Below are 57414 nucleotides of genomic sequence, written 5' to 3'. Positions count from 1 at the left end.
CCGACAGGTCGAAGTCGGCGTAGCGGCCCTTGAGTTGCGCGCGCAGCGCGCCGGCGTCGAAGATCGGCAGGTGGATCGCCGGGCCGAACTGCGCCTGGCGGCTCGCGAAGTTCAGGAATTTGCCCCAGCCGAACGCATCGAAGCCGAAACCGGCCGCGAGGTTCACGTCGGGGTAGAACTCGGCCTTCGCTTCCTTCACGTCGTGCATCGCGGCTTCGACCTGCCAGCGCGCGGCGACGATGTCGGGGCGGCGCGAGACGAGATCGGCCGGCAGGTTGCCGGGCAGCGTGACGTTGCCGCCGGGGTTCATCACGGGCGCCGCGATCTGCAGCCCGCGATCCGGACCCTTGCCGAGCAGCGCGGCGAGCTGGTAGCGCACCGTCGTGATCTGGCCGTCGAGGTCCGACAGCGAAGCCTGCGTCGTCGCGATGTTGCCGCGGGCCGTCTGGCGTTCGACGTTGGTGTCGAGGCCGGCCGATACGCGACCGTCGGTGATCTTGCCGACCGTCTCGCGGTTGGCGATCTCGCGTTGCGCGATGTCGCGCAGCGCATAGAGCTGCGCGAGCGAGTTGTAGGTGCGCGCGACCGACGACGCGAGCGTGATGCGGGCCTGTTGCATGTCGGCTTCGGCGGCTTTTTCCTGCGATACGGCCGTATGCAGGCGTTCGCGGTTCTTGCCCCACAGGTCGAGTTCCCACGACGCGCTCGCGAGCGCGTTGTTCTCGCTGTACCACTGGCCGCCGTACGGGGGCGGGAACAGCCCGTTCGCCGAATACAGTTCGCGCGTCCACGAATAGCTGGCTTCGGCCTTCGGCATCAGGTTCGAGCGCGACGATTCGATGTACGACGAGGCCTTCGCGATACGCGCCTGCGCCTGCGCGATCGACGGGTTGCCTTGCAGCGCTTCGTCGATCAGTTTCGGCAGTTGCGGATCGCCGAACTGGCTCGCCCAGTCGAGTGCCGGCCACTGGCCGCCCTGGGCCGGCAGGCTCTGGGCGGATTCGAACTGCGACGCGGGGGCGATCTGCTTGTCGCTCTTGATGCCGATGTAATTCGCGCAGCCCGCCAGCGCCAGGGCGGCGACCGCGGCGGCGACGGCGGCGCGGCACGACCCGGCGCGCACGGACAACGGGGACGATTTCATCGTGCTAACCCCTGACTCGGAATGAATGATGGACACTGCAAGGATTTCCTTACATTAATCTGTCAAAAGTAATTGTTATGGCAACTATTGCGTGATGCTACCGCCGGCCGTCTCGCAATAGTTGCTGAGAATGCGGCGCAACATGCTCTTCAGGAACCCGACTTCTTCCGGCGTAAACCCGTCCAGCACCTGGTCGAGCACGCTGCGGAAAATGGGCGGCAGCCGTTCGGCCAGCGCACGGCCTTCGTCGGTGAGCTCGAGCCGCACGACGCGCCGATCCTCGACGCTGCGCACGCGCGACAGCAGGCCGCGTTTCTCGACCCGGTCGAGCAGGCGCGTGACCGCGCTTGCGTCGATTCCGTATTCGCGCGCGAGCTCGGCCGCCGTCGAGCATCTGCCGACCGCGATCATGAACAGCATGCTCGCCTGCGTGCCCGTGATGCCGAGCTCTTCCTGCGTGCGTTGCGTGACGAGGTTGGTCATCACCGACTTCACGCGTGACATCAAATAACCGACGCTGTCGTTCATCTGATACGAAGACAGCGGCGACACGGACGGTGGGGTAGGAGAATCCGACATAAAACCCTGAAGCTGCAATAGTTGACTAGGCAGCAGTATAGGGACAATTGCTTGCCGCGGCAAATGTTAATCGAACGGCAAAGCGCGCGCTGTGTCCGGCGAGAATCCCTTATCTCGATAAGGTTTTTCGCGCCGCCGACGGTGGTCGGCAAGCGCGTCGTTTGTTCGGGAAAGGAGGGCGGTGCAGGTCGTTTTGCTGCGTCGCACCGTCCGGGTCGGCTCTCGACACTCGCACGTGCTATAATTTGAGGCTTTCCAAGCTGCAACGCGCGCGCCCGTGCAAAACGAGCGCGCGCGTTTGCGCGTTCAAACGATTTCCAGGTTTCTATGACCCGCGCCCTTCGCAATATCGCCATCATCGCCCACGTCGACCACGGCAAGACCACGCTCGTCGACCAACTGCTCCGCCAGTCCGGCACCTTCCGCGAGAACCAGCAGATTGCGGAGCGGGTGATGGATTCGAACGACATCGAAAAAGAGCGCGGGATCACGATTCTCGCGAAGAACTGCGCGGTCGAATACGAAGGCACGCACATCAACATCGTCGACACGCCGGGGCACGCGGACTTCGGCGGCGAAGTCGAGCGCGTGCTGTCGATGGTCGACTCGGTGCTGCTGCTCGTCGACGCCGTCGAGGGCCCGATGCCGCAAACGCGCTTCGTCACGAAGAAGGCGCTCGCGCTCGGCCTGAAGCCGATCGTCGTCGTCAACAAGATCGACCGTCCGGGCGCGCGGATCGACTGGGTCATCAACCAGACCTTCGACCTGTTCGACAAGCTCGGCGCGACCGAAGAGCAGCTCGACTTCCCGATCGTCTATGCATCGGGCCTGAACGGCTACGCGTCGCTCGATCCGGCGGCCCGCGAAGGCGACATGCGTCCGCTGTTCGAGGCGATCCTCGCGCACGTGCCGGTTCGCCCGGCCGACCCGGAAGCGCCGCTGCAGCTGCAGATCACGTCGCTCGACTATTCGACGTACGTCGGCCGGATCGGCGTCGGCCGCATCACGCGCGGCCGCATCAAGCCGGGCCAGCCGGTCGTGATGCGCTTCGGTCCGGAAGGCGAGGTGCTGAACCGCAAGATCAACCAGGTGCTGTCGTTCAAGGGCCTCGAGCGCGTGCAGGTCGAATCGGCCGAAGCGGGCGACATCGTGCTGATCAACGGCATTGAAGACGTCGGCATCGGCGCGACGATCTGTGCGGTCGACACGCCGGAAGCGTTGCCGATGATCACCGTCGACGAGCCGACGCTGACGATGAACTTCCTCGTCAACTCGTCGCCGCTCGCCGGCCGCGAAGGCAAGTTCGTGACGAGCCGCCAGATCCGCGACCGCCTGATGAAGGAACTGAACCACAACGTCGCGCTGCGCGTGAAGGATACCGGCGACGAAACGGTGTTCGAAGTGTCGGGCCGCGGCGAGCTGCACCTGACGATTCTCGTCGAGAACATGCGCCGCGAAGGCTACGAACTCGCGGTTTCGCGTCCGCGCGTGGTGATGCAGGAAATCGACGGCGTGAAGCACGAGCCGTACGAGCTGCTGACGGTCGACGTCGAGGACGAGCACCAGGGCGGCGTGATGGAAGAGTTGGGCCGCCGCAAGGGCGAAATGCTCGACATGGCGTCGGACGGCCGCGGCCGCACGCGCCTGGAATACCGGATCTCGGCGCGCGGCCTGATCGGTTTCCAGAGCGAATTCCTGACGCTCACGCGCGGCACGGGCCTGATGAGCCACATCTTCGACTCGTACGCGCCGGTCAAGGACGGTTCGGTGTTCGAGCGCCGCAACGGCGTGCTGATCTCGCAGGACGACGGCGCGGCGGTCGCCTACGCACTGTGGAAGCTGCAGGATCGCGGCCGCATGTTCGTGAAGCCGGGCGACGCGCTGTATGAGGGCATGATCATCGGCATCCACAGCCGTGACAACGACCTCGTCGTGAACCCGATCAAGGGCAAGCAGCTGACGAACGTGCGCGCGTCGGGTACCGACGAAGCCGTGCGTCTCGTGCCGCCGGTCCAGATGTCGCTGGAATACGCGGTCGAATTCATCGACGACGACGAGCTCGTCGAAGTGACGCCGCAGTCGATCCGCCTGCGCAAGCGCTTCCTGAAGGAGCACGAGCGTCGCCGCGCGAGCCGCGAAGGCGCGGTCGACTGAGCATCGACCGTTCCCGAGCACGACGAAAAAGGGCTGCCTCCGGGCAGCCTTTTTTGCATCCGCGCACCGTGCAACCGGATTGCCTGCAAAACACTGTTCCCGCGCGCCGGCGCAATCCGGCAAAACCCCGCCGCACGGTGCTTTCACGCACATTCCGCCGTGAACTCCGGTATCGGTTCTGTGATATGCTGCGCGCACGCAAGTTTTAGGTCCTTCCAAGCAAGACTTGATTCGCAATCCGCTAAACGGTCAGGCCGTGTCGCGGAAGGTTGAGTAACCCGCTATTTCTCGAGAAGCTCGAAGAAAGGTGAGCGTAAAATGTCAGATGTAATGAAGCAGTTTCAGCTGAACTCCTATCTGTTCGGCGGCAATGCTTCGTACGTTGAAGAACTGTACGATGCATACCTCAACAATCCGGCGTCGGTGCCGGAGAACTGGCGAGAGTATTTCGACGCGCTGCAGAACGTCCCTGCAACCGACGGCTCGAACGCCAATGACGTTGCTCACTTCCCGATCGTCGAATCGTTCGCCGAGCGTGCGAAGGCCAATGCCTTCATCCCGCGTGAAAGCACCAGCAACCTCGCGACCGCACGCAAGCAGGTGCACGTCCAGTCGCTCATCAGCGCCTACCGCTTCCTCGGCTCGCAATGGGCCAACCTCGATCCGCTGAAGCGTCGCGAACGTCCCGCCATTCCCGAACTCGAACCTGCTTTCTACGACTTCTCCGAAGGCGACCTCGACCAGACATACAGCGCAAGCAACCTGTACTTCGGTTTCGACCAGGCTTCGCTGCGCGACATCGTCAAGGGTCTGCGCGACACGTACTGCGGCACGATCGGCGCCGAATACATGTACATCAGCGATCCGGAACAGAAGCGCTGGTGGCAGGAGCGCCTGGAATCGATCCGCGCGACGCCGTCGTTCTCGATCGACAAGAAGAAGCACATCCTGAATCGCCTGACGGCCGCCGAAGGCCTCGAGCGCTACCTGCACACCAAGTACGTCGGCCAGAAGCGCTTCTCGCTCGAAGGCGGCGAAAGCTTCATCGCGGCGATGGACGAAGTCGTCCAGCACGCGGGCAAGCGCGGCGTGCAGGAAATCATCATCGGCATGGCTCACCGCGGCCGCCTGAACGTGCTGGTCAACACGCTGGGCAAGATGCCGGCCGACCTGTTCGCCGAATTCGAAGGCAAGCACGTCGACGACCTGCCGGCCGGCGACGTGAAGTACCACAAGGGCTTCTCGTCGGACGTGTCGACGGAAGGCGGCCCGGTCCACCTGTCGCTCGCGTTCAACCCGTCGCACCTCGAAATCGTGAACCCGGTGGTCGAAGGTTCCGCGAAGGCGCGGATGGACCGTCGCGGCGACGAAGACGGCCTGCAAGTGCTGCCGGTGCAGATCCACGGTGACGCGGCCTTCGCGGGCCAGGGCGTCGTGATGGAAACGCTGAACCTCGCGCAGACGCGCGGTTACGGCACGCACGGCACGCTGCACATCGTCATCAACAACCAGATCGGCTTCACGACGTCCGACCCGCGCGACGCGCGCTCGACGCTGTACTGTACCGACGTCGTCAAGATGATCGAGGCGCCGGTGCTGCACGTGAACGGCGACGATCCGGAAGCCGTCGTGCTCGCGACCCAGATCGCGATCGACTACCGGATGCAGTTCCACAAGGATGTCGTGATCGACATCGTCTGCTTCCGCAAGCTGGGCCACAACGAGCAGGACACGCCGGCGGTCACGCAGCCGCTGATGTACAAGAAGATCGCGCAGCACCCGGGCACCCGTGCGCTGTACGCCGAGAAGCTCGTGCAGCAGGGCGTGATCACCGCCGAGGACGCTGACAACTACGTGAAGGCGTACCGCAAGGCGATGGACGACGGCCACCACACCGTCGATCCGGTCCTGTCGAACTACAAGAGCAAGTACGCGGTCGACTGGGTTCCGTTCCTGAACCGCAAGTGGACGGACGCAGCCGACACGGCCGTGCCGCTCGCCGAGCTGAAGCGCCTGGGTGAACGCATCACGACGGTCCCGGAAAACTTCAAGGTTCACCCGCTCGTCGAGCGCGTGATCAACGACCGCCGCAACATGGCGCGCGGCGAGCAGCCGCTCGACTGGGGCATGGGCGAACACCTCGCATTCGCGTCGCTCGTCGCATCGGGCTACTCGGTGCGCCTGACGGGCCAGGACTCGGGCCGCGGCACGTTCACGCACCGTCACGCGGTGCTGCACGACCAGAACCGCGAGCGCTGGAACGACGGCACGTACGTGCCGCTGCAGAACATCGCCGAAGGCCAGGCGAAGTTCACGGTGATCGACTCGGTGCTGTCGGAAGAAGCGGTGCTGGGCTTCGAATACGGTTACTCGACCGCCGAGCCGAACACGCTCGTGCTGTGGGAAGCGCAGTTCGGCGACTTCGTGAACGGCGCGCAGGTCGTGATCGACCAGTTCATCTCGTCGGGCGAAGTGAAGTGGGGCCGCGTGTCGGGTCTCACGATGCTGCTGCCGCACGGCTACGAAGGCCAGGGTCCGGAGCACTCGTCGACGCGTATCGAGCGTTTCCTGCAACTGTGCGCTGACCACAACATGCAGGTCGTCCAGCCGACGACGCCGGCGCAGATCTTCCACCTGCTGCGTCGCCAGATGATCCGCCTGTTCCGCAAGCCGCTGATCGTCGCCACGCCGAAGTCGCTGCTGCGTCACAAGGAAGCGGTGTCGGACCTGTCGGAACTGGCGAAGGGCTCGTTCCAGCCGGTGCTGGGCGAAACCGACGGCGGCATCGACGCGAAGAAGGTCAAGCGCGTGCTGGTGTGCTCGGGCCGCGTGTACTACGACCTCGTCGCGCACCGCCGCGAAGCGAAGGCGAACGACGTCGCGATCATCCGTATCGAGCAGCTGTATCCGTTCGCGCACAAGCAGTTCGAAGCGGAAATGAAGAAGTACGAGAACGCGACTGAAGTGGTCTGGGTGCAGGACGAGCCGCAGAACCAGGGCCCCTGGTTCTACGTCGAGCACCACCTGAAGGAAGGCATGAAGGAAGGGCAGAAGCTGGCATACAGCGGCCGTCCGGCTTCGGCCTCGCCGGCGGTTGGCTACTACGCGAAGCACTACGAGCAGCAGAAGGCCCTGATCGAAGGGGCATTCGGCCGCCTGAAGAGCGCATCGATCGCGAAATAACCGACGTCAAGCGAAACGGGAAGGCGCGAGCGCTTTCCCGTTCTTTCGGCCTGCCGGGCGCGTCGCGCGCCGCACCGGCCGAAGGAATCGCACGAACCTCGTCATACCCCAGATTAAGCATCCAGGAAAATCACATGGCTATCGTAGAAGTCAAAGTCCCCCAGCTGTCGGAGTCGGTGTCGGAAGCCACCATGCTGCAGTGGAAGAAGAAGCCGGGCGAAGCAGTCGCGCAGGACGAAATCCTGATCGAGCTCGAGACCGACAAGGTCGTCCTCGAAGTGCCGGCGCCGGCAGCCGGCGTGCTCGCGCAAGTGCTGCAGAACGACGGTGACACGGTGGTCGCCGATCAGGTGATCGCGACGATCGACACCGAAGCGAAGGCAGGTGCCGCCGAAGCAGCGGCGGGCGCCGCCGAAGTCAAGCCGGCGGCAGCGCCTGCTGCAGCCGCACCGGCCGCACAGCCGGTTGCCGCAACCGCATCGAGCTCGGCCGCCGCATCGCCGGCCGCAGCGAAGCTGCTGGCCGAGAAGGGCCTGTCGACGGGCGACGTCGCAGGTTCGGGCCGCGACGGCCGCGTCACGAAGGGCGACGCGCTGGCAGCAGGCAGCGCGCCGAAGGCTGCGCCGGCCGCCGCACCGGCGAAGACCGCCGCCGCGAAGCCGTCGCTGCCGGAAGTGAAGGTGCCGGCGTCGGCAGCGACCTGGCTGAACGACCGTCCGGAACAGCGCGTGCCGATGTCGCGCTTGCGTGCGCGTATCGCCGAGCGTCTGCTCGAATCGCAGCAGACCAACGCGATCCTGACGACGTTCAACGAAGTGAACATGGCGCCGGTCATGGAGCTGCGCAACAAGTACAAGGACAAGTTCGAGAAGGAACACGGCGTGAAGCTCGGCTTCATGTCGTTCTTCGTGAAGGCGGCTGTCCATGCGCTGAAGAAGTTCCCGCTCGTGAACGCGTCGATCGACGGTAACGACATCGTCTACCACGGCTACTTCGACATCGGTATCGCGGTCGGTTCGCCGCGCGGCCTGGTCGTGCCGATCCTGCGCAACGCGGATCAGCTGAGCCTCGCCGAGATCGAGAAGAAGATCGCCGAATTCGGCCAGAAGGCGAAGGACGGCAAGCTGTCGATCGAGGAAATGACGGGCGGTACGTTCTCGATCTCGAACGGCGGCGTGTTCGGCTCGATGCTGTCGACGCCGATCATCAACCCGCCGCAGTCGGCCATCCTCGGCGTGCACGCGACGAAGGAGCGCCCGGTCGTCGAGAACGGCCAGATCGTGATCCGCCCGATCAACTACCTCGCGCTGTCGTACGACCACCGTATCATCGACGGCCGCGAAGCCGTGCTGTCGCTCGTCGCGATGAAGGATGCGCTGGAAGATCCGGCACGCCTGCTGCTCGACCTGTAAGCCGAGTCTCACTGCATCGACCCGTTCCGCAGGTTCGCCCCCACGCGCGAACCTGCGGGCGTACAAGTAGAAAGGATTGTCATGTCCAAGGAATTTGACGTCGTCGTGATCGGCGCCGGCCCCGGCGGCTACATCGCCGCGATTCGCGCAGCGCAGCTCGGCAAGACCGTTGCCTGTATCGAGAAGTGGAAGAACCCGGCCGGCGCGCTGAAGCTCGGCGGCACCTGCCTGAACGTCGGCTGCATCCCGTCGAAGGCGCTGCTTGCGTCGTCCGAAGAGTTCGAGAACGCGTCGCATCACCTGGCCGACCACGGCATCACGGTCGACGGCGTGAAGATCGACGTCGCGAAGATGCTCGGCCGCAAGGATGCGATCGTCGAGAAGATGACGAGCGGGATCGAGTTCCTGTTCAAGAAGAACAAGATCACCTGGCTGAAGGGCCATGGCAAGTTCACCGGCAAGACCGACGCCGGCGTGCAGATCGAAGTGAGTGGCGAGGGTGAAACCGAAGTCGTCACCGCGAAGAACGTGATCATCGCGACGGGCTCGAAGGCGCGTCACCTGCCGGGCATTCCGGTCGACAACAAGATCGTGTCGGACAACGAAGGCGCGCTCACGTTCGACTCGGTGCCGAAGAAGCTCGCCGTGATCGGCGCGGGCGTGATCGGCCTCGAGCTCGGCTCGGTGTGGCGTCGCCTGGGTGCCGACGTGACGGTGCTCGAAGCGCTGCCGGCGTTCCTCGGCGCAGCCGACGAAGCGCTCGCGAAGGAAGCGGCCAAGCTGTTCAAGAAGCAGGGCCTCGACATCCATCTCGGCGTGAAGATCGGCGAAGTGAAGACGACCGCGAACGGCGTGTCGATCGCCTACACGGACAAGGACGGCAACGCGCAGACGCTCGACGCCGATCGCCTGATCGTGTCGGTCGGCCGCGTGCCGAACACCGACAACCTCGGCCTCGAGGCCATCGGCCTGAAGGCGAACGAGCGCGGCTTCATCGACGTGGACGACCACTGCCGTACGGCGGTGCCGAACGTGTACGCGATCGGCGACGTGGTGCGCGGCCCGATGCTCGCGCACAAGGCGGAAGACGAAGGCGTGCTGGTCGCGGAAGTGATCGACGGCCAGAAGCCGCACATCGACTACAACTGCATTCCGTGGGTGATCTACACGTACCCGGAAATCGCATGGGTCGGCAAGACGGAGCAGCAGCTGAAGGCGGAAGGCCGCGAGATCAAGACGGGCAAGTTCCCGTTCTCGATCAACGGCCGCGCGCTCGGCATGAACGCGCCGGACGGTTTCGTGAAGATGATCGCGGATGCGAAGACCGACGAACTGCTCGGCGTGCACGTGATCGCCGCGAACGCGTCGGACCTGATCGCGGAAGCCGTGGTGGCGATGGAGTTCAAGGCGGCGTCGGAAGACATCGCCCGAATCTGCCATCCGCACCCGTCGATGTCGGAAGTGATGCGCGAAGCGGCGCTCGCCGTCGACAAGCGCTCGCTGAACAGCTGAGCACGGTGTAGCGCCTGCCGGCCGCCGGCCGGCACAGCCGTCTCATGACGAAGGCGGGCGGGGTTTCCCGCCCGCCTTCGTTCTTTCCGGTTTGCCCGATGAACGTCACCGAATACTACACGCGCGAACTGACCACGCGCGGCTATCAGTCCGATCCCGCTCAGCGCGCGGCCGTCGATCGCCTGCAGCGCTGTTTCGACGAATGGGTCGACTACAAGGCGCGTCGCTCGAACGCGTTCAAGAAGCTCATCAATCACCCGGATCTCCCGCGCGGCGTCTACATGTGGGGCGGTGTCGGCCGCGGCAAGAGCTTCCTGATGGACAGCTTCTACGCAGTCGTACCCGTGCAGCGCAAGACGCGCCTGCATTTCCACGAATTCATGCGCGAAGTGCACCGCGAGCTCGAAGAGCTGAAAGGGCAGGCCGATCCGCTCGACGAACTCGCGCGACGCATCGCGAAGCGTTACCGGCTGATCTGCTTCGACGAATTCCATGTGTCGGACATCGCCGACGCGATGATCCTGTACCGCCTGCTCGATCGCCTGTTCAACAACGGCGTGCAGTTCGTGATGACGTCCAATTACGATCCCGACGATCTGTATCCGGATGGCCTGCATCGCGACCGCATGCTGCCGGCGATCGCGCTGATCAAGGAAAAGCTCGACGTGCTCAACGTCGATGCGGGGGTCGATTATCGCCAGCGCACGCTCGCGCAGGTGAAGATGTATCACACGCCGCTCGGCGCGGATGCCGATCGCGAGCTGCGCCATGCATTCGCGAAGCTTGCCGCGGTGCCGGACGAAAGCCCGATCCTGCATATCGAGAAGCGCGAACTGAAGGCGCTGCGCAAGGCGGACGGCGTCGTATGGTTCGATTTCGCGACACTGTGCGGCGGCCCGCGTTCGCAGAACGACTACCTCGAACTGGCGAGCCGCTTCCATGCGATCGTGCTGTCCGAGGTGCCGCAGATGTCGCCGCGGATGGCGTCCGAAGCGCGCCGCTTCACGTGGCTCATCGACGTGCTGTACGACCACAAGGTCAAGCTGCTGATGTCCGCGGCGGTGCCGGCCGAGGCGTTGTACGTCGAAGGCCCGATGGCCAACGAATTCGCGCGGACGGTCTCGCGCATCGTCGAGATGCAGTCGAAGGAGTATCTCGAAACGCCGCGCCGCATCGTCGATACATCGTTGACCTGAACTGATCGAGGGCTTCGGTAATTGGCGGGGTTTAAACGTCAATTTCGGTTAGATTCTGCCGATCTGCGGGTATTTTCGGATTTGTCTTATATTCATCGCTGAGGTGAGCCGATATCGTGGTGTCATGGTTATTAGCTGGAGATGCCCATGACACCGTATCGCGATTTGACCGACCACGAATGGCGCTGCGTCGCGCCGCTTCTGCCCGAAATGCAGCCGCGTACCGAGTTGCGCGGCCGGCCGCTAGCCAATACGCGCGCCGTGCTGAACGGGGTGCTCTGGGTGATCTACAGCGGTGCAACGTGGTCGGCCATGCCGCGCCGTTACCCGTCGTATCAAACATGCCATCGCCGCTTCAAGGTGTGGCACGAAACGGGCACGCTGATGAATGTCATGCGTGAGCTTTATGGCGACGCCGGCATGAATCTGTGCAATGAACTATCCGCGCGGATGCGCAAGCATACGCAATCGAAGGCGGCGCTGGCGCGTAGCAACGCCGCACCCGCGTATCGCGCACCGGGTACCTATGCAGCGGACGCGATGAAGCACGCGGCGTGATGTCCATCCGCTTTCCGTTGTGTGCGCACCAAAATAAATCGGCCTGGCGACATCGTCGCAGGCCGATTTTTCATTGAGCCGCGCGTTTGGCGCGTATGGCGTTATTGCTGGCGAATCCAGGTTTGCGAGCGACCGAGCAGCGACACGCCGATGTAGCCGCGCACCACGAGCTTCTGGCCGCCGTCTTCAAGCGTCATCTTGCACTTGTAGACCTTGCCGTTCTCCGGGTCGAGAATGTTGCCGCCGTCCCAGTGGTCGCCTTCCTTCTTCATCGCCTTGATGATCGTCATGCCCTTGATGAGCTGGTCCTTGCGTTCGTCCGTGCATGCGGTGCAGCGACGATCGGGCGTATCGTTCGCGCCCAGGCCCTTGACGACCTTGCCCGTCAGCGAGCCGTCGCCGTCCTCGGCGATCTGCACGAGTGCCTTCGGTTGATGGGTGTTGTCGTCGATCGTCTGCCACATGCCGACGGGGCTGTCGGCTTGCGCGAACGTGGGCGCAGCGCACGTGAGCAGGGCGCCGGCAATGGCGATTGCGCGCAACGGGCGGGTCAGTTGAATCATTGTCATCCTCCTTGTTTTGCATGTCTGTTCGATTCGCCCGCACGACCGTCTGCATAGGGCGGGCATGTTGCGAGCTTCGCCAGAATACGTGAAACCGCGCGCCACGTTTGATAGAGGGGACTCTAATCGAAACAGCCCGCGTGACGCGGGCTGTTCGTGGCTTTGGTGACCGATCAGTTGAGCTGATACGAGAACGCGGCGTTGATGCGTGGGCTGCGTGACGCGCTTTCGACCGGCGCATCGCCCACCGGTTTGGCGACGTTCAGGTCGAGGCTGTAGTAGCGGCTGTCCGTAAGCCGCACGCCGAGGCCGACCGACGACATGCGGCTCGGTGACGGCGTTCCCGCGTGCAGATACACGCGCGCCATGTCGTACGCGATGTACGGCGTGATCGTTTTCAGATACGTCCAGCCCGGCGTGAAGCCGCGGTTGACCTCCAGCGACATCCCCCAGCCCGAGTCGCCTGACGCTTCGCCAGGTTGATAGCCGAGCGCATAGCGCGTCGAGCCGAACGAGATCTGCTCGGACGTCGGCAGCGAGTCGGGGCTGTATTGGCCGGTCAGCGAAACCGACGTGCCGATCCGGAACGGCCATTCGTTCGTCTGCGTGAAGGTCGCGCCGGTGCGGACGAAGGTCAGCGACGTCGGGTCCGGATAAACCGTCGTGGTGCCGCCGTTCACGCCGATTTGCGATTTCGATGCGCCGAGGATGTCGAACGCCTTGGCGACGTTGATGCTCAGTTTGCGTACCTGTTTCGGCTGAACACTCGTGTAGTCGAGCTGCATTTGCAGCACGCGAACCTGCGATCGGTTGTCGAGACTCGCGCCGTTGATCTTGTTCTGGTAGCGGTCCTCGTTGTGCGACGCATAACCCGACACCGTGCCGAGCAGGCTGCGCTGGTTGTTCAGCAAGATCGGATAGGAGGCCGAAAGACCAAGTTTCTCGTTCTTTACGGTGCGCTCGATGGTCGACGGCAACCCCGGGTTGTCGGTCGGCTTGCCGCGATACGTGCTGGCATCGAGGCGCGTGATCAGGCCGCTGCTGCCGACGGGCAGGGCGCCGCTGAACGCGAAGTAGGTTTGCTTGTCGCGTCCCGGCGGCGCGAGCGCCGAGATGCTCAGTTGCTCGCCGAACCGCGTGAGGCCGTTCTCGGTCGCGGTGATGAGGCCCTGGACGCCCGGATGGTTGAAGTCGATACCCGTGCTGACGTTGAACGGCTTGCGATCCACCGCGAGCTCGAGCGTCGTCGCGCCGTCGGTGGTTTGCGGGGGCGGGACATTCGCCTTCACCGTGAGGCCGGGCAGCAGGCCGAACGTGTTCACGTAGCGCTCGAACGTCGCGCGGCGCAGCGGTCGGTCGGCCGTGATATGCGCGGCAATCGCGCGGATCTTCGGTTCCATCGCGCCGGGTTTGCCGGTGACCTTGACGTCCGCCACGTAGCCTTCGACCACCGTGATGCGCACGACGCCGTCCTCGAACGTCTGCGCGGGAACGAACGCGAACGACAGCGCGTAGCCGCGTTCCTGGTACAGCGTCGTCACGCCGTTGGCGGTTTCGATCAGCTCGCCGATCGTGATGTCCTTGCCGACGAGCGGCGTGAAGCGGCGCGTGATTTCCTCGAACGGTATCGACTTCACACCTTCGACCTGGAACGTCTTCGGCGTCAGGTGTCGCGACAACAGCTCCTGCAATTGCGGCGCCTGCGGCGCCACCTGAACGGTGACGTTCGGCCCTGTCTTCGGCGCGTTGATCTGGGGAAGGGAGTCGAGCGGGTTACCGCCGACGCGCGTTTGTGCCTGTGCCGTACCTGCCGCCGCGATAGCGAGCAGCATCATCCATCTGTCGAGTCTGGATTTCATTGTTCTTCCTCGTAGGCCTTGCTTTTCGTCTTCTTGGTAATGCCGGCGCGCAACACCAGGGTGTCGCGCGCCGCGTGCCGCAATGCCGGTTGTGTTTGTACGGCCGCGCCATTCGCTCCGGCTGCGATGATGCGACCGCCGTCCTTACTTGCCAACGCTGCCCAGCGTACCCAGCAACCCCGTGACCGGTGCCAGCAGGCCCGTCGAGCTGCTGCCCGACGATGCCGTACCCGACACGCTGCCGACCAGCGACGTGACCGGCGCGAGCGGGCTCGAGCCCCCGGACCCTGCTGCACCGCCAACTGCTCCGGTGACAGTATTCAGCAAACCGGTGACGGGCGCGAGAGGGTTTGCACCGCCCGCGCCACCCGTTGCGCCGCCGAGCGTGCCGGTGACCGTCGACACGAGATTCGTGACGGGCGCGAGCGGGCCGCTGCCGCCGCCTGCTGCGCCACCCAGTGCGCCGGTCACCGTGGAGACGAGGCCGGTCACCGGTGCGAGCGGGCCGCTGCCCGAGCCGCCCGTTGCGCCGCCGAGCGTGCCCGTGAGCGAGCCGAGCGGCGTCGAGCCGAGACCCGACAACAAGCCGCCGAGCGGGTTCGTCGAACCGGAACCCGACGACGAGCCGTTCTGGACGGTTGCCGTCGAGCCGCCGACGAGGCTCGTGATCAGGCCGGGGATCGGTGCTGCGCCATTCGGGCCGTTCGGGTTGACGAGGCCGCCTGCGTTGGTCACGGTGTTGCCCACCGCGGTCACGAGCTGGCCGACGTCGCCGACGAGCGGCTGGCTCGACGTGCCGCCGACCTGCTTGCCGGCCGAGCTGATTGCACCGCCGATCTGGCCGAGCAGGCCCGAGACGGGTTGGCCGAGGCCGGTCGTCGTGCCGACCTGCTGCGTGACCTGGCCGGCGGTGATCACGAGCGGCGTGATCGCCGAGCTGATCGGTTGCGTGACCTGCTGCACGGCGCCCGACGACAGCGTCGAGCCGATCGTCGTGCCGGCGGCCGTCAGGCCGTTGGCCACCGTGTCGAGCACGGTGCCGACCGGCGTCGTGACCGGCGCGAGCGGCGCCAGCGGGCCCGTGCCCAGCGCCTTGACCGTCGAGCTCAGGCCGGACACCGTGTTGCTGGTCGCACCGACGACGTTGCCGAGACCGGCCACCGTGGTGCCGACCGGGTCCTTCGTCGAGCCGATCTGTCCCAGCCCGTTGCTCACCGCATCGGCTGCCGCGCCGACGATCGTGCCGGTGCTGGACAGCGTGCTGCCGACACCCTTCGTCACGCCGTCGCCGAGGCCCGGCAGGCTGATGTTGCCGACCGTGCTGCCGAGGTCGGTGGCCGTCTGGCCGACCGTGCTGATGACCCCCTTGGTGCCGGTCGACGAGCCGCTGGTGCCGCTCGTCCCGGACGTGCCGCTCGTGCTCGGATTGTTGTTGTCGTTGCTGCTGGAGGGCGGCGAGCTGACACCGCCACCGCCGCAGGCGGCCAGCAGGCACGCCGCGGCGAAGGCGGTGAGGGGCGCGCGCCACTGGCGCAGCGCGGCCGTCGTGATGGAACGTTGCTGGGACATGGTGGACTCCTCGCTGTCTTGTCGATGAATGGATGTCGGATTACTTGCCGTGCGTGCCGCCGAGCAGGCCGCCGATCAGCGACGTGACGGGCGCAAGCGGATTCGACGACGCGCCCGAGCTCGTGACGGCACCCGTGCCGCCGCTCAGTGCCGGTACGCCGACCGTGCTCGTCACCGTGGAGACGGCGTTCGTCACCGGGGCGAGCGGGCTGCTGCCGCCTGCGCCACCCGTTACGCCGCCGAGCGCGCCCGTGACCGCGCCGAGGAGACCCGTGACCGGCGCGAGCGGGCCACCGCTGGTGCCGCCCGCGGCGCCGCCGAGTGCGCCGGTGACCGTCGAGACGAGACCCGTGACCGGAGCGAGCGGACCGCCGCTGCCGCCTGCCGCGCCGCCGAGTGCGCCGGTGACCGTGGAGACGAGGCCCGTGACCGGAGCGAGCGGACCGCCGCTGCCGCCTGCCGCGCCGCCGAGCGCACCGGTGACCGTGGAGACGAGGCCCGTGACCGGAGCAAGCGGGCCGCCGCTGCCGCCTGCCGCGCCGCCGAGCGCACCGGTGACCGTCGAGACGAGGCCGGTAACCGGCGCGAGCGGGCCGCTGCCGCCACCCGTTGCGCCGCCGAGTGCGCCGGTGACCGTCGACACGAGGCCCGTGAGCGGGGCGAGCGGGTTGGTCACGCCGCCGGTGCCGCCCGTGAGCAGGCCGCCGACGGCCTTCACGGTGTTGCCCGTCGACGAGACGGTGTTGCCGAGGCCCGTGGTGACCGGGTTGCCGCCCGTCGATGCGAGCAGGGCGCCGGCCTGGTTCAGCCCGTTGCCGACCGTGCCGAGCAGCGTGTTGACCGGCGCACCGAGGCCGGTTGCCGTGCCGATCGTCTGGGTCGTCTGGCCGACCATCGTCGTGATCGGCGTGATGGCCGAGCTGACCGTTTGCGTGACTTGCTGGATCGGGCCGGTCGACAGCACGTTGGTGAGCGTGGTGCCGCCGTTCGACACGGCGCCGCCGACCGTCGTGACGAGGCCGCCGACGGCGCCCGTGACCGGCGCGAGCGGCGACAGCGGGCCGCTGCCGAGGCTCGTGACCAGATTGCCCGTTTGCGTGACTGCGCCGCCGAGCTGATTGATCACGCCGCCGGTGCTGGCGACCGTGGTGCCGACCGGATCCTTCGTCGCGCCGAGCTGGCCGAGGCCGCTGCCGAGGCCGTTGCCCAGGGCAGTGACCGCGCCGCCGACGCTTTGCACGATGCCGCCAGCGGCTTGCGTGGTGGCCGGATTGACGCCCGGCAGCGTCTGGCTGCCGATGACGGAGCCGAGACCGGAGACGGTGCTGCCGGCATTCGTGATGATGTTGCTGCTGCTTGCGAGGACAGTTCCCACTGCGTTCGACGACACACCCGAGGTACCGCTGGTGCCGGAGGTGCCGCTCGTACCGGAGGTACCACTGGTGCCGGACGTGCCGCTCGTGCCCGAGGTGCCGCTGGTGCCGGACGTGCCGCTCGTACCCGAGGTGCCGCTGGTGCCCGACGTACCGCTCGTACCCGAGGTGCCGCTCGAGCCGTTGCCGCCGGACGTGGAGATCGTATCGCCGCCGCCGGAGCTCGAGCCGCCGCCGAGACCCTGGCTGATGGAGCCGGAGCCGCCGCACGCGGAGAGGGAGAGCATGGCTGCAACGGTGGCCGCGATCAGAGTCGTCCGGAACACGCCATGAGGGATAACCTTGATGTCCATTTCGTCCTCGCATTAAAAATGTGTTGTGAACTGCGTTGTGTTGAGTGGTGCGAGGACTACTCTGCAACTGTCGTGCCATTTCGGCGTCCGCCGGCTCGGCGGCGGGTTTTAAACGAGGCAATTCCTTGTCGGAAAAGGAATTTACGGGAACTGAAAGATTGTTGAATCTGTTTAAGTGCGGATGAATGAGAACGGTTTCGGCCGTTTCGTAACGTAACGTCACAACATTGGCGTTACGCGTGCGGCGTAACGTGGGGCCCACGCAGGCTTGGTGGACGGGTCAATTGTTTTACTGGTGGATTAGGTGTGTACATCTAACCTATCGTAAATCCTATGTGTAAGTCGTACCGAAAGGCCGTACAAATGCGTTGTGCTCCTGGTGACTTTTTTCCGTTAGAGTGGTTGAAAGAGGTTGGAATTTAAATAGGATCGGATATAGAATCGGGAGCAGATGTAAGGAAATGTACGGTTCGGTACACTACGTTCGAGGAGGAGCGCTATCGCGAATGTTAACTTGCATCAAATCGTGAGCAATGCCCTTCGGGGCGACCTATAAAGAAAGCGCACCCGGTTGTCGCTACAGCGGATGTGGCGAACGGTCCGGGGCAAAACGGCCAGATATGCGGGGACGTATACGTATAAAAGGCCAGAAAACGTAAATACAGGCACGAGGAATAAAATGAAAGCAATCATCAAGCGTTTCCTTAAGGAAGAAGACGGGGTTACCGCGATCGAGTACGGGCTGATTGCGGGTCTTATCGCTGTTGCGATCCTGGCGGGTGCTTCGTCGATCGGCACGAGTCTCGGTAACATGTTCTCGAATCTCGGGTCATGTATCAGCGCTCCGTCGACGGCCACGAACTGCACGGCGGCCACCATCTTTAAGTAACCCACCTGACGTTAATTAGTACGACCTCGGAGCATCGAGTCGTCTTGGTGTTGCGGAGGGAGGATTGCCCTAGGCGGTCCTCCCCTCCGCCACATTTATCGCAGGTTGCGGTGCGATGGCACATTTCATTTTCAGCGGGGTGTTCCTGGTCTGGGCTGCGCTTGTCGCAACCAGTGACATCCGTTTTCGGCGCGTTCCGAATTCGCTTGTCTTGGCGGGGTTGCTTTGTGGCCTGGGCAGCGCCTATCTGAACGCCAGTCCGTTCGGCATTTTCCCGAAGCAGGCCGTGATCGGCTTGCTGGTCGGGTTGGCCGCGTTTTTCCCGCTTTTTTTGCTGCGCGTCATGGGCGCGGCGGACGTCAAGATCTTTGCCGTGATCGGCGTATGGTGCGGCGCGAATGCGCTGCTTTGGATCTGGATTACCGCCAGTCTCGCCGCCGGTATTCATGTACTTGTCCTGATGCTGTTGTCGCGCACGTCGATCGGCGCTCTGCGGCGCCGGAACAAACCGTCGCTAACACTTGGCAGATATCGAGCAACCCCCTATGCGGCATGCCTCGCGGCTCCCGCTGCCGCGTGGGTCGTCTTGCTCGTCGCAACGGGGGGCGCACGATGAAACGGCAGAAACAGCGATGGGGGCGACGTCGGCAGCGTGGCGCGACGGCGGTCGAGTTTGCAATCGTGTTTCCGTTGCTGTTCATGGTTTTCTACGGCATCGTCAGTTTCGGGATGATTTTCACGATTCAGCAGAGCTTGACGTTCGCCGCCAGCGAGGGCGCGCGGGCCGGGTTGAGTTACGCCCCGAGCCTTGCTGCGCGTATCGCGAACGCCACCGCCACCGCACAGAATGTCGTGTCCTGGCTGAATGTCGGCACACCGCAGGTCGTGGCGCCGCCGTGCAGTTATGACACGTCGACTCCACCTGCGTTGTATTGCCTGTCCGTCACGGTGAACTACAGTCCGCAGAGCTGGATAACGAACATGCCGTTCTTGGGGACCGTATTGACTCAACCGTTGACGAGTACGGCGGTCGTGCAAATTCCGCAGTCGATCCTTTGAAGGACGTATCGTGACGCGACGGGCACGCTGACGCGCGATTTCGACAGAAACCTATCGGACTTTCATTTCGGCATCCACACAACAACATGGCCAACAATTTAACGAAGATCATCGCGGGGCTGCTGATCGGAATCGCGGTATTGCTCGGAATCTACGCGTGGATGCTCGGACGCAGTGCGCAGAACGTGCCCCCGGTTCAGCAGCCCGCTGCTGCAAGCCCGGTTCCGGTCGTGGTCGCGACGCGCGTATTGCCCGCTGGCCAGCCGATCACGGCCGACGCACTCAAGATCCGGCCGACCACACCGGCACCGGCAGGCGCATTTGCCGATCCTTCCGTGCTGGTTGGCCGGGTGCCGGCAGCGGATATCCCGGCTTCGTCGCCGGTTGTTGCGGGGGCACTGGTCTCCGGGCTTGCCGAGGATGTACAGCCGGGGGAACGTGCGGTCGCGGTGCGGGTAGACGAAACCAATGCGGTCGGCAATCGGCTACGGCCCGGCAATTTCGTCGACGTATTTCTGAATTTGAAGCGCGAAGGTGGCGGCACGATGCTTGACAGCGAAGTTTCGCAGACACAGGCGCGGCTGCTGTTGTCGAAGGTGCGTGTGTTGTCGTTCGGCGACGCAACGCCCGATCGAGACAGCGGCAACACCGCCAACGGCAACAACGGTCAACCGTCCGGTGTCCGCATCGCAGTGCTTGCCGTGCCGACCGCGCAAGTCGATGCGCTGACGCTCGGCGAGGCGAGCGGACGCCTGACTTTCGCGTTGCGCAACCCGCGCGACGACGAGCTTGCAATGCAGACGGTCGCGGTGCGTACGGACACCAAGCTGTCGCCGTCGGCGCTCGCCGCCGCGGGCGTTTCGCTGCAGCAACTGTCCGGCACGCCCAGAACTCCGGTGGCCAACGTGAACGTGCCGCCACTGCCATCGCGCCTGCCGCCGGCAGTGCGGCCGGGCGGGGGCGGCGGTGGTGGCATTGAAGTGATCCGTGGCGGCCGGTCGGAAACGGTTGCCTATTGAACGACATCGACGGCCATCGATATCAGCGACGACACGTAAAGGGCCGCGTGACGGCCTACCAAACAATGAAAAACACACTGATTGCATTCGGGATTGCTCTCTGCACGATGACTTTCGCCTCGCTTGCAAGCGCGAACGGCACGATCGAGCTCGCGGTCGGCGCGCAGCGGCAGCTTTCGGCGGGCCGGACACTGCAGCGCGTCGCGGTCGGTGATCCGGCAATCGCCGACGTGCTGATCATGAAGGGCACCCGGTCGGGTTCCGTGCTGCTGACGGCGAAAGCGCCCGGCGCGACGAATGTGATGCTGTGGGAGCGCGGTCACGACGAACCGACGGTCTGGAACGTCGCGGTCGTCGATGCCGCTGCGCAGGCGGTGCTCGACGGCTCGACGCCGCGCGTGAATGCATACGGTGGCACGGCCGTGCTGCAGGGCTCGTCGGCGTCGCTCGATGCGCATGCGCGTGCGGCCGCGGTCGCCAAGAGCATGAGCGGGAAGGGTACCGTGATCGATCGCTCGACGTTGGGGGGCAAGAGTGTCGTGCAGGTTGACGTGCGGGTCGTCGAATTCAGCCGCTCGGTGCTCAAGCAGGTCGGATTCAATTTCTTCAAGCAAAGCAACGGCTTTTCGTTCGGATCCTTCTCGCCGGGCGGCGTGCAATCGTATAGCGGTGGATCCCCCGGTTCGGCGGGTTACATTCCGACGCTCGGTTCGCCTGTTTCGTCCGCGTTCAATCTGGTCGTGAATGCCGCAGGACGCGGGATTTTCGCCGACCTGTCGCTGCTAGAGGCGAACAATCTCGCCCGCGTGCTCGCGGAACCGACGCTTGTCGCGTTGTCCGGCCAGAGTGCGAGCTTCCTCGCCGGCGGCGAGATTCCGGTGCCCTCGCCGCAAGGGCTTGGCTCGACCGCGATCCAGTGGAAGCAGTACGGTGTCGGACTGTCGCTGACTCCCACGGTGCTGAGTCCGCAACGGATTGCGTTGAAGGTTGCGCCGGAATCGAGCCAGCTCGATTATGTGAACAGTGTGACGATCAGCGGCGTTGCGGTGCCGGGGATTACGACGCGCCGTGCCGACACGACCGTCGAGCTCGGCGATGGCGAAAGCTTCGTGATTGGCGGTCTGATCGATCGCCAGACGATGTCGAACGTGAACAAGGTGCCGCTACTCGGTGATTTGCCGATCATCGGTACGTTCTTCAAGAATCTGAACTATCAGCAAAATGACAAGGAGTTGCTGTTCATCGTGACGCCGCATCTCGTTGCGCCAATCGCGAAGGGGGCGGTGCTGCCTGCCACGCCAGGGGAATTGTCCGAACAGCGTAATGGGCCGGTCTGGCAGTCGTATCTGGGCGGCGCCGCATCGCCTGACGCCGCACCGGGGTTTTCGAAATGAGTGCGAGGCATCGCGCGTTGCGGTGCTTCGGTACGCCTTGCGCAATCGGGGGTGTTCAACATGAACGCGCGAATCCAATCATTGTCTGAACCCGCCGTGACCGACTATTTCGTTTGCGCATCGCAACAGGAAGCGCATGTTCGATGGCTAGCCGATGCGCTGGTGTCGGCCGGTGCGGTCGATTCCGCATCACTCGAACCGGGCATGCTTGCCCAGCGCATCACGGGCCTCAATCCGGCGCTTGTCTTTATCGATTTCTCGGACGGTAAGCCCGCGGCGAGCATTGCTGCCGCCGCGGTTCGCGCCGCGCATCCGGGATTGCCCATCGTCGCGCTCGGCTCACTGGCCCAGCCGGAGAGCACGCTCGCAGCGTTGCGTGCCGGTGTGCGCGATTTCATCGATGTGTCGGCGCCGGCAGAGGATGCATTGCGGACGACGCGCGGGTTACTTGCGAATGTCGGCGAACCGGCGAGCCGACACGGCAAGCTCCTCGCGCTGCTGGGCGCACGCGCGGGCATGGGGGTCAGCACGCTCGCGGCGAATCTCGCCGTATGGCTACAGAAGCGCGCGGCGGGCTCGGGAGCGGATGGTGTGCCGAACGGCGGTACGCCGGCCGGTCGCCAGACCGCGCTCGTCGATCTGGGGCTGCCGGCAGGTGATGGCGCGCTGTTCCTGAATACCCGCTGCGAATTCCATTTCATCGATGCGGTGCACAACCTGCGCCGCATCGACCGGACGTTCGTGAATACCGCGCTGAGTCGACACGAGAGCGGCGTGGCGCTGACGACGCTGCCGGCCGACCTCAGCGCGCTGCGCGATGTCTCGTATGCGTCGTGTGCCGGTTTGCTGAACCGTTTTCGCGCGTTCTTCGATCAGCAGATCATCGATCTCGGCGGCTTCTCGAATCGCGAATTTGTGGCTCAGATCACGAACTCGGCTGACGAAGCGTGGCTTGTTTGCGATCAGGGCGTCGCGTCGATCGTGTCGGCGGCCGATTTGCTCACCGGGCTGCGTGACGCAGGCGTCAATACCGATCGCGTACGGCTCGTCGTCAACCAGTACGACCCGGCACTCGACCTGACACCCGCGCAGATCGCGGAGCGTCTTGGCTTGTCGCTGGTCGGTACCTTGCCGTCCCGTCGTGTTGCGATCGGTCATGCGGCGAACCAGGGGCGGCTCATTGTCGATACGGCAGAGCGCGACCCGTACGTGCGCGCGCTCGAGTCGCTGGCTGCGCGGCTGCCAGGCGTGTCGGTCAGATCCGCCGGTCCGCGTTCGGCGGCCGGCCTGTCCGCGCTGAAGCGCTTCATTCAACCCTCGTCCAAGCGGTCGTAAGCGATGGCACACGACATTCAATTTGCCGACGGCGCAGCGCCGTTCTCCCAGACGCAGCAATTCCACGACATCAAGAATGCCGCGCACGAACATTTGCTGACGCGCATCGAAGAGCTGGGAGCCGAGTTCGGCAGATGGTCCCGCCAGGCGATCAACCAGTTCGTCGATCTCGAGATCGACAGCTTCGTGCGCCTGCGTCGCATTCCGCTCAACGAGAACGAGGTGCGCACCATCGCGGAGGCGTTGACGAAGGAACTCGCAGGTTTCGGGCCGATCGAGGATCTGCTCGCGGATCCTGCGGTTGAGGACATCCTGATCAACGGCTACAACGACGTGTACGTGTCTCGTCACGGCATCCTCGCAAAGCTGCCCGTGCGCTTCACCGACAATGCGCACCTGTTGCGGATCGTACGGCGAATCCTCGCGCCGATCGGCCGCCGTCTCGACGAGTCGAATCCGATGGTCGACGCGCGACTGCCCGATGGCGGCCGCGTGAACGTCGTGATCGAGCCGCTGTCGATCGACGGCCCGGTCGTATCGATCCGGAAATTCCGTAAGGATCCGTTGAAGCCGTCCGATCTGCTCGGCAACGGGACGTTCAACGAAGAAATCAACACGTTGCTCCAGGCGGCGGTCGAGGCGCGCTGCAACATCCTCGTGTCGGGCGGTACGAGCTCCGGCAAGACGTCGCTGCTCAACGCGCTCGCGTTTCATATCCCGGAGATCGAGCGTGTCGTGACGATCGAGGATACGGCCGAGTTGTCGCTGAACCACCCGCACGTCGTGCGGCTCGAGAGCCGGCCGGGCGGATTCGACGGTACCGGTGTCGTATCGATTCGCGACTTGCTGCGCAATACGTTGCGGATGCGTCCGGACCGGATCATCGTCGGCGAAGTGCGCGGCGGTGAGGTGCTGGAAATGCTGCAGGCGATGAATACGGGGCACGACGGGTCGATGGGCACCGTGCACGCGAGTTCTCCACGGGAGTGTCTGTACCGTCTCGAGATGCTGGCGGGTTTTGCCGGCTTTCAGGGTACCGAATCGAGCCTGCGCCGGCAGATCGCAAATGCGATCGATTTCATCGTGCAGATCGGGCGCCTGTCGAACGGGCGGCGTCGGATCCTTTCGATCACCGAAGTGACTGGGCTGTCCGACAACATTATCGCGACGCAGGAGCTTTACCGTTACGAAGCGCGCGTGACGTCGGAGGGCGAGGAAGTCGACCACTGGGAAACCCTCGGCATTCATCCGCATTCGCCAAAGCTCGCGCGCTTCCGTCAGACGTTGACGAGCGGCGGGTTCGGCGATGGCGGCTTCGGCGGTGGCGGGTTCGGCCGCGGCGGCGGGGGCTTCAATGTATAGCGCGATGGTGTGGGTGCTGGCGGTCGCGATGCTGTGCGCCGCGGCCGCGCTGATGCTGTGGCGTCACGCGGAGACGCGGCGCGTGCAGACCGACGCGAAGCGCTTCATCGACAGCCGGCTCGAACCGGGTGCACGTGGCGGCGCTGCCGCGCAGGCGGTGCGGTCGACGCCGACGGGCGCTGTTCGCTCCATGCCGCAGCCCGCGCCGCGAAACGTGGCGTCCGACGCGTTGTGGGCGCACTGGTACGCGACGGCGTCCGAGTATCTGTCGAATCTTGCGAGTCGCGCGGGGATCGCGGACGCACGCGGCAAGACGCTCGCCGCCCTTGCCGTGATGGCGGTTGTCGCCGCGTTCGCGGGCAGTCGAGGTGGCGCGCTTGCGTGCTTTGCGGCGCTGGCGTGCGGCGGCTCGATACTCGGCGTCTGGCTTGCGTCGAGGATTCAGCGGCGCAGGCTGAAGATCGTCCGGCAGATCCCATCGTTCCTCGACGGGATCGTGCGTCTCGTGACGCTGGGTAACAGCGTGCCGGCGGCGTTCCAGTCGGCACTGTTGACGACCGAGGAGCCGCTGCGAGGCTGTCTCGACCACGTATCGAGAATGCTGCGCGGCGGTGTCGAAATCGATCGCGCAATGGTACACATCGCGAAGATCTACCGGACCGACGAATTCGAGTTGGTCGGTTCCGTATTGCGATTGTCGGTCAAGTATGGCGGCCGGGCGGACGTGATGCTCGAACGCATGGCAGTGTTCATGCGAGATCTCGAACAGGCGGAGCGAGAATTGACTGCGATGTCAGCGGAGACGCGCTTGTCGGCGTTCGTTCTCGTGATGCTGCCGATCGGCATCGGCAGCTTTATCGTCTTAAACAATCCGAAGTATCTGTACGGGATGTGGAACGATCCGGGCGGGCGGACGCTCCTCATGCTTGCGTTCCTGTTGCAATTGGCCGGCAGCGTCTGGCTGTATCGAATAGCTCGGCTCAGGTGATGCTATGACAGCAACTCAGATCGGAGCGATCGCCGTGGCGATCGGCGCACTCGGCGTGCTGCTGTTGGGCATGATCGCATTGCTGCGCGCGAGTGCTGCGGCGCGTGCCGAGCGCGCGCTTGTCGATGCGCTCGACCGACGCATGGCCACGCTCGAAGCAGTGAAGGCACGGACCGGGCCGGACGGCGGTGAGGCGCCGGCGAAATCCGACGCACGTCGGGGGCAGCGTGTCGAACGCATTCTCGATCGTCTGTCGACGATTGGCGTGCGCTGGCTCAATACCGGACTCGGCAAATACGCTGTCGCGGAAGAGGATCGCCGCCTGCTCGAGCAATGCGGTTACGTCGATACCCGCACGCGCGGGCTGTTCCTGAGCGCGCGGGTCGCGTGCGGAATCGGGCTGCCGCTGTTGTTCGCGATTTTTGCGAGCGGACGGATGAAGGGCGGTATGTGGATGGTCGGCATGTTTGCGGCTTTCGGGCTCGGCTTCATGTTGCCGAAGCTCTACGTGCAACGCCGCGCAGCAAAGCGGCGGCAAAGCGTGGTCGACGAACTGCCGTTGCTTGTCGACATGCTGCGTCTGCTGCAGGGCGTCGGGTTGTCTCTTGATCAGAGCCTGCAGGTCGTGACGAACGATTTTCGCGGAATGATGCCCGTGCTGTCTTCGGAAATGGGGATTGCACAGCGCCAGTTCGCGGCAGGCCGGACGCGAGAGCAGTCGCTGCAGCGCCTGACCAACGGATTCGACAATGAAGATCTGCGCGCGATCGTGCGCTTGATGGTTCAGGTTGACAAGCATGGTGGCGCGGTGCAGGAACCGCTCAAGCAATTCGGTGACCGGTTGCGTGAGACGCGTCGTGCAATGTTGCGTGAACGGATCGGCCGTTTGACCGTGAAGATGACTGGCGTGATGGTGCTGACGTTGCTGCCTGCGTTGCTGATTGTGACGGCAGGGCCGGGCTTGTTGGCAGTGACGCATGCGCTGTCGTCGCGTCATTGACGGTAGAAGGAAAGACGATGAAGCGGATCAACGAAAGGCTGGTACTAGCGGGCGTGACGGCGGTAGCGATGCTGCTGCTTGGTGGGTGCGCGACCAAGGACTCCGGATACGGTGTCAGCGCGCAGACGGAACGCGCGGCGCTGATGCAGGCAGCCGATCAGAAGCAGTCGGTGCCCGATACGCCGGGGATGTACCTGGGCCTGATCCAGCGGATGCAGGCGCAGGGACTCTACTTTGCGTCGCTTGCACATATCGACTCATACGACAAGACATATGGCGTGATTCCGGAGTCGATCCTGCTGCGCGCGGACGCACTGCGAATGACCGACCAGCCGGCCGCGAGTTCGGTCGCCTACACGCAGTTGTTGAAAACTCCGCTTGCCGCGCGCGGTTATCGCGGGCTCGGCTTGATCGCGGGGGCGGCAGGGAATTTCGACCAGGCAGCGCAGGCGCTCGCGCAAGCGTCGAGCCTCGCGCCGACCGACGCATCGCTGCTGTCCGATCTTGCGTATGCGAAGTTGCGCAGCGGCGACGTCGTCGGGGCACGTGTGCCGCTGATGAAGGCGGCCGAACTGGATCAGCGCAATCCGAAGATCGTCAGCAATCTTGCGCTTTATTTGATTGCGGCAGGGCGCGCACAGGATGCGCAGCGCTTGATGAACCAGCAGCATCTGCCGGCGGATATACGCAAGGACATCAATGGCGACGCCGCGAAAGTGATGGCTGCGGTACACGCACAGCAGCGCGCAATCGCGACGCCGCCGGTGGTATCGCGTCCCGCCATCACGACGCCGATTACACCGATGGCGAACAATTTCGGCTACGACCAGACCGTACCGCTGCTGCAACGCTTTGCACAATGAACAGACATCCGGGGAGCGACATGAACAACCAACATCACCGCAACATGCACGTCGGCCGGATCGCGGCGCTGGCCGCGATCGTCTGGATGGTAGCGAGCCCGGTTGTCGCGTCCGCGCAGAATGTCGATGAGCCGCATGCGTCCGACGTCGAACGCTCGGCGAGGGAATGGCTCGCGATGCAGCGCGACAATCGCGTGGCGGCGCCCGCGCAGCCGGTGCTCGGAGATGTTGCATCGCTCGTCTATCAGCGTTATCTCGACTCGTTCAAGAACAAGATTCCGGACACGATGAATTCGCAGCTCGGCTCTGCCGGCGGCATGTCGGGCGGCGGGCAAGCTGCGCAGTAGGCGAGACGGCGATGCGCACGATTCAACCACATGCGGTCCGGCGGCGCCGTGCCAGCTGCTTGCGCAGACGTCACCAGCGCGGCGGTGCCGGGATCATGGCGACGATCTTCCTGGCGATAGCGGTCATTGTGCTGGGTGCGACGGATATCGGACGCTACTATGCCGAACGACGCCATATGCAGTCGGCTGCCGATTTGGCCGCGCTTTCTGCCGTTACGCAGGCCGCCAGCGACGCCACGTGCACGGCTGCAACGACTGCAGTCAATCAATTGACGAACGTGCCGGCAAGCTTGCTGTCGGGAAAGGCGACGGCAACCGTGACGTGCGGGATCTGGAGCCCGCCGGCGACCAGCGGCGCCAGCGCACTGTTTACGCGTACCTCGGGAGCCCCGCTACCCGCCAATAACCAATGTGCCGGCCTGTCAGGCGGCGCCGTCAGTGCGGGTCAATCGGTCAACGCCGTTTGCGTGACTGTTTCCGAACCCGTGAGCGGGATTTTCATCAATGGCGTAACGATCAGCGCGTCGGCTATTGCCAAGAGCGTGCCGACCGATACGTTTACGTTGACCACGTCACTGGCGACGTTGAACGGCGGGTTGACCAACAAGTTGCTGCAAGCGCTTACGGGGTCTCCGAATGCGCTGAATCTGCAGGTTCTCGACTACCAGGGGTTGGCGCAAGTCAACCTGAAACTGGCCGGTATTCTCGCCAATCTGCCGGTCGGCACAACGACAGGCGTATTGAACGGTACCGTGACGCTCGGCCAATTGGCGAACGCAACATTGCAGGCGGCGACGCAGCAGAATGTGGTCGCGGCGAACCTCAACGTGCTCAACGCGATCGCCGCTGGGCTTTGTTCCGGTGGTGTCTGCGGTGGGCCTCAGATTGTGCTAGGTCAGCTGGTTTCTGCTGCCACCGCGACAGGAACCTCTGCCGTCGACGCGAGCGTCAATGCGCTCGGCTTGCTGTCGACGGCGCTGCAGATCGCGAACGGCCAGAATTCGGTCAGCATCTCGTCGCTTAATGTCGCCACACCGGCTCCGCTCGGACCTTTGGTGAACGCAAGCGTGCAGGGATCAGTGAAGCTCGGGGCGATTCGGCCGGCCACGGCGAGCGGTCCACCCGGACCAGCGAATTGTGGGACGTCCGATTGCACGACAAACACGTCGACCTCGCAGGGAACAGTGTCCCTCACTACGACCATGGCGCTGTTGTCAAACTGCTCTGACAACTCAGTGATCTATGGGAGCAACGGTTGCGTGGGCGCGCCATCATTTGTGACGGTAAATCTGCCGGTCACCGTCTCGGTAGCACCGGCGACGGCGGGGTTGACGTCCGTCGTGTGTACCGGGAGCCAGAAGATCGCGAAAGTGAACGTTCAGACTGGCGTGCTTGCTGCTTACATCGGGGAGGCTGGTTCACCGGATTTGACGAACCTAAATAGCGGCTACCTTCCGGATTCCAGTCCAAGCGCAACACCGATCCAACTGGTGTCGGTAAACCTGCAGGGTTTGCTCAACCTGCTGACCGGTACTCAACCGAACGTCGTCGGACCGGTGATCGACACGTTGACGGCGCTGATCAATACCCTGACGTTGGGCACGATCAACTTGAATCAGATCAAGATCACCGTTAGCTTGAAACCTGGCCAACTGACAGTTCCTATCGCCAATCAGAGCCCGATGACGCTCGAGTTTACGTCGTCGGATGCTTCGCCGTACATGCAGTCGGTTTCTACTACTCAGTTTCTGGTGCCAGCGGTACAGGCAATCGCGAAGAATGGCCTGACATTGTCGGTTTCGCTGATTGACAACAAGGGGCTACTGGCTCAAGCGCTGCAGTTATTGGGCATCGATTTGAATTCGATATTGAATAAGTTGTTGTCAAGCGTGACCTCGCTGCTCCTGCCCACGTTGGCGAATGTGCTTGTTCCACTGCTCCTGCAGCCGATCGATTCGGTTCTGAGTTCGGTTGCTGAATTGCTTGGATTGGGGCTGGGGAATGCCTATGTCACGAACACACCGGACTCGATCAAATGCGGTAATCCCGTGCTGGTTCAATGATGCCTGAACGTTCTGTCATTGAAGCACGCGGGGCGCCGCTTGAACCGCTCACTGATCTGCAATGCCAAGCAACCCGTCAATTACTGAAGCCGCACCCGAAACATGAGAACCACGCCCGCAATCGAAGAGCTCGACCTGTACGTCTGGGAAGGCAAGGCGGACATCGTCGACCGCGTCGCCCGGTGCATGGCGAGCTTCGACGTCGAAGTGATCCGTGCCGACAACGCGGAGGTCTCGCCCGAGCGCGCCGCGCTGCGGCGGTCGCTCGCGATCATCAGCGTGACGATGATCGAAGGCGGCGCGGCATTCCTGCGCGACTGGCAGGCCAACATCGGCATGCCGGTGGTCTGGGTCGGCGCGGCGCGCGACCACGACGCGTCGCAGTATCCGCCCGAGTATTCGCACATCCTGCCGCTCGACTTCACGTGCGCCGAACTGCGCGGCATGATCGGCAAGCTCGTCACGCAACTGCGTGCGCACGCGGCCGAAACGTTGCGACCGTCGGAACTCGTCGCGCACTCCGAATCGATGCAGGCACTGCTGCACGAAGTCGATACGTTCGCCGACTGCGACACCAACGTGCTGCTGCACGGCGAAACCGGCGTCGGCAAGGAGCGCATCGCGCAACTGCTGCACGAAAAGCATTCGCGCTACCGGCACGGTGAATTCGTGCCGGTGAACTGCGGCGCGATTCCGGACGGCCTGTTCGAATCGCTGTTCTTCGGCCACGCAAAAGGGTCGTTCACGGGCGCGGTTGTTGCGCATAAAGGCTATTTCGAGCAGGCGGCCGGCGGCACGCTGTTTCTCGACGAGGTCGGCGATCTGCCGCTGTACCAGCAGGTCAAGCTGCTGCGCGTGCTCGAGGACGGTGCGGTGCTGCGCGTCGGCGCGACGGCGCCGGTCAAGGTCGATTTCCGCCTGGTCGCGGCGAGCAACAAGAAGCTGCCGCAACTGGTGAAGGACGGGCTGTTCCGCGCCGATCTCTATTACCGGCTCGCGGTGATCGAGCTGAACATTCCGTCGCTGGAAGAGCGTGGCGCGGTGGACAAGATCGCGCTGTTCAAGTCGTTCGTCGCCCAGGTGGTCGGCGAGGAGCGGCTCGCCCAGTTGTCGGATCTGCCGTACTGGCTCACGGATTCTGTCGCCGACAGCTATTTCCCCGGCAACGTGCGCGAATTGCGCAACCTCGCCGAACGCGTCGGCGTGACGGTGCGGCAGACGGGCGGCTGGGATGCCGCGCGGCTGCAGCGGCTGATCGCGCATGCGCGCAGCGCCGCCCAGCCGGTGCCGGCGGAGAGCGCGGCCGAGGTGTTCGTCGATCGCAGCAAGTGGGACATGAACGAGCGCAACCGCGTCATTTCGGCGCTCGACGCAAACGGTTGGCGGCGTCAGGACACGGCCCAGCAGCTCGGCATCAGCCGCAAGGTGTTGTGGGAAAAGATGCGCAAATATCAGATCTTCGACGAAGAGCCCGAGACCCGCGAAAGCGAGTAATTAATGAGATAAAATCGCGGTGAATTACAACGACTCGGGCGGGAATAAAACTTCATGAGCCATATGACGGGGTTGGGGCGGGTGAGCGTATTGGCGCTCGCGATGGTGGGAGGCATCCAGGGCGCGTTCGCGCAGGGGCTGGCAGGCAGCGATCCGTCGGCGGTGCAGCAGGCGTCGGCGCCGGTGGCTGCGATTCCGGCGATCGATTCGCAGGCGCAGACGTCGGTGCAGCCGCAGGCCGGCGAGACGACGGGGCCGAGCACGGTCGACGACTTGCAGCGCCAGATCCAGGCGCACTCGCTGACGGAAATGCGCACGAGCTACAACGGCAGCTACGGCGCCAGCCTGCTGTTCAACGTCAAGGATGGTGCGTATTTCGTCGCGTTGTTCCAGCAGAAGGCGTTCTGGCGCGTGATCAAGACTTACGACGAAACGCGCGCGGAAGCGATCTATCGCGATTTCTCGCATCAGGCGGAGCGGCTGGCCGTCAACGAGCTGCGGGCGGCGAAGCTGGAATCGCAGAAGGCGCAAATGGACAAGCAGATCGAAGTCACGCAGGACCGCGCACGGCGTCTGCAGGCGGACATTTCGATCGCCCGCCAGCAGCAGGCGGCGGTGGCGGATCGCCAGAAGAGCGTGCGGAGCGAAACGGCCGCATTGCAGGCGCAACAGGCCCAGCTCCAGGCGCAGCTGCGGGCATTGCAGCAGCAGGTGCGTTCGCTGCAGCGCGAGGCCGACGCGGGCCTGCCGACGACGGCGCGCTGAACCGGGCAACGGCGGTGCGGCGACATGCCGCGCCGGCCATACAAGTGAAAAGGGCAAGCCGGTTTGGCTTGCCCTTTTTGTTTTACTGGCCGTCCGGCACGATTCGCCGGCGGCGCGTCACGATGACCGGCCCGTTGCCGCCGCGGGAGTCGGACGGCGCGGCGTTGCCGGATGCGTCGCCGGTGTCGCGCGGCGCGCCATAGCTTTCGCGCGGTTCACGCGGCTCGCGCGGCGCGCCGTAGCCTTCGCGCGGTTCACGCGAGCCGTAACCCTCGCGGGGTTCGCGCGAACCGTAGCCTTCGCGCGGCTCGCGGGAGCCGTAGCCGCCGTCGCCGCGCGATTCGCGCGGGCCGCCGTGCGAGCCGTACGGGCTATGACCGCCGCCTTCACGGCCGCCGGGGCGACCGCCGGTACGCGGGCCGCGGGGGCCGCCGCCGGGGCGCGAGCCGCCCGTGTCGAGCTGGATCGTGGAAATCGCGCGCTTGTAGATGCCTTGCAGACCCACGGGGGTGCGCAGCATCACCAGATACTGGTCGAACGACTCGATACACCCCGTCAGACGAATGCCGTTGACGAGATAGATTTCAACACGCTTACGTTCCTTGCGCGCCGAATTGATGAAGTCGTTTTGCGGATGGGATTCTGCGGGATTGGCCATTGAGGTGCGGCAGGAGCCTGCGTCAGAGAATATGTTGTGCGTGTGTGGCGTGTTCGTCCACAAGGCGTTTGGCGGAATTCTACCCTGTTCAATAGGGAAGCGCGCAGTCGTGATTGTGTCGAACCGTAACCCACTATAGACGTTCCGGCGCATTTTCGCGATTCGGCCGAATGGCCATCGTCGTTTCGTTACGTCGCGTTACGACTCTCGCAGCCTCGTATCACCTGGGTAGGCACGCCACGCTTACATTGATCGCGCGAGCCGGGCGGGCCGGCCAATCAGGGATCGGGAGCATGAACAAGAGGCAAATGGCAGGGGTGATCGGAAGCATGGCGTTGCTCGTTTCCGGTAGTGCAATGGCGGGGCACGTGGACCTTTCAGTCGGCATCGGCGTACCTGTGGCGCCGGTCTATGTCGAGCCGGCGCCGGTCTATGTAGCGCCGCAGCCCGCCGTTGTCGCCTATCCGGGCTACGGGTATGGCTATTACGGCGATGACGACGACGATCGCTATCGCAAGTGGCGCAAGCACTATTACAAACACTGGCATCGGCACCACGACGACGATGACGATTGAGCCCGTGGCGAACCCCGTCAGCGCGCGTCAGAACGCGTAGTCGGGGTTTTTCGGGTCGAATGCGGTGTCGTCGAAGGTCGCCGGCGCGATTTTCTCGATGACGATCCGCTCGAAGATCCTGCCGTCGTTGTCATAGGATTCGACGGTCCGGAAATAGGGGGCGTGCAGGTCGAGCCCCAGCACTTCCTTTTTCGCATAGAACTGCGGCCGGCCGGTCGGCGTTTCGTAGGTCAGTGCGACGACGCGCACGCCGCCGATCGTCGTGGCTTTCACGTCGGTCGGTCGCTGCACGCCGGCTTCCACGTATTTCTTCCCTTCGGTCAGGTACAGGTTCGCGATGAACTCCGTGCCGAGATCCTTCACCTGGTGATTCGACTGCGCACGCGCCAGCGCGCCGTCGATCGCCGTCCACAGCGGTATCTTGCCGAGCAGGCCGCCGAGATGGCCGAACATCTCGTCCTTGCGCTGTGTCGTGTCGTAGATGGTCTCCTGCCCGGCATGGGCGCCGCCCGGCAGCCATTTCGCGTACACGCGCAGCGGCTCGCGGGTCGTCTTCACCAGCATGCGATCGGGCGTGTCGGACCATTTCCCGCTGATGCGCTCCTGACGCACCATCGTGAACTGGTAGGACGGGTAGCCGTTCGGGCCGTTGCGGATATAGAGCGGCACGGCGAACGGATCGAGTGCCTTGAAGAGCGCCGTGAGCGTCGCGTCGTCGAGTTGCGCGAGCGTGCCGCGCTGGGCCGCCGTGCGCAGCCAGCGCGCCTGTTGCGCGACCGGCTCGTGCGCGACCTTTGCGAGATCCGCGGGCAGATCGACGGCCGGTGCCGCGCTCGCGGCGCCGGCCGTTTCCTGGGCATGCAGGCCCGTCTGCGCGAGCGACAGCACGCACGCGACGGCCGCCGCCGCATGCCGCGCGCGGCGTTTGATTCCTTCGTTCATCGACAGCGTCTCCCGGAGCGATGGATCGGTCAGGCCTGCTTCGCGGCATTGAGTTTGGCGAGTTCCTCGTCGCGCAGCGCGCGGCGCAGGATCTTGCCGACGTTCGTCTGCGGCAGCGCGTCGCGGAACTCGACGAATTTCGGCATCTTGTAGCCGGTCAGGTTCTTGCGGCAGTGCGCGAGTACGTCCTCGACCGTCAGCGTCGGGTCGCGGCGCACGACGAACACCTTGATCCGTTCACCCTGTACCTCGTCCGGAATGCCGATCGCCGCGGCCTCGCTGATGCCCGGATGCATCACGAGCACTTCCTCGATCTCGTTCGGATACACGTTGAAGCCCGACACGAGGATCATGTCCTTCTTGCGGTCGATGAGGCGGATGAAGCCGCGCTCGTCCATCACGCCGATGTCGCCGGTGCCGAGCCAGCCGTCGGCGTCGATCACCTTGGCCGTCTCGTCGGGGCGCTGCCAGTAGCCGCGCATCACCTGCGGGCCGTGCACGCACAGCTCGCCCGGCTCGCCGATGGCGGCCCAGGTGCCGTCCTCGCGCCGAAAACGCACGAGGGTCGACGGCGCGGGCAGGCCGATCGAACCGCTGAACGCGGCCATGTCGTTCAGGTCCACGGGGTTCATCGTGACGATCGGCGAGCACTCGGTGAGGCCGTAGCCTTCGACCACCGGCCGGCCCGTCACCTGCTGGAAGCGCTCGGCGACCGCACGCTGCATCGCCATCCCGCCCGCCATCGCGAGCTTGAGCTTCGAGAAGTCGCGCTTGCGGAATTCCTCGTTGTCGAGAAACGCGTTGTACAGCGTGTTGATGCCGGTGATTCCCGTGAACGTTTCGTGGCGGATGATCTTCATCACCATCTTCATGTCGCGCGGATTCGCGATCAGGATGTTGCGCCCGCCGAGGCCCATGAAGATGAACGCGTTCACCGTCAGCGAATAGATGTGATAGAGCGGCAGCGGCGTGAGCACGGTCTCGACGTCGCCCGATACCTGGTCGGCGATCCAGGCCTTCGCCTGCAGCAGGTTCGCGATCAGGTTGCCGTGCGTGAGCATCGCGCCTTTCGCGACACCGGTCGTACCGCCCGTGTACTGCAGGAACGCGAGATCGTCGCGCGTGGCCTGCACCGGCTGCGGCTTGCCGCGCGCGCCGAGCGCGAGGGCGGAGCGCAGCCGGATCGCCTGCGGCAGGTGATAGGCCGGCACGAGCTTCTTCACGTGCTTCAGCACGAAATTGATCAGGCGTCCTTTCGCGTTGAAACCGTCGGCGAGCAGGTCGCCGAGTGCGGTGACGACGATGTGCTTCACCTGCGTTTCCGGCAGCGCGTCCTGCAGCGTGCGCGCGAAGTTCTCGAACACGACAATCGTCTGCGCGCCGCTGTCCTTCAACTGGTGCGCGAGTTCGCGCACGGTGTAGAGCGGATTCACGTTGACGACGATCGCGCCGGCCTTCAGCGTGCCGAACAGCGCGACCGGATACTGGAACGTGTTCGGCAGCATGATCGCGACGCGGTCGCCGGGCTTCACGCCGAGGCTTTGCAGGTACGACGCGAACGCGTCGACCTTCTGCGCGAGTGCGCGGTAGGTCATCGACGCGCCGGCGCTCACGTACGCGACGCGGTCGGCGAAGCGGGTGGTGCATTCGTCGAAGAACTGCACGAGCGATGCATATTGCGTGACGTCGATCTCGTGCGGAACGCCGGGCGGGTACGACGCGTACCAGATGCCGTCGGTGTTCGGCGGAATCTGGGCCGAGGTGGTTGCTGCGGAAGATGACATGACGTGTCTCCGGTCTTGGCTCTCGGCATGGGCCGGCGCTTCGGCGCCTGCCCATGCCCTGTGCTTCGCGGTCGGCCGGCGCGGGCGTCTCGACGCCGCGCCCGATCGCGCGTATCGGTCAAATCGTGAACAGGAAGCCGCGCGTGGCCTCGCGCGGCTCAGTTCGTGGAATGCAGCGTTGCCGTCTCGGCGGTCGTCGCGCCCGACTGCGGCAGCCCGAACGCTTCGCTGGCGCCCGCGTCGTCGAGCACCGCCGCGAAGATCGACAGTTGCGCGCTGTCGGGCATCGGCGCCTTCAGCGCGGCGACGATCAGCGACGACAGCCGCGCGATCATCTGCACGTCGTTCATCGTGCGGCCTTGCGAGAATTCGTCGATCAGGCTTTCCGTTTCGGCACCCGCGAGCGCGCCGGACAGCGCGCCGATCGCGAAGTGCAGCCGCCAGCCGAGCTCGGTGCGCGGCAAGTGCGGCAGCGCGCGCTGGAAGGCGTCGAAGAAGCGGCCCGCGACGCTCGCGTAGTGCGCGGTCAGGAAGTTGCGCACGAACGGCGACGGATCGGTGTAAGCACGGCCGATCAGCCGGAGGAACCCGGGCCCGCCGCGTTCGGGATCGCGCGATGCCTTCAGCGCCGGAATGAACATCGCGCCGAGCACGTGCTCGCAGGTGATGTGCGCGCCGAGCTGCGCATCGAAGCGGTCGAGGATGCCGAGGCGTTCCTGGTTCAACTGGTCGAGCCGGCGCGACAGCATCGCGTGGATCAGCGCTTCCTTGCTGCCGAAGTGGTAGTTGACCGCGGCGAGATTGACTGCCGCGCGCGACGTGATCTGCCGCATCGACATCGCCTCGAAGCCATGTTCGATGAACAGATCCTCGGCCGCATCGAGAATGCGCGCCTTCGTCCCGCCGGTCTGCCGCGTGCCGGATGACCGTGCCCCGGACGGCCGTCCCGCCGATGGCCGCCCCTCCTGACTTACTGCCATGTTCCGCCTCCCATGCCGGTTTCCCGGCCGCGAACAGGTGATTTGATTATCTGATTCAAACAGTCGTTTTTATTAAGATAAAAAAACGCGGGCAGGCCGGGCAAGCGCGGAATCTGGACCAATTCCTCTAGTTCGATGTGCGGTTGCGGAAAGCGCGGCGCACGCTCCCGGCGGGACAGGGCGCGCGCGATGATGCGGTGCCGCAACGTGCGGGTTCACCCGACGGCGCTACGCGTATTGACCGATTGCGTCATGTCGATACCGCGTCGTTCGCGGCTGAACAGGATCAGCACGGCGATCGCGACGGCCACGATGCCGGCCACGAGCGCGAGCGCGAAGCCGTAATTGTCGTGGTTCGACACGGCGAGCGACGCCTGCATCGTCGCGTTGCCCGATGCAAGCAGGTTGCCGAGCTGATAGACGACGCCGGGGAAGGTCGCCCGGATCTCGTCGGGCGAGATCTCGTTCAGGTGAACCGGTATCACGCCCCACGCGCCCTGTACCGAGATCTGCATCAGGAACGCGCCGGCGGCGAGCGCGACCGGGCCGCTCGAGAACGCCCACAGCGGCAGCACGGGCAGCGCGATCAGCGCGGCGATGAAGATCGCGCGGCGCCGGCCGATCCGCTCCGAGATCGCACCGAACGACAGGCCGCCGACGATCGCGCCGATGTTCAGCACGATCGTGATCCACGACACCGTATGCGGATCGAAGTGATGCTGTTCGCGCAGGAAGGTCGGGTAGAGATCCTGCGTGCCGTGCGAGAAGAAGTTGAACGCGGTCATCAGCACGATCGCGTAGATCGTGAGCTTCCAGTTCTGTTTCAGCGTGGCGCCGAGACTCGGACGCGGGCGCTTCTCCATCTGTTTCCATGCAGGCGATTCGGGCACGTGTGCGCGCACGTACAGCACGAGCAGCGCGGGCAGCACGCCGACCATGAACATCCCGCGCCAGCCGATGATCTGGTAGAACAGGCCGAACACGACCGACGCGAGCAGATAGCCGCTCGGGTAGCCGGCCTGCAGCAGCCCGGACACGACGCCGCGAGCGTGGGTCGGCACGGTTTCCATCGTCAGCGCGGAGCCGACGCCCCATTCGCCGCCCATCGCGATGCCGAACAGCGCGCGCAGCACGAGCAGCGCGGTCAGGCTCGGTGCGAAACCCGACGCAAGTTCGAGCAGCGAATAGCACGCGATGTTGACCATCAGCGTCGGGCGGCGGCCGAAGCGGTCGGCGAGCCGGCCGAAGATCAGCGCGCCGAGCGGGCGCATCGCGAGCGTCAGCGTGAGCGCGAACGCGACGGCCGGGATCGTCGACGCGAATTCCGCGGCGATATCCTTCAGCACGAACACCATCAGGAAAAAGTCGAACGCGTCCAGCGTCCAGCCCAGGTAGGCGGCGATCGTGACGTTGCGTTGCTCGCGGGTCCAGCTCATGTCCGGGTCTCCTCGTTGGCTTGCGCGTTCGCGACAGGCATGCGGATGCCGGCCCGGCTCGCGCGTGGCGCGGGGGGCATGGATCGAGTGTAGGCTTCCGCGCCGCGCGATGTGGGGCGCGATACCCCCGAATCGGGAATAATCCCTACGAAATGCACTGTTTCGGAAACGGAAACGGCACGGCGCGAGGCACGCGACAGGTGCCTGTATCATTCCGGAAGGCTGTTTGTATCCGTTCTGTAATGCGTGCGATGCGTATCGTCACCGAATCAGGAGTCCAGATGAACGACCGTTCCGTCGACACATTGCCCGTGCTCGAAACTGCCCGGTTGTGGCTGCGTCCGCGCGTGCTGGCCGACCTCGATGCGTGCATCGAGATGGATCGCGATCCCGAGGTCACGCGGCACATCGCGGGCCCGTGGCACGACCCCGTCGAGCATCGTCGCTTCGTCACGCACCGCATCACGCGCGACTATCCGCCGGGCCTCGGCTACTGGTCGATCTTCGAGAAGGCCGCGCCCGAGGTGTTCATCGGCTGGATGCTGCTGATTCCCGACTACAAGGACGGGTCGCGCGACGTCGAGATCGGCTGGCGGCTCGTGCGGGCGACGTGGGGGCGCGGCATCGCGACCGAGGCCGCGGCGGCCGTCGTGCGGCACGCGTTCGATACCGTGCGCCTGCCGCGCGTGATCGCCGATATCGCGGAGGCCAACGACGGCTCGCTGAACGTGGCGCGCAAGCTCGGCATGCGGCGCGTGAGCGTCGTGCACGACGGCATTCCTTACATTCGTCATCGTCTCGAACGCGACGATTTGCGCGCGTAGCGCGGCGTCGTGCATGCGGCAGGTGTCAGAGATCGTCAACCGGGCGTGTATCGCGGTCGTGACGTATTAACGGCTCGCAGGATCAGGAGTATCGTTGCCGGAATTTCGCAACATGGGGTACGACCATGGCACTCGGCAACGACGTTCATCTGATTCCCGTCAGGCTCGACGCGCTGCGTCCGACCCAGATGACGGTCGGCTATCGCGAAGTCAAGGCGAAACGCAAGCACTGGAAGGCGCTGAACAAGCGCGCCCGCAAGGCCGCGATCGAATCGCACTGGTTCCCGGCCGTGCTCGGCCCGGGCGGGCTGCATTACATCACCGATCACCACCATCTCGGTCTCGCGCTGATCGAGGAGGGCGAGTCGCGCGTGAACGCGATGCTGCTGAAGGATCTGTCGTGGCTCGACGACACGATCTTCTGGCGGATGATGGAACACAACCAGTGGGTGCATCCGTTCGGCGCGGACGGCTCGCGGCGCGACTATGCGCACTTGCCGAAGGCGCTGACGGGGCTCGAGGACGACCCGTACCGCAGCCTCGCCGGCGAACTGCGCACGGCCGGCGGCTATGCGAAGGACGCGACGCCGTTCAGCGAATTCCTGTGGGCCGACTATCTGCGCCAGCACGTGACGCTCGACCAGATCCGCAAGAACTTCGCGAAGGCGCTCGACGTCGCGCTGCGTCGCGCGCACGACCAGGACGCGCGCTATCTGCCCGGCTGGTCGGGCGTGATTGCCGTCAAACCCTGACCGGCCCACGGCGCCGACCGCGTCATGACGACCGCCCCGATCCGCCCCGACGCCGGCCCGCAGCATCCGGACCATTTCGCGGCGCTCGACGCGCCGCCCGCGCCGCGCTCGCAACGCATCGGCCTCGATGCGCTGGCCGGCCTGTCGATCGCCGGCCTGCTGATTCCCGAGGCGGTCGCGTACGCGGGGCTCGCCAACCTGCCGCCGCAGGCCGGCCTGATCGCGCTGCTGTCGGGGCTCGTCGTCTATGCGCTGACGGGCAGCAGCCGCTTCGCGATCGTGTCGTCCACATCGTCGTCGGCCGCGGTGCTCGCCGCGACCGTGCTCGCCGAATCCGGGATGGCGCTGGCCGCGCAGCTCGCGCTCGCGGCGGCGCTCGTCGCGATGACGGGCGTGCTGTTCATCCTGGCCGGCGCCGCGCGGCTCGGCGGCATGTCGGATTTCGTCGCGCGACCCGTGCTGCGCGGCTTCACGTTCGGCCTCGCGCTGACGATCGTCATCAAGCAGTTGCCGAAGATTCTCGCGATTGCCGTGCAGCACAGCGATGCGCCGCACGTCGCACTCGATCTGGTCAGCGGTGCGCCGCACGCGAACCTCCCGAGCGTCGTGCTCGGCGCGACTGCGCTCGCGTTGCTGTTCGTGCTCGGGCGCCGCTCGCGCGTGCCCGCGACGCTCGTCGTGATCGTGCTGTCGATCGCGGCGGGCTACGTGATCGACTGGCAGCGGTACGGAATCGCGATCGTCGGCCATATCGACTTCCGGCACCTCGAATTCGGCTTGCCGCATCTCGACCGCAATGCATGGATGCAGACGGTCGAACTCGCCTTCGCGCTGATGCTGATCCTGTATGCGGAATCGTACGGATCGATCCGCAACTTCGCGCTGAAGCACGGCGATACCGTGTCGCCGAACCGCGACCTCGTCGCGCTCGGCTGCGCGAACCTCGTGTCGGGCCTGCTGCACGGGATGCCGGTCGGCGCCGGCTATTCGGCGACGTCGGCGAACGAGGCGGCCGGTGCGCAATCGCGTTTCGCGGGGATGTGGGCGGCCGGCGTGGTCGCGCTGATCGTCTGGCTGCTGTTGCCGCAGCTCGCGCGCACGCCCGAGCCCGTGCTCGCGGCCATCGTGATCTTCGCGGTCAGCCATTCGCTGCATCCGTCCGTGTTCCGGCCGTACTGGGCCTGGCATCGCGACCGGCTCGTCGTGATCGCGGCGCTGCTCGCGGTGCTCGTGCTCGGCGTGCTGCACGGGCTGCTCGCGGCCATCGGCGTGAGCCTGCTGCTGACGCTGCGCAAGCTGTCCGAGCCGAACGTCAGCGTGCTCGGCCGGCTGCGCGACAGCCACGATTTCGTCGACGTCGCGAGCCATGCCGATGCGAAGCCGGTGCCGGGCGTGCTGATCGTGCGGCCCGAGGCGCAGCTGTTCTTCGCGAATGCGGACCGGATGCTCAATCGCGTGCGGGCGCTGATGAAGGCCGCGCCGGACGCGCATACCGTGATGTTGAGTCTCGAGGAAACGCCGGATGTCGACGGCACGACGATCGAATCGTTGCGCACGTTCGCGGCCGAATGCGCGGCGCGCGGGCTGCGGCTCGCGCTCGCCCGGCTCAAGACGCACGCGCTGCATGCGCTGCGCCGCGCGGCCGACGATACATTGCGCGACGAAGCGATGTCGGAGCTGAGCGTCGACGAGAGCCTGCAACTGCTGCAGGCCGGCAGGCCGCCGGGCGGCGGCGACGGCACGCGCGCCGCGTGACGGCGCGTCGGCGCGGTCTAGTGCGAAAGCGCGGCGCCGGCGGTGCGACCGATCATGTCGGCGACTTCCGCGGCGGTCGGCGCATAGGCGCCCGCATGCGCGCAGGCGACGGCCGCGCACGCGGCCGCGTAACGCAGATGCTCGGCGGCCGTCGCATCGGGCCGTGCGAGCTGGCTCGCGAGCCAGCCGCCGATGCTCGCGTCGCCGCAGCCGACCGTGTCGGCCACCTCGGTGGGGAACGCGGGCTGGAACAGCACGGTATCGCGATGCAGCAGCTGCATGCCGGCGGCGCCGCGCGTGACGAGCAGCGTCGCGTCGGGCGCCCACGCGCGCAGTTGCGCGAGCGCGGCCGCTTCGTCGAGCTCGGGAAACAGCCCGCGCAGATCCTCGTCGGATACCTTGATCCAGTCGGCGAGCGCGGTCAGCCGGCGCAGCGTGTCGCGATACGACGGCGCGGCCATCGGCGCCCGGAAGTTCGGATCGAACGAGATGCGCTTGCCGGCCGCCCGCGCCGCCTGCGCGAGTTCGATCAGGCGCGACGCGAGCGGCTCGCGCACGACGCCGAGCGAGCCGACGTGCACGATGTCGGCCGCGTCGAAGGCGCCGGCCGGCAAGTCGGCCGGATCGAAGGCGAGATCGGCGCTGTTCTCGCCGATGAAGAAATAGTGGGGCGGCTGCTTCGACACGACCATCGCGAGCAGCGGGGCGCGGTCGACCTGCCGGATGAAACGCATGTCGAGTCCCGCGTCGGCGCTCTTGCGCATCAGCTCGTCGCCGAAGGTGTCGCGGCTGACCGTGCCGGCGAAGGCGGTCGGCACGCCGAGCCGCGCGCCGACGCGCGCGACGTTCCAGCACGAGCCGCCGGCGACGCTGTGCCAGTGCTGTGCGTCGTCGCGGATGAAATCGGTCAGCGCCTCGCCGAATACGATCAGGCGGGGAAACGTCGTCGTCATGTGAAAACCTCGTGCCGCGGCGTCGCGCGCGGCCGTACAGCGGTTGATCTGAACAGGCGGGCAGTGCCGGCCGGCGCGCGCGGCGACGCGGTCTGACACCACCCGCCTACGCGGGCGGCCGGCGCGATCAGCGCGGGGAGCTCCAGCCCTTGTAGGTCTTCACGTTGTCGCGCGTGACGAGTGTGGGCTCGATCAGGATCATCGGATTGGCCGGCTTCTGACCGTTCATGATCCCGTAGCCGACATTCACGGCCTGCTGCGCCATCGCCCACGGATCCTGGCTCGACGACGCCTGCACGAGCGTGTTCGACTTGAGTGCGACCTCGATGTCGGGCGCGCCGTCGACCGACGTGATCACGATGTTCGGGCGGTTGAGCTGTTTCGCCGCGAGATCGCTGCCGATCGCCTGCGGGTCGTTGATCGTGAACACGCCGTCTAGCTTCGGAAAGCGCGTCAGGTAACCCTGCATCGCGTTCATCCCGCCTTCGCGCGAGCCCTTGCCGTCCTGGTCGCTCGACAACAGCTTGATGCCCGGATTCTTCGCGAGCACGGCCTTGCAGCCGTTCACGCGGTCGATCACGGCCGACACCTGCGGGCCGTTCTCGATGATCACGTTGCCCTTGCCGTTCAGCTTCTTCGCGAGGTAGTCGCACGCGAGTTCGCCGGCCTTCACGTTGTTGGTCTGCACGGTCGCGTTCGCGCCGGCGGCCGCGACGTCCACCGCGACGACCGTGATGCCCGCCGCCTGCGCCTTCTTCACCGCCGGCTCGATCGCCTTCGGGTCGGTCGCGTTCAGCAGGATCATGTCGACGTGCGCGGAAATGAAGTTGTCGATCTGCGTGAACTGCTTGTTCAGGTCGTAGTCGGCCGATACGGCCGTGACCTTCGCAGTCGGGTTGAGCTGCTTCGCGCGCGCTTCGGCGCCTTTCACGATCGTGACGAAGTACGGATTGCCGAGCGACCCGACCGTGACGCCGATCGATTTCAGCGGCTTGTCGGCTGCATGGGCGGCGGTCGCGCCGAAGGCGAGTGCGCAGGCGACGGCGGTCAGGGCGGCGGTGTGCTTGAACATGTCGTTGTGTCTCCGTGAGGTCTGTTGGCGAACGGGCGCAGGAGGACCTGCCTGCGCCCCGATGGTCGAGCGGTTGAGGGAAGCGTGTCAGGTACGGGCGGAATCGCGCTGGCGATAGCGGTCGAGCGCGACCGCGCCGATGATCACCAGCCCCTTGATGATGTACTGCCAGATGTCGGACACGCCGAGCAGCACGAGCCCGTTGGTCAGCACCGCGATGATCAGCGCGCCGATCAGCGTGCCGACGATCGAACCGACGCCGCCGACGAAGCTCGTGCCGCCGAGGATCACCGCGGCGATCGCGTCGAGCTCGTACGACTGGCCGAGCTGCAGGCCGTTGGCCGCATACAGGCGCGCGGCCGACATCACCGCGCCGAGGCCGGCGAGCAGGCCCGACGCCGCATACACGAACATCTGGATCGCCCGCACGTTGATGCCCGACAGACGCGCGGCTTCCGGGTTGCCGCCGACCGAATAGATGCGCATCCCGAGCACCGTACGGCGCAGGATGAACCACGAGATCGCGATCACCGCGCATGCGATCACGACGAGCCACGGCACGCCGAGGATCGAGCCGTTGCCGATGAACGCGAACGGCAGTTGCGGATTGAACACGGTCGTGTCGTTGCCGATCAGGCGTGCGACGCCGCGCACGGCCGTCATCGCGCCGAGCGTGACGATGAACGGCGGCAGGCGCAGGAACGAGATCAGTCCGCCGTTGATCGCGCCGAACACGAGGCCGACGGCCAGCGCGAACGGCACGCCGAGCCAGCCCCAGCCGGGAATGGTCGATGCGATGAGCGCCGCGACGGCCGCGGCGGCGAGCACCGAGCCGACCGACAGGTCGATGCCGCCCGTCAGGATCACGAAGGTCATGCCGGCGGCGAGCACGATGTTGATCGACGCCTGCTGCGTGACGATCGACAGGTTCTGCAGCGTGAAGAAGCCGTCGGTCAGGAAGCCGAAGCCGACGCAGAGGACCAGCAGCACCGGCAGCATGCCGGCCGTGCGGATCAGCGATTGCATGCGGGCGCGATGATCGGCGCCGCGCATCAGGGGCGTACGGTTGGCGACCGGGTGGGCGGTCGCGGAAGCGAGGTTCCGCTGCTTGGTCGGGTTGATCATTTCGATACCTTGAATGAAGAGGGAAATGAAGGGGCCGTGGTCAGTGCGCGTCGGCCAGTTCAGCCTGCGAGCCGGTGGCGAGCGCGATGATCGCTTCCTGCGTGATAGGCGTATGCGTGTGCCCGCCGAGTTCGCCGGCGATCTCGCCTTCGCGCATCACGAGCACGCGATCGGCGACGCCGATGATCTCCGGCAGTTCGCTCGAGATCACGATCACGCCCACGCCGGCACGGGCCAGTTCGTTGATGATCCGGTAGATCTCGGATTTCGCGCCGATGTCGACGCCGCGTGTCGGCTCGTCGAGGATCAGCACGCGCGGCTTCGTCTCGAGCAGGCGCGACAGCAGCACTTTCTGCTGGTTGCCGCCCGACAGCGCGCCGACGTTGACGTTCGCGTGCGGCACGCGGATCGACAGCGACGCGATCGCGTCGCGCGCCCGTTCGGCGCCGCGCGCGAGGTCGAGCGCGCCGAGCCGGGCATCGCGGTTGCACACCGAGATGTTGATGTTGTCGCGCACGCTCATGTCGAGGAACAGGCCCTGGCGCTTGCGGTCTTCCGTCAGGTAGACGAGGCCCGCGTCGATCGCGTCGCGCGGCGAGTGCGCGCCGAACGTGCGCTCGCCCAGCTTCACGTCGCCGCGCACGCGCGGCTCGGCCCCGAAGATCAGCCGCGCGAGTTCGGTGCGGCCCGCGCCGACGAGCCCCGCGATGCCGAGCACTTCGCCGGCGTGCAGGTCGAGGCTGCAGCCTCGCACGCGCGCGCCGTCGGCGATGTCGCGTACCGACAGCAGCAGGTGGCCGGGATCGTACGGCGCGTGTTCCTTCTTGTAGAAGCCCGAGATGTCGCGGCCCACCATCATCGCGACGAGCCGCTCGGCCGACAGCGCCGCGCGTTCGAGCGTGCCGACGTACGACCCGTCGCGCAGCACCGACACGCGGTCGGACAGTTCGTAGATTTCCGCCATCCGGTGGCTGATGTAGATGATCGCGAGGCCTTCCTCGCGCAATTGGCGGATCAGGCGGAACAGGTGTTCGGTTTCGCGCGACGACAGCGGCGTGGTCGGTTCGTCCATGACCAGGATGCGGGCGCGGGTGTGCACGGCGCGCGCGATCTCGACGAGCTGCTGTTCGGCGATCGACAGCGTGTCGACGAGCGTGTCGGGCCCGAACGGGGCGCCCAGGCGCGTCAGCACGTCCTGGCAGCCGCGCGCCATCGCCGCGCGGTCGATCGTGCCCCAGCGCCGGTTGCCGCGCCGCAGTTCGCGGCCGACGTAGATGTTTTCCGCGACGGTCAGGTTCGGCGACAGGCACAGCTCCTGGTAGATCACCGCGACGCCGGCATCGCGCGCGGCGAGCGGGCCGTCGATGTCGATGCGTTCGCCGTCGATCAGGATCTCGCCGCCGGCGTCGGCGCGGTACGCGCCCGACAGGATCTTCATCAGCGTCGATTTGCCCGCGCCGTTCTCGCCCATCAGCGAATGGATTTCGCCCGGATAGACGGTCAGACTGACGTTGTCGAGCGCGCGCACGGCCGGGAACGTCTTGCTGATCCCGCGCATCTCGAGCAGCGGGCGGGGCGACTCAGAACGCGACATGGTGGACCTCCTGCAAATCGGTGCGGGCGCCCTTGAGGATGCCGGCCCGCGGGGAGAAATTGAAAAACATCGGGAGCGTGGCGGCGCCGATCGCGCCGGCATCGGCGCCGAACGTGCCGCGCACGAGCACGGGCGTGCCGCGCGCTTCGGGCGCGGTGGCCACGAGCGCCGCGCGCAGGCGGGTCGTGACCGCGTCGAGCAGGCCCGCGTCGGTGTCGGCGTCGAGCACGACCACCGGCGCGTCGATCACGCACAGCACCGCGCGCAACGCCGGCGCGAGCGCGTCGACGCAGTCGTCGATCCATTCGTCGACGGCCGGCAGGCCGCGGGCGATGCACGCTTCGAGATCGGCGCGGTTCTCGACCGTCTCGCCGTGATGGCGCAGGTGGCGCACGAGCGCATGCAGCGATGCGCGCGCGAGCAGGATGTCCCAGGGGCCGCGCGGCGGCGGCGCGGAGGCCAGCCGGCTCGGCGGCACCGGAATCACCGCGATGTCGCCGGCATTGCCGGTCACGCCGCGCAGGCAGTCGCCGTCGATTGCGATGCCGCCGCCGATCGCCGGCCCGATGAACAGGTAGACGAAATCGTCGCACTGGCGGCCGTATCCGTAGAACAGTTCGGCGATCGCGGCCGCGTTGCCGTCGTTTTCGCCGAATACGGGCAGCGACAGCGTGCGGCCGAGGTCGGCCGCGAAATCGACGTCTTCCCACGCGCGGAAGGTGTCGGGCGCGAGGCCGAGTTCGCGCATCCACGCGCCGAGGTTGTACGGCTGGGCGACGCCGATGCCGGTCAGGCGCGCGCGTTCATGGTCGGGGAGCAGGGCCTGCATCGCGTCGATGTCGTGACGCACGATTTCGAGCACGTCGGCAGGCGGCGGAAGCAGCGTGTCGTGCGAGCGGCGGCCGAGCACGTCGCCCGCGAAATTGACGAGTGCCGTCTCGATGCGCATGCGGTCGAGATGGACGCCGATGCCGAACGCACCGCGCGGATCGAGGCGGATCAGCGAAGCCGGCTGGCCGCGCTGGCCTTCGGTGCGGCCAGCGAATTCGATCAGCTTCGCGTCGGCGAGCGCGCCGATGATGCTGCCGACCGCCGTGCCCGTCATGTTCGCGAGACGGGCGAGGTCGGCCTTCGATGCGCTGCCGGCGCGGCGCAGCGTCTTCAGCAGCAGGCGCTCGTTGTAACGGCGCACGTTGGCCGAATTGCTTCCCTGGCCGAAGTGCGGGCTTCTCATGGCGTCTCCTTCCATGTCGCGCCGCTCGGCGGCGCATTAAATAAATCACGTTGATTTATTTAACCGCGTGAGCGGCGTGCTGTCAGCCTAGGGAAATCCCGGTTTTGGTTTAGAGAGGGGCGGGGAGCCCGGGCTTTCGATGTGGTGCGCAGCAAGGCTGGAAATTTCGAATTCGTCTGATGGAATCGTTTCCCGTCGTGGGTCACGATCGCACGTCGGGCTGCATCTGTCATGGCAGCTCGGAGAAAACGATGTCGGCGAGAGCGGTCACCGGGCGCCCACATCGTCGCTCGTTCAATCGACGCGGCGCGGCGGCGCTGCCTCGCGTCTGCTTTGTCTGGGAGAAAGTCCATGCATCGTCCGACGCGGCCTTCGATATCGCTGCTCGATCCCTACACCGGCAGTGAGCCGCTGCCGCTTTACACGACCACCGTGACCGTCACCGGCGGAGAAGCGGCGCATGGACGATCGTCCGGGCGCGCGCGCTCGACGACCGGCGAACTCGATGTGTCGTTGCGGTTGCCTGTTGAACTCGGCGGCGCGGGTGGCGGCACGAATCCGGAGCAATTGTTCGCGGCCGGCTTCGCGGCATGCTTTCATGGCGCACTGGCGCTCGTTGCGATGAAGCGCCGGATACGCTTGCCAGACGATCTCGCGATCTCGGCTCGCGCGACCTTTCAGCGCGATCCGGCGGATGGCCTGTTTGCGCTCGCGCTCGATCTCGAGGTCAGCATGCCGGGCGTCGCGACCGCTGACGCGCGTGCGCTGGTTGCCGATACCGAGGCGATTTGTCCGTACGCGAAAATGGCGAGGGGTGGGATTCAGCATGCTGTACGCGTCACAGGGGTTGTCTGAGTCGCGTGGCAAGGCGGGGTCGTGCTTTACGGAGCGGAAATGAAAAAAGGTCGGCTGCAAGCCGACCTTTTTAGAAAACAGATGGCGCCCAGGAGAGGACTCGGTCACACATGCGCGACCCCGGCTGCGCTTGCAAGCGCAGCCTTTCGAGTCCTCGCGCAAAGCGCGCAGGCGCTTTGCTTCCTGGGCTTGAAATGAAAAAAGGCCGGCTAGAAGCCGACCTTTTTAGAAAACAGATGGTGCCCAGGAGAGGACTCGAACCTCCACGATGTTGCCACCGCTAGGACCTGAACCTAGTGCGTCTACCAATTCCGCCACCTGGGCACGTTTCGCTTGCTGCAGTGCGAAGACCGCTATTGTAGCGTGCCCGAAGAATCTGTCAACAGAATTTGAGGGGCGGACGAAAATATCAATCAGGCGGCTCGATTGTGCAACGCGACGGCTCACACGCATCGCTGATGCGCGGGGAGATGTCGGCGGGGCCAATAGGTTGGTGCGAGCCCGCATATCGATTTGTGCGCCGGAAATGAAAAAGGCCGGCTAGAAGCCGACCTTTTTAAAAACAGATGGTGCCCAGGAGAGGACTCGAACCTCCACGATGTTGCCACCGCTAGGACCTGAACCTAGTGCGTCTACCAATTCCGCCACCTGGGCACGTTTCGCTTGCTGCAGTGCGAAGACCGCTATTGTAGCGTGCCGGCGGAGTCTGTCAACATAATTTCATCCGGGGCGATAAAAATATTGCGCGCCTCGCGCAGTCGACCATTACTCACGCGCCGACCGGCTCCGCGCGCTTCGTCGTGAAATTCCAGCGCTGCGCCTGGCTCGTGTCGACGCGGGCGGGTAGCAGCCCAGCCGCCAGGAACGTATCGGCGATCTTCTGTTGCTCGCCGAAGTTTTGCGGGGCCACCGCGCGGACGACGTAGCTGCGTCGCGCATTCGCGCGTGCGATCGTCGTGGCGTCGAGCCCCCAGATCGGCGCAAGCGTGTTCGCGGCTTCCTGCGGATGGTCGCGCAACCACGCGCCGGCCTGCGACAGTTGGTCGAACAGGATCTGGACGACGTCGGGGCGCGCGGCGGCGAAGCTGCTCGATGCGAGGTAATAGCGTTGGTACGACGCGAGTCCGTTGCCGTCGGCCAGGATCCGCACGTCGGGATTCCGGTCGACCGACGCGACATAGGGATCCCATGTGATCCAGGCGTCCACGCTGCCGCGCTCGAATGCGGCGCGGCCGTCCGCGGGCGTCAGGTAATGGACCGCCACATCGGCGGGCGCGAGCTTCGCGCGTGCGAGCGCGGCAAGCAGCAGGTAGTGGCTGCCGGCCGCTTTCGTGACCGCGATCCGCCGGCCCTTGAGATCGGCGAGCGTGCGCAGCGGGCTGTCCTGTTTGACGACGATCGCCTGCGCCCTCGGCGAAGGCGCTTCCTGCGCGACGTACACGAAACGCGCATGCGCGGCCTGCGCGAAGACCGGCACCGTATCGGCCACGTCGGCGCTGAAGTCGACGGCGCCGACATTGAGTGCTTCGGTCAGCGGCAATCCGCTTGCGAATTCATGCCAGGACACGTGAAGGCCGAGCGGCGTCAGCGCTTGCTCGAGCGTGCCGCGCGTCTTGAGCAGCGTGATCAGCGTCGACGACTTCTGGTAACCGATGCGCAGTGTGGCCGGCGCGTTCTCGGCGTGCGCGCGGACACCGGCGACAGCGAGGCCCGCGGCCAGCATCGTGCGTGCGAATGCGCGGCGGTTCATCGACGTCATGAAGGAGGCTCCTCGTTGGATGCGTTGAAAGCGAGGCGGCTAACGTAACAACGGGGGGAGCGATTGATAACCGATAAATTCTGCTATCGATCGGAGCGGCCGACATAAGCGCCCAGGACAGGCACTCGCAATGCGAGCGCTGAAATGAAAAAAGGCCGGCTAGAAGCCGACCTTTTTAAAAACAGATGGTGCCCAGGAGAGGACTCGAACCTCCACGATGTTGCCACCGCTAGGACCTGAACCTAGTGCGTCTACCAATTCCGCCACCTGGGCACGTTTTGCAGTAGCTGCTTGCTGCAAAGAAGCGAAATTATAGCGCCCCAATTATTCCTGTCAACACTTTTTTGCGAGGGATCGCGAACCGGCCGCCGCCGCGCGTGCCGGCGGCATTCCCGTCATTTGGCGACACAAGGCGGGTGATAGAATGACCCGCCGCCGTCAATATAGAACTGTCTGACGGACACCTCTATGTTGATGCCGTGCACCATCAGTCAACGCAACGAGAACAATCATCGACAAACCCTTGAGCAAATATCCGTACCCCATTCCGAGCCGTGAAGAAATTCTCGGCGTGCTGCGTACGAGCGACGCGCCGCTGGCCGCCAACGACATCGCCGAAGCACTGTCGATCAAGCGTCAGGAGCGCGAGGGGTTCTTCCGGCGTGTCGCCGCGATGGAGCGCGACGGCCAGATCCGCCTCGACAAGCGTGGCCACTACCAGCTGACCCATCCGTCGAACTTCGTCGCCGGACGCGTGCAGGGGCATCGCGACGGCTACGGGTTCGTGATCCGCGACGACGGCCAGGACGACCTGTTTTTGCCGAACGGCGAAATGCAGAAAGTGATGCACAACGACCGCGTGCTCGCGCGGATCGTCGGCTACGATCGCCGCGGCCGGCCGGAAGGGCATGTCGTCGAAGTCACCGAGCGCGCGAACAAGCGCGTGATCGGCCGCCTGCTGAACGAGAACGGTGCGCTGATCGTCGCGCCGGAAGACAAGCGCATCGGCCACGACATCCTGATCACGCAGAACGTGAAGAAGGCGAAGGTCGGGCAGGTCGTCGTCGTCGAGCTGACCGATTTCCCGAGCCGCCATTCGCAGCCGCTCGGCCGTGTCGTCGAGGTGCTCGGCGATATCGACGATCCGGGCATGGAAATCGAAATCGCGGTGCGCAAGTACGGTGTGCCGCACGAGTTCAGCCAGCCGGCGCTCGACGAAGCCGCCGCGCTGCCCGACAAGGTGCGGCCGGCCGATCTGCGTTTCCGCGTCGATCTGCGCGACGTGCCGCTCGTGACGATCGATGGCGAGGACGCGCGCGACTTCGACGATGCCGTGTACTGCGAGCCGACCAAGGTCGGCCGCGGCGACGGCTTCCGTCTGATCGTCGCGATCGCCGACGTGTCGCACTACGTGCAGCCGGGTAGCGGGCTCGACGCCGACGCGCTCGAGCGCAGCACGTCGGTCTACTTCCCGCGCCGCGTGATCCCGATGCTGCCGGAGAAGCTGTCGAACGGCCTCTGTTCGCTGAATCCGCAGGTCGATCGCTGCGTGCTCGCGTGCGACATGGTGATCACCGCGCGCGGCGAGATCAAGGCATACCAGTTCTATCCGGCCGTGATCCACTCGGCGGCGCGCCTCACGTACACCGAAGTCGCGGCCGTGCTGTCGAACACGAAGGGGCCGGAGGCCGCGCGCCGCGCGGATCTGCTGCCGCACCTGCAGGATCTGTACGGCGTGTACAAGTCGCTGTTCGCCGCGCGTCAAAAGCGCGGCGCGATCGACTTCGACACGACCGAGACCTACATCGTCTGCAACTCGCAAGGCAAGATCGAGCAGATCGTGCCGCGCCAGCGCAACGACGCGCACAAGCTGATCGAGGAATGCATGCTGGCCGCGAACGTCTGTGCGGCCGATTTCCTGAAGCGCCACAAGCATCCGGGCCTGTACCGCGTGCACGCGGGGCCGACGCCGGAGAAGCTCGAGAACCTGCGTGCGTTCCTGCGCGGCATGGGCCTGTCGCTCGGCGGCGGCGACAAGCCGCATGCGAGCGACTACGCGGCGCTGATGGCGCAGATCCGCGACCGGCCGGACGCGCAGATGCTGCAGCCGATGCTGCTGCGCTCGATGCAGCAGGCGGTCTACAGCCCGGACAACATCGGCCACTTCGGTCTCGCGTACGAGGCGTACGCGCACTTCACGAGCCCGATCCGCCGCTATCCTGACCTGCTCACGCACCGCGCGATCTACGCGATCCTGTCCGGCAAGAAGTACGTGCCGAAGGCGCCGGAAGGTTTCGAACTCAATACCGCGCTGTCGCCGCGCGCCCGCGCGATGCAGCAGGCCGACGACGAAGCGCGCGGCCGCTCGCGCGCGAATACCGCGATCTGGGAGGAGCTCGGGCTGCACTGCTCGGCGAACGAGCGCCGTGCGGACGAAGCGTCGCGCGACGTCGAGGCGTGGCTGAAGTGCTACTTCATGCGCGACAAGCTCGGCGAGGAGTACGGCGGGATGGTGAACGGCGTGACGTCGTTCGGCATCTTCGTGCAGCTCGACACGCTGTTCATCGAAGGGCTCGTGCACGTGACGGAGCTCGGCTCGGACTACTTCCAGTACGACGAGATCAAGAACGAGCTGCGCGGCGAACGCACGGGCATCCGCTATCGCCTGTCGGATCGCGTGCGCGTTCAGGTGAGCCGCGTCGATCTCGATGCGCGCAAGATCGATTTCCGCCTCGTGCGCGATACGCCGGTGAAGGCGCCGCGTCCGTCGCCCGCGCCGGCTGCCGGCGGCGATCGCAACGGCAGTGGCAACGGTCCGCGCGTGCGTGCGCTGCCGCCGGTGGAGGAGGCCGTGCCGCGTCGCAAGAAGGCCGCGAGCGCACCGAGCGTCGCGGTGAAGGAGGCGCGCGCCGCGCGTGCCGCCGCGAAGAAGAAGGGCGGCGGCAGTGGCGGTGTGCCGGCGAAGCCGACCGCGAAGAAGGCCCGCGCCCGCAAGAAGTATTGAGCGTTCGGGGCGGCGTACGCGCACGCCCCGCAGTATCGAGAGACGCCGCGTCACCGGTCATCGGCCGGCCACGCGGCGCTTTCCTTTTCCATGGATCGCGGCTGCGCACGTCGCGCGGCCGCACGTTTGATCGAAGGTTGTTCCAGTCATGTCACGTCTGAAGGTTCTTTACGGTTTTCATGCGGTGACCGCACGTTTGCGGCACGATGCATCGACGGTGGCGGAGGTGCTGTACGATCAGACGCGCCGCGACCGCCGCATGCAGGAGTTCCTGCACGCCGCGAAGGAAGCGGGCGTGCGGCTGATCGCGGCCGACGAAACGCGGCTGTGGGGCCTCGCGCACACCGAGCGCCACCAGGGCGTCGTCGCGCGCGTCGAGGACATGCCGCTCGCGCAGAACCTGTCCGAGTTGCTCGACGGCATCCAGGGGCCCGCGCTGCTGCTCGTGCTCGACGGCGTCACCGATCCGCACAACCTCGGCGCGTGCCTGCGGGTCGCCGATTCGGCCGGCGCGCACGCGGTGATCGCGCCGCGCGACCGGGCGGTCGGCCTGAACGCGACCGCTGCCAAGGTGGCGAGCGGTGCAGCCGATACGGTGCCGTACATCACGGTGACGAACCTCGCCCGTGCGCTGCGCGAGCTGAAGGAAGCCGGCGTGTGGATCATCGGTACGTCGGACGAGGCGCCGGCGACGCTCTACGAAACGAAGCTCGACGGCCCGGTCGCGCTCGTGATGGGCGCGGAAGGCGAAGGCATGCGCCGGCTCACGCGCGACACCTGCGACGAAGTGATGAGCATCCCGATGGCCGGCAGCGTGGAAAGCCTGAACGTGTCGGTCGCCAGCGGCGTGTGCCTGTACGAAGCCGTGCGCCAGCGGCGCGCGAAGGGCTGACCCGGCCTGACCCCGCCCGTCCCGCGCGCGATGCGCGGGCCTCGAACGACCCGAACGACGCGTGCCCCGACGCAAGGCGGCACGCGACTCTCAGGAATTCGCGAACGATGATCCTGTTCCGTGTCGGCATCTCCTGCGCCGTGCTCGGCCTGCTCGCGGCCTGCACGTCGCCGTCGCTCGTCGAACGGGGCACCTACTACGCCGACACGAGCCTCCACGCGCGCGGTGCCGATTCGCGGGTCCGCTTTCTCGTGATGCATTACACCGAAAGCGACGAGGCGAAATCGCTGCATACGCTGACCGGCGATTCGGTCAGCGTGCATTACGTGATCCCGCCGCAGCCGCGCGTCGAACGCGGCAGGCCCGTCGTCTACCAGCTCGTTGCGGAGGCGCAGCGCGCGTGGCACGCGGGCGTCAGCGAGTGGCAGGGCGCGACCGAGCTGAACGCGGTATCGATCGGCATCGAGAACGTGAACCGCGGCCCGCTCGATCCGCAGCATCGCACCTGGCAGCCGTATCCGCCCGAACAGGTCGACGCGCTGACGCGCCTGTCGAAGGACATCGTCGCGCGCTACGGGATTGCGCCGACGCGCGTGGTCGGGCACAGCGACATCGCGCCGCAACGCAAGATCGATCCGGGGCCGCTGTTCCCGTGGCATGCGCTCGCGCAAGCCGGCATCGGCGCATGGCCGGACGACGCGAGCGTCGCCGCGCGGCTCGCGGGCCGCGATCCGCACGCGCCCGTCGACGTGCGCGAGCTGCAACTCAAGCTCGCCCGCTACGGCTACGACGTGCCGACCGACGGCGTGCTCGATACGCGCACGCGGCGCGTGTTCGCGGCATTCCAGATGCATTTCCGGCCGTCCGACTACGCGGGCAACCCGGACGCGGAAAGCGATGCGATCGCGCAGGCGCTGCTCGACAAGTACTTCCCCGGCACGCAGCCGATGGATCCGGTACCGGCGGCCGATACGCGCTGAGTACGCGGCGTCGCGCACGCCGAAAAACGCGGGGGCGTTCGCCGACTCCGGTAAACTGGCGGTTTTCCGCAATCCCGCAGCATTACACCCCATGACTCAAGACGAACTCAAACGCCTCGTCGGCCAGGCCGCCGCCGATTACGTGATCCGGAACGTGCCGGAAGGCGCCGTGATCGGTGTCGGCACCGGCTCGACCGCCAACTGCTTCATCGACGCGCTCGCCGCCGTCAAGTCGCGCTATCGCGGTGCCGTGTCGAGCTCGGTTGCCACGACCGAACGCCTGAAATCGCACGGCATCAAGGTGTTCGACCTGAACGAGGTCGACTCGCTGCAGGTGTACGTCGACGGCGCCGACGAGATCGACGCCGGCGGCGCGATGATCAAGGGCGGCGGCGGCGCGCTGACGCGCGAGAAGATCGTCGCGTCGGTGGCCGACACGTTCGTCTGCATCGCGGACAGCAGCAAGCGCGTGCCGGTGCTCGGCGCGTTCCCGCTGCCGATCGAGGTCGTGCCGATGGCCCGCACGGCGATCGGCCGGCGCGTGACCGCGCTCGGCGGCGTGCCCGTGCTGCGCGTGACGAAGGACGGCGCCCCCTACATCACCGACAACGGCAACGAGATCCTCGACGTGAAGGGCCTGCAGATCGCCGATCCGCGCGGTTTCGAAGCACAGGTGAACGCATGGCCGGGCGTCGTGACGGTCGGCCTGTTCGCCGAGCGCGGCGCGAATCTGTGCTTGCTCGGCACGGAAAACGGCGTTGAAACGATCGTTTATCCGGCTGCCTGAATCAGAATGAGAAGCAGTCCGTAATGGCGCGGTAGCGCTGTCACGGATTGAATGTTTAAATCTTGTATAAAACCGGGGTCCGGCAGGCGCGGCGCGCCTTCCGGGCCTTTTTTTGGGTTCATCGCAGGAAACCGTGGAGGGTTTGAGAGCAATTGCGTAACCTGACGCCTGACTTTAAGGACGTCAGGAGAGGCAATTGCTCGATCGCAAGGCACTTCAGGCACTGGGCTGCTGGACAGGCTACCGGCTGGAGCGTGTGGAATGGCCGGAAGGCGAAGGCCGTACGCTGTCGCTGTATTTAAAGCCGGTCAGCAAGATCATGTACTGCGAGCAATGTGGGGCACGCTGCCAGCAGATCCACGAGACGACGGTTCGTCGGGTGCGTGACTTGCCGCTATTCGAATACCGGGTGGTGTTGCATGTGCCTCGTCGCCGGGTCTGGTGCGAACGCTGCGGCGGCCCGCGACTGGAGAAGCTGGCGTGGCTGGGCCGTTACCAGAGAGTGACGGAGCGCTTCGCCAAGGCTTGCGAGAAACTGCTGCAAGCGGCCAGCGTGCAGGCGGTGGCGGCCTTCTACGATCTGGGCTGGCACACGGTCAAATCGATCGACAAGATGCGCCTGCGGGCGCGCGTGAGCGAGCCCGATTGGTCAACGATCCGCTATCTGGCGATGGACGAGTTCGCGCTGCATAAAGGTCATCGCTACGCCACGGTGGTGGTCGACCCGATCAGCCGGCAAGTACTCTGGATCGGACCGGGACGCTCACGTGAGACGGCCCGGGCCTTCTTCGAACAGCTTCCCGAAGGCGCAGCCAAGCGTATCGAAGCGGTCGCGATCGACATGACCACGGCCTATGAACTCGAAATCAGGGAACAGTGTCCGCAGGCGGAAATCGTCTTCGACCTGTACCACGTCGTGGCCAAGTACGGCCGCGAAGTGATCGATCGGGTGCGGGTCGATCAGGCCAATCAACTCCGACATGACAAGCCAGCCCGCAAGGTTCTGAAGTCCAGCCGCTGGCTGTTGCTGCGCAACCGCCACAACCTCAAGCCGGATCAGGCCGTGCACCTGAAGGAATTGCTGGCGGCCAATCAGTCGCTGTTATGCGTCTACGTGTTACGCGACGAGCTCAAGCGGCTCTGGTTCTACCGAAAGCCGGCCTGGGCGCAAAAGGCTTGGGAACAATGGTTCGAGCAGGCTCAGCAAAGTGGGATCGCGGCCCTGCAAAAGTTCGCCGAGCGTTTGCAGGGCTACTGGCACGGCATCGTGACTCGCTGCCGCCATCCGCTCAATACCAGCATCGTTGAAGGCATCAACAACACCATCAAGGTCATCAAGCGTCGAGCTTACGGGTACCGCGACGACGAATACTTCTTCCTCAAGATTCGCGCCGCGTTCCCCGGTAATCCTCGATGAACC

General features: G+C 65.4%; 48 protein-coding genes and 3 tRNA genes (1 of these 51 only partly in view). 30 read left to right on the top strand and 21 right to left on the bottom strand.

Annotation, left to right across the window (positions count from 1 at the left end):
* Window positions 1-1144 carry the 5' portion of an efflux transporter outer membrane subunit gene (locus HWX62_RS30655; protein ID WP_175933209.1) on the bottom strand. The gene continues 353 nt to the left of window position 1, outside the view, so only the first 1144 of its 1497 coding nucleotides appear in the window; the start codon lies at window positions 1142-1144; the stop codon falls past the left edge of the window.
* A gap of 84 nt (window positions 1145-1228) precedes the next feature.
* Window positions 1229-1723, bottom strand: coding sequence for a MarR family transcriptional regulator (locus HWX62_RS30650; protein WP_175933210.1), 495 nt, complete (start codon window positions 1721-1723; stop codon window positions 1229-1231).
* Between the two features lie 327 nt (window positions 1724-2050).
* On the opposite strand from HWX62_RS30650, the gene typA reads away from it, so the two are divergent.
* The 6 genes from typA (at window position 2051) to HWX62_RS30620 (ending at window position 11738) form a co-directional block, all read left to right on the top strand.
* Window positions 2051-3877 (top strand): translational GTPase TypA, encoded by a 1827-nt coding sequence (typA, locus tag HWX62_RS30645; protein ID WP_175933211.1) that lies wholly within the window; start codon window positions 2051-2053, stop codon window positions 3875-3877.
* A 318-nt stretch (window positions 3878-4195) separates the two neighbouring features.
* The gene (locus HWX62_RS30640; protein ID WP_175933212.1) at window positions 4196-7060 is read left to right on the top strand and encodes a 2-oxoglutarate dehydrogenase E1 component; all 2865 of its coding nucleotides are present in this window, start codon (window positions 4196-4198) and stop codon (window positions 7058-7060) included.
* Between the two features lie 134 nt (window positions 7061-7194).
* Window positions 7195-8472 (top strand): 2-oxoglutarate dehydrogenase complex dihydrolipoyllysine-residue succinyltransferase, encoded by a 1278-nt coding sequence (odhB, locus tag HWX62_RS30635; protein WP_175933213.1) that lies wholly within the window; start codon window positions 7195-7197, stop codon window positions 8470-8472.
* Window positions 8473-8553: 81 nt separating this feature from the next.
* Window positions 8554-9984, top strand: a complete 1431-nt coding sequence (gene lpdA / locus HWX62_RS30630; RefSeq protein WP_175933214.1) for a dihydrolipoyl dehydrogenase — start codon at window positions 8554-8556, stop codon at window positions 9982-9984.
* Between the two features lie 98 nt (window positions 9985-10082).
* A complete protein-coding gene (zapE, locus tag HWX62_RS30625; protein ID WP_175933215.1) occupies window positions 10083-11180 on the top strand; it encodes a cell division protein ZapE in 1098 nt (365 codons plus the stop codon).
* 147 nt (window positions 11181-11327) lie between these two features.
* Entirely contained in the window at window positions 11328-11738 is a 411-nt protein-coding gene (locus HWX62_RS30620) for a transposase (protein WP_175933216.1), read from the top strand.
* A gap of 101 nt (window positions 11739-11839) precedes the next feature.
* On the opposite strand, the gene HWX62_RS30615 is transcribed toward HWX62_RS30620, so the two are convergent.
* From HWX62_RS30615 to HWX62_RS30595, 5 genes are all read right to left on the bottom strand, one after another.
* Window positions 11840-12301 (bottom strand): DUF2147 domain-containing protein, encoded by a 462-nt coding sequence (locus tag HWX62_RS30615; RefSeq protein WP_175933217.1) that lies wholly within the window; start codon window positions 12299-12301, stop codon window positions 11840-11842.
* A 173-nt stretch (window positions 12302-12474) separates the two neighbouring features.
* On the bottom strand, window positions 12475-14160 hold the full coding sequence (locus HWX62_RS30610; protein WP_175933218.1) for a ShlB/FhaC/HecB family hemolysin secretion/activation protein: 1686 nt from the start codon (window positions 14158-14160) through the stop codon (window positions 12475-12477).
* Window positions 14157-14315 (bottom strand): hypothetical protein, encoded by a 159-nt coding sequence (locus tag HWX62_RS30605; RefSeq protein WP_175933219.1) that lies wholly within the window; start codon window positions 14313-14315, stop codon window positions 14157-14159. The genes HWX62_RS30610 and HWX62_RS30605 overlap by 4 nt, the downstream gene beginning before the upstream one ends.
* Window positions 14305-15729 carry a collagen-like triple helix repeat-containing protein gene (locus HWX62_RS30600; protein WP_175933220.1) on the bottom strand — a complete coding sequence of 475 codons (1425 nt, stop codon included), beginning with the start codon at window positions 15727-15729 and terminating at the stop codon, window positions 14305-14307. The genes HWX62_RS30605 and HWX62_RS30600 overlap by 11 nt, the downstream gene beginning before the upstream one ends.
* A 40-nt stretch (window positions 15730-15769) precedes the next feature.
* Window positions 15770-17455 carry a collagen-like triple helix repeat-containing protein gene (locus HWX62_RS30595; protein WP_175933221.1) on the bottom strand — a complete coding sequence of 562 codons (1686 nt, stop codon included), beginning with the start codon at window positions 17453-17455 and terminating at the stop codon, window positions 15770-15772.
* Window positions 17456-18134: 679 nt separating this feature from the next.
* On the opposite strand from HWX62_RS30595, the gene HWX62_RS30590 reads away from it, so the two are divergent.
* The 14 genes from HWX62_RS30590 to HWX62_RS30525 all read left to right on the top strand — a co-directional run bounded on the left by HWX62_RS30590 (window position 18135) and on the right by HWX62_RS30525 (window position 32033).
* The gene (locus HWX62_RS30590) at window positions 18135-18344 is read left to right on the top strand and encodes a Flp family type IVb pilin (protein WP_175933222.1); all 210 of its coding nucleotides are present in this window, start codon (window positions 18135-18137) and stop codon (window positions 18342-18344) included.
* Between the two features lie 115 nt (window positions 18345-18459).
* Window positions 18460-18960 carry a prepilin peptidase gene (locus HWX62_RS30585; protein ID WP_175933223.1) on the top strand — a complete coding sequence of 167 codons (501 nt, stop codon included), beginning with the start codon at window positions 18460-18462 and terminating at the stop codon, window positions 18958-18960.
* On the top strand, window positions 18957-19403 hold the full coding sequence (locus tag HWX62_RS30580) for a TadE family protein (protein WP_175933224.1): 447 nt from the start codon (window positions 18957-18959) through the stop codon (window positions 19401-19403). The genes HWX62_RS30585 and HWX62_RS30580 overlap by 4 nt, the downstream gene beginning before the upstream one ends.
* Before the next feature lie 86 nt (window positions 19404-19489).
* Window positions 19490-20422 (top strand): Flp pilus assembly protein CpaB, encoded by a 933-nt coding sequence (cpaB, locus tag HWX62_RS30575; protein WP_175985309.1) that lies wholly within the window; start codon window positions 19490-19492, stop codon window positions 20420-20422.
* Between the two features lie 65 nt (window positions 20423-20487).
* The gene (locus HWX62_RS30570; protein ID WP_175932504.1) at window positions 20488-21816 is read left to right on the top strand and encodes a type II and III secretion system protein family protein; all 1329 of its coding nucleotides are present in this window, start codon (window positions 20488-20490) and stop codon (window positions 21814-21816) included.
* A gap of 60 nt (window positions 21817-21876) precedes the next feature.
* Entirely contained in the window at window positions 21877-23151 is a 1275-nt protein-coding gene (locus tag HWX62_RS30565) for a fimbrial protein (protein ID WP_175932399.1), read from the top strand.
* A 3-nt stretch (window positions 23152-23154) separates the two neighbouring features.
* Window positions 23155-24513, top strand: coding sequence for a CpaF family protein (locus tag HWX62_RS30560; RefSeq protein WP_175932400.1), 1359 nt, complete (start codon window positions 23155-23157; stop codon window positions 24511-24513).
* Window positions 24506-25501 carry a type II secretion system F family protein gene (locus HWX62_RS30555; RefSeq protein ID WP_175932505.1) on the top strand — a complete coding sequence of 332 codons (996 nt, stop codon included), beginning with the start codon at window positions 24506-24508 and terminating at the stop codon, window positions 25499-25501. The genes HWX62_RS30560 and HWX62_RS30555 overlap by 8 nt, the downstream gene beginning before the upstream one ends.
* A gap of 4 nt (window positions 25502-25505) precedes the next feature.
* Window positions 25506-26501, top strand: coding sequence for a type II secretion system F family protein (locus HWX62_RS30550; protein WP_175932401.1), 996 nt, complete (start codon window positions 25506-25508; stop codon window positions 26499-26501).
* A gap of 17 nt (window positions 26502-26518) precedes the next feature.
* Window positions 26519-27364 carry a pilus assembly protein gene (locus HWX62_RS30545; protein WP_175932402.1) on the top strand — a complete coding sequence of 282 codons (846 nt, stop codon included), beginning with the start codon at window positions 26519-26521 and terminating at the stop codon, window positions 27362-27364.
* Between the two features lie 20 nt (window positions 27365-27384).
* Window positions 27385-27711, top strand: coding sequence for a DUF3613 domain-containing protein (locus HWX62_RS30540; RefSeq protein ID WP_175932403.1), 327 nt, complete (start codon window positions 27385-27387; stop codon window positions 27709-27711).
* A gap of 11 nt (window positions 27712-27722) precedes the next feature.
* A complete protein-coding gene (locus HWX62_RS30535) occupies window positions 27723-29774 on the top strand; it encodes a pilus assembly protein TadG-related protein (protein WP_279610484.1) in 2052 nt (683 codons plus the stop codon).
* A 102-nt stretch (window positions 29775-29876) separates the two neighbouring features.
* Window positions 29877-31268 (top strand): sigma-54 dependent transcriptional regulator, encoded by a 1392-nt coding sequence (locus HWX62_RS30530; protein ID WP_175932405.1) that lies wholly within the window; start codon window positions 29877-29879, stop codon window positions 31266-31268.
* Window positions 31269-31322: 54 nt separating this feature from the next.
* The gene (locus HWX62_RS30525; protein ID WP_175932406.1) at window positions 31323-32033 is read left to right on the top strand and encodes a DUF2968 domain-containing protein; all 711 of its coding nucleotides are present in this window, start codon (window positions 31323-31325) and stop codon (window positions 32031-32033) included.
* An 82-nt stretch (window positions 32034-32115) separates the two neighbouring features.
* Here HWX62_RS30525 and hfq read toward each other — a convergent pair whose 3' ends face one another.
* A complete protein-coding gene (hfq, locus tag HWX62_RS30520; protein WP_074799988.1) occupies window positions 32116-32691 on the bottom strand; it encodes an RNA chaperone Hfq in 576 nt (191 codons plus the stop codon).
* 293 nt (window positions 32692-32984) lie between these two features.
* On the opposite strand from hfq, the gene HWX62_RS30515 reads away from it, so the two are divergent.
* Window positions 32985-33266, top strand: a complete 282-nt coding sequence (locus tag HWX62_RS30515; RefSeq protein WP_175932407.1) for a hypothetical protein — start codon at window positions 32985-32987, stop codon at window positions 33264-33266.
* A 27-nt stretch (window positions 33267-33293) separates the two neighbouring features.
* On the opposite strand, the gene HWX62_RS30510 is transcribed toward HWX62_RS30515, so the two are convergent.
* The 4 genes from HWX62_RS30510 to HWX62_RS30495 form a co-directional block, all read right to left on the bottom strand.
* A complete protein-coding gene (locus HWX62_RS30510) occupies window positions 33294-34208 on the bottom strand; it encodes a DUF1571 domain-containing protein (protein WP_175932408.1) in 915 nt (304 codons plus the stop codon).
* A gap of 29 nt (window positions 34209-34237) precedes the next feature.
* Window positions 34238-35992: an AMP-binding protein gene (locus HWX62_RS30505; RefSeq protein ID WP_175932409.1), complete on the bottom strand. Its 1755-nt coding sequence runs from the start codon at window positions 35990-35992 to the stop codon at window positions 34238-34240.
* A gap of 158 nt (window positions 35993-36150) precedes the next feature.
* Window positions 36151-36972: a TetR/AcrR family transcriptional regulator gene (locus HWX62_RS30500; RefSeq protein ID WP_175932410.1), complete on the bottom strand. Its 822-nt coding sequence runs from the start codon at window positions 36970-36972 to the stop codon at window positions 36151-36153.
* A 215-nt stretch (window positions 36973-37187) separates the two neighbouring features.
* Complete coding sequence (locus tag HWX62_RS30495; protein ID WP_175932411.1) at window positions 37188-38408, bottom strand: MFS transporter; 1221 nt, start codon at window positions 38406-38408, stop codon at window positions 37188-37190.
* Window positions 38409-38689: 281 nt separating this feature from the next.
* Here HWX62_RS30495 and HWX62_RS30490 point away from each other — a divergent pair, with 281 nt between their 5' ends.
* The 3 genes from HWX62_RS30490 to HWX62_RS30480 all read left to right on the top strand — a co-directional run bounded on the left by HWX62_RS30490 (window position 38690) and on the right by HWX62_RS30480 (window position 41739).
* Window positions 38690-39232, top strand: a complete 543-nt coding sequence (locus HWX62_RS30490) for a GNAT family N-acetyltransferase (protein WP_175932412.1) — start codon at window positions 38690-38692, stop codon at window positions 39230-39232.
* Between the two features lie 125 nt (window positions 39233-39357).
* A complete protein-coding gene (locus HWX62_RS30485) occupies window positions 39358-39984 on the top strand; it encodes a ParB-like protein (RefSeq protein ID WP_175932413.1) in 627 nt (208 codons plus the stop codon).
* Between the two features lie 24 nt (window positions 39985-40008).
* Entirely contained in the window at window positions 40009-41739 is a 1731-nt protein-coding gene (locus HWX62_RS30480) for a SulP family inorganic anion transporter (protein WP_175932414.1), read from the top strand.
* A 17-nt stretch (window positions 41740-41756) separates the two neighbouring features.
* Here the strand turns inward: HWX62_RS30480 and HWX62_RS30475 are convergent, their stop codons facing one another.
* From HWX62_RS30475 to HWX62_RS30455, 5 genes are all read right to left on the bottom strand, one after another.
* On the bottom strand, window positions 41757-42692 hold the full coding sequence (locus HWX62_RS30475) for a carbohydrate kinase (RefSeq protein WP_175932415.1): 936 nt from the start codon (window positions 42690-42692) through the stop codon (window positions 41757-41759).
* 127 nt (window positions 42693-42819) lie between these two features.
* Window positions 42820-43764 (bottom strand): ABC transporter substrate-binding protein, encoded by a 945-nt coding sequence (locus tag HWX62_RS30470; RefSeq protein WP_175932416.1) that lies wholly within the window; start codon window positions 43762-43764, stop codon window positions 42820-42822.
* An 87-nt stretch (window positions 43765-43851) separates the two neighbouring features.
* Window positions 43852-44889 (bottom strand): ribose ABC transporter permease, encoded by a 1038-nt coding sequence (locus HWX62_RS30465; protein WP_175932417.1) that lies wholly within the window; start codon window positions 44887-44889, stop codon window positions 43852-43854.
* A 40-nt stretch (window positions 44890-44929) separates the two neighbouring features.
* The gene (locus tag HWX62_RS30460) at window positions 44930-46483 is read right to left on the bottom strand and encodes a sugar ABC transporter ATP-binding protein (protein ID WP_175932418.1); all 1554 of its coding nucleotides are present in this window, start codon (window positions 46481-46483) and stop codon (window positions 44930-44932) included.
* Window positions 46470-47717: an ROK family protein gene (locus HWX62_RS30455; protein WP_175932419.1), complete on the bottom strand. Its 1248-nt coding sequence runs from the start codon at window positions 47715-47717 to the stop codon at window positions 46470-46472. Before HWX62_RS30455 ends, HWX62_RS30460 begins: the two co-directional genes overlap by 14 nt.
* A 351-nt stretch (window positions 47718-48068) precedes the next feature.
* Between HWX62_RS30455 and HWX62_RS30450 the strand changes: the two genes are divergently transcribed.
* Window positions 48069-48572: an Ohr family peroxiredoxin gene (locus HWX62_RS30450; protein WP_175932506.1), complete on the top strand. Its 504-nt coding sequence runs from the start codon at window positions 48069-48071 to the stop codon at window positions 48570-48572.
* A gap of 237 nt (window positions 48573-48809) precedes the next feature.
* Here the strand turns inward: HWX62_RS30450 and HWX62_RS30445 are convergent.
* The 4 genes from HWX62_RS30445 to HWX62_RS30430 all read right to left on the bottom strand — a co-directional run bounded on the left by HWX62_RS30445 (window position 48810) and on the right by HWX62_RS30430 (window position 50604).
* Window positions 48810-48896, bottom strand: a tRNA-Leu gene (locus tag HWX62_RS30445).
* A 243-nt stretch (window positions 48897-49139) separates the two neighbouring features.
* Window positions 49140-49226: transfer RNA gene (locus HWX62_RS30440), tRNA-Leu, on the bottom strand.
* Between the two features lie 115 nt (window positions 49227-49341).
* Window positions 49342-50331, bottom strand: a complete 990-nt coding sequence (locus HWX62_RS30435; protein WP_175932420.1) for an aliphatic sulfonate ABC transporter substrate-binding protein — start codon at window positions 50329-50331, stop codon at window positions 49342-49344.
* A 186-nt stretch (window positions 50332-50517) separates the two neighbouring features.
* Window positions 50518-50604: transfer RNA gene (locus tag HWX62_RS30430), tRNA-Leu, on the bottom strand.
* A 250-nt stretch (window positions 50605-50854) separates the two neighbouring features.
* Here HWX62_RS30430 and rnr point away from each other — a divergent pair.
* From rnr to HWX62_RS30405, 5 genes are all read left to right on the top strand, one after another.
* Window positions 50855-53335 carry a ribonuclease R gene (rnr, locus tag HWX62_RS30425; protein ID WP_175932421.1) on the top strand — a complete coding sequence of 827 codons (2481 nt, stop codon included), beginning with the start codon at window positions 50855-50857 and terminating at the stop codon, window positions 53333-53335.
* A gap of 148 nt (window positions 53336-53483) precedes the next feature.
* Window positions 53484-54227, top strand: coding sequence for a 23S rRNA (guanosine(2251)-2'-O)-methyltransferase RlmB (gene rlmB, locus HWX62_RS30420; RefSeq protein WP_175932422.1), 744 nt, complete (start codon window positions 53484-53486; stop codon window positions 54225-54227).
* 107 nt (window positions 54228-54334) lie between these two features.
* A complete protein-coding gene (locus tag HWX62_RS30415) occupies window positions 54335-55207 on the top strand; it encodes an N-acetylmuramoyl-L-alanine amidase (protein ID WP_175932423.1) in 873 nt (290 codons plus the stop codon).
* Between the two features lie 91 nt (window positions 55208-55298).
* Window positions 55299-55994 carry a ribose-5-phosphate isomerase RpiA gene (gene rpiA, locus HWX62_RS30410; RefSeq protein WP_175932424.1) on the top strand — a complete coding sequence of 232 codons (696 nt, stop codon included), beginning with the start codon at window positions 55299-55301 and terminating at the stop codon, window positions 55992-55994.
* A 196-nt stretch (window positions 55995-56190) separates the two neighbouring features.
* Window positions 56191-57411, top strand: coding sequence for an ISL3 family transposase (locus HWX62_RS30405; RefSeq protein WP_175933032.1), 1221 nt, complete (start codon window positions 56191-56193; stop codon window positions 57409-57411).
* Window positions 57412-57414 lie beyond the last annotated feature (3 nt).

The organism is Burkholderia sp. BCC0506 (genome assembly GCF_902833145.1).
In the GTDB taxonomy this organism is placed as follows: domain Bacteria; phylum Pseudomonadota; class Gammaproteobacteria; order Burkholderiales; family Burkholderiaceae; genus Burkholderia.
The sequence above is the reverse complement of the archived record's forward strand: the minus strand, read 5'-3'. Positions and strand labels throughout refer to the sequence as shown.

Excerpts from the sequence above, each read along its gene's own strand:
- HWX62_RS30535 (WP_279610484.1), top strand. The coding sequence starts at position 27,723 with ATGCGCACGATTCAACCACATGCGGTCCGGCGGCGCCGTGCCAGCTGC.
- HWX62_RS30545 (WP_175932402.1), top strand. The coding sequence starts at position 26,519 with ATGAAGCGGATCAACGAAAGGCTGGTACTAGCGGGCGTGACGGCGGTA.
- cpaB (WP_175985309.1), top strand. The coding sequence starts at position 19,490 with ATGGCCAACAATTTAACGAAGATCATCGCGGGGCTGCTGATCGGAATC.
- HWX62_RS30505 (WP_175932409.1), bottom strand. The coding sequence starts at position 35,992 with ATGTCATCTTCCGCAGCAACCACCTCGGCCCAGATTCCGCCGAACACC.
- HWX62_RS30570 (WP_175932504.1), top strand. The coding sequence starts at position 20,488 with ATGAAAAACACACTGATTGCATTCGGGATTGCTCTCTGCACGATGACT.
- HWX62_RS30515 (WP_175932407.1), top strand. The coding sequence starts at position 32,985 with ATGAACAAGAGGCAAATGGCAGGGGTGATCGGAAGCATGGCGTTGCTC.
- HWX62_RS30565 (WP_175932399.1), top strand. The coding sequence starts at position 21,877 with ATGAACGCGCGAATCCAATCATTGTCTGAACCCGCCGTGACCGACTAT.
- HWX62_RS30540 (WP_175932403.1), top strand. The coding sequence starts at position 27,385 with ATGAACAACCAACATCACCGCAACATGCACGTCGGCCGGATCGCGGCG.
- HWX62_RS30560 (WP_175932400.1), top strand. The coding sequence starts at position 23,155 with ATGGCACACGACATTCAATTTGCCGACGGCGCAGCGCCGTTCTCCCAG.
- HWX62_RS30480 (WP_175932414.1), top strand. The coding sequence starts at position 40,009 with ATGACGACCGCCCCGATCCGCCCCGACGCCGGCCCGCAGCATCCGGAC.
- HWX62_RS30495 (WP_175932411.1), bottom strand. The coding sequence starts at position 38,408 with ATGAGCTGGACCCGCGAGCAACGCAACGTCACGATCGCCGCCTACCTG.
- HWX62_RS30580 (WP_175933224.1), top strand. The coding sequence starts at position 18,957 with ATGAAACGGCAGAAACAGCGATGGGGGCGACGTCGGCAGCGTGGCGCG.
- HWX62_RS30600 (WP_175933220.1), bottom strand. The coding sequence starts at position 15,729 with ATGTCCCAGCAACGTTCCATCACGACGGCCGCGCTGCGCCAGTGGCGC.
- HWX62_RS30525 (WP_175932406.1), top strand. The coding sequence starts at position 31,323 with ATGAGCCATATGACGGGGTTGGGGCGGGTGAGCGTATTGGCGCTCGCG.
- HWX62_RS30415 (WP_175932423.1), top strand. The coding sequence starts at position 54,335 with ATGATCCTGTTCCGTGTCGGCATCTCCTGCGCCGTGCTCGGCCTGCTC.
- HWX62_RS30550 (WP_175932401.1), top strand. The coding sequence starts at position 25,506 with ATGACAGCAACTCAGATCGGAGCGATCGCCGTGGCGATCGGCGCACTC.
- zapE (WP_175933215.1), top strand. The coding sequence starts at position 10,083 with ATGAACGTCACCGAATACTACACGCGCGAACTGACCACGCGCGGCTAT.
- HWX62_RS30490 (WP_175932412.1), top strand. The coding sequence starts at position 38,690 with ATGAACGACCGTTCCGTCGACACATTGCCCGTGCTCGAAACTGCCCGG.
- HWX62_RS30455 (WP_175932419.1), bottom strand. The coding sequence starts at position 47,717 with ATGAGAAGCCCGCACTTCGGCCAGGGAAGCAATTCGGCCAACGTGCGC.
- HWX62_RS30620 (WP_175933216.1), top strand. The coding sequence starts at position 11,328 with ATGACACCGTATCGCGATTTGACCGACCACGAATGGCGCTGCGTCGCG.
- lpdA (WP_175933214.1), top strand. The coding sequence starts at position 8,554 with ATGTCCAAGGAATTTGACGTCGTCGTGATCGGCGCCGGCCCCGGCGGC.
- hfq (WP_074799988.1), bottom strand. The coding sequence starts at position 32,691 with ATGGCCAATCCCGCAGAATCCCATCCGCAAAACGACTTCATCAATTCG.
- HWX62_RS30585 (WP_175933223.1), top strand. The coding sequence starts at position 18,460 with ATGGCACATTTCATTTTCAGCGGGGTGTTCCTGGTCTGGGCTGCGCTT.
- HWX62_RS30595 (WP_175933221.1), bottom strand. The coding sequence starts at position 17,455 with ATGGACATCAAGGTTATCCCTCATGGCGTGTTCCGGACGACTCTGATC.
- HWX62_RS30500 (WP_175932410.1), bottom strand. The coding sequence starts at position 36,972 with ATGGCAGTAAGTCAGGAGGGGCGGCCATCGGCGGGACGGCCGTCCGGG.
- HWX62_RS30610 (WP_175933218.1), bottom strand. The coding sequence starts at position 14,160 with ATGAAATCCAGACTCGACAGATGGATGATGCTGCTCGCTATCGCGGCG.
- HWX62_RS30590 (WP_175933222.1), top strand. The coding sequence starts at position 18,135 with ATGAAAGCAATCATCAAGCGTTTCCTTAAGGAAGAAGACGGGGTTACC.
- odhB (WP_175933213.1), top strand. The coding sequence starts at position 7,195 with ATGGCTATCGTAGAAGTCAAAGTCCCCCAGCTGTCGGAGTCGGTGTCG.
- HWX62_RS30485 (WP_175932413.1), top strand. The coding sequence starts at position 39,358 with ATGGCACTCGGCAACGACGTTCATCTGATTCCCGTCAGGCTCGACGCG.
- HWX62_RS30465 (WP_175932417.1), bottom strand. The coding sequence starts at position 44,889 with ATGATCAACCCGACCAAGCAGCGGAACCTCGCTTCCGCGACCGCCCAC.
- typA (WP_175933211.1), top strand. The coding sequence starts at position 2,051 with ATGACCCGCGCCCTTCGCAATATCGCCATCATCGCCCACGTCGACCAC.
- HWX62_RS30510 (WP_175932408.1), bottom strand. The coding sequence starts at position 34,208 with ATGAACGAAGGAATCAAACGCCGCGCGCGGCATGCGGCGGCGGCCGTC.
- rlmB (WP_175932422.1), top strand. The coding sequence starts at position 53,484 with ATGTCACGTCTGAAGGTTCTTTACGGTTTTCATGCGGTGACCGCACGT.
- HWX62_RS30650 (WP_175933210.1), bottom strand. The coding sequence starts at position 1,723 with ATGTCGGATTCTCCTACCCCACCGTCCGTGTCGCCGCTGTCTTCGTAT.
- HWX62_RS30450 (WP_175932506.1), top strand. The coding sequence starts at position 48,069 with ATGCATCGTCCGACGCGGCCTTCGATATCGCTGCTCGATCCCTACACC.
- HWX62_RS30555 (WP_175932505.1), top strand. The coding sequence starts at position 24,506 with ATGTATAGCGCGATGGTGTGGGTGCTGGCGGTCGCGATGCTGTGCGCC.
- HWX62_RS30640 (WP_175933212.1), top strand. The coding sequence starts at position 4,196 with ATGTCAGATGTAATGAAGCAGTTTCAGCTGAACTCCTATCTGTTCGGC.
- HWX62_RS30460 (WP_175932418.1), bottom strand. The coding sequence starts at position 46,483 with ATGTCGCGTTCTGAGTCGCCCCGCCCGCTGCTCGAGATGCGCGGGATC.
- HWX62_RS30470 (WP_175932416.1), bottom strand. The coding sequence starts at position 43,764 with ATGTTCAAGCACACCGCCGCCCTGACCGCCGTCGCCTGCGCACTCGCC.
- rpiA (WP_175932424.1), top strand. The coding sequence starts at position 55,299 with ATGACTCAAGACGAACTCAAACGCCTCGTCGGCCAGGCCGCCGCCGAT.
- HWX62_RS30530 (WP_175932405.1), top strand. The coding sequence starts at position 29,877 with ATGAGAACCACGCCCGCAATCGAAGAGCTCGACCTGTACGTCTGGGAA.
- HWX62_RS30615 (WP_175933217.1), bottom strand. The coding sequence starts at position 12,301 with ATGATTCAACTGACCCGCCCGTTGCGCGCAATCGCCATTGCCGGCGCC.
- HWX62_RS30435 (WP_175932420.1), bottom strand. The coding sequence starts at position 50,331 with ATGACGTCGATGAACCGCCGCGCATTCGCACGCACGATGCTGGCCGCG.
- HWX62_RS30475 (WP_175932415.1), bottom strand. The coding sequence starts at position 42,692 with ATGACGACGACGTTTCCCCGCCTGATCGTATTCGGCGAGGCGCTGACC.